This is a genomic window from Bittarella massiliensis (ex Durand et al. 2017), assembly GCF_017566145.1.
In the GTDB taxonomy this organism is placed as follows: domain Bacteria; phylum Bacillota; class Clostridia; order Oscillospirales; family Ruminococcaceae; genus Bittarella; species Bittarella massiliensis_A.
In genome coordinates, this window is sequence record NZ_JABFCL010000012.1 from 1 (window position 1) to 55,230 (window position 55,230).

The window sequence follows — 55,230 nt, forward strand, 5'->3', positions numbered from 1 at the left end:
TCATTTTTTCTACGGAAAAAATGAATGCTTTACGCCTCGGACGGGGTCGGAAGATGGATAGTGTCTGCCACCGGCAGAGTTGATCTTCGAGGCTACATTCATTTTTTCTACGGAAAAAATGAATGCTTTACGCCTCGGACGGGGTCGGAAGATAGATGACATCTGCCACCGGCAGATATTCCCTTCGAGGCTACACTCATTTTTTCTATGGAAAAAATGAGTGCTTTACGCCTCGGACGGGGCCGGAAGATCGGTGGTGCTTGCCACCGGCAGAGTTGATCTTCGAGACTACACTCATTTTTTCTACGGAAAAATGAGTGCTTTACGCCTTGGACGGGGCCGGAAGATAGATGACATCTGCCACTGACAGATAAACTTTCAAATCTATATATAGGGGAACAACTCGAGGGAGGAGAACGGCGCTCCTCCTCTTCAGTTTTCCCGGGGGAAGAGGGGGTTATTCCTCCTCTTCGATGTCGTAGAGATCGCTCAAGCGCTCGATGAAAATCTGGGCAATCTCGCCGAACTCCTCGTCGTTTTGAATGGGGGTGAAGACCGCCTCTTCGCCCTCGTCCTCCTCCGACTTCATGATGACCAGCTGGCCGTCGCTCTCCAGCATCTCCTGGGGCTGGTCGTACATGGGGATGAGCGCGGTGTAGAGGACCCCATCTTTTTCCATCGAGTCCACCAGCTCAAAGCTGTGCTCGCACCCGTCCTCGTCGCTCATGGTGACGATATAGGGCTCGCCGGTCTCCTGCTCGTTCTCGCTGCCCGCGGAAAGGGGCTCAAAATCTTGGGCCATGGGAATGACCTCCTCATTTGCTGATGGGCAAGGGGCCCTGTCTGCAGGGGCCTTTGCACGGGGGAGGACCGGTGGCCGGCGCCTCTTCCCTGTCTTTATTGTACCCTCTTTACAGGGGGTTCGTCAACAGCAAAAGGCGCCCATTTTTCGGCCCTGTCCCCAGCCGCCCCAATTTGCCAAAAAGCGCCCGCTTTTTCTTGCATTTGCCGCTAAAACAGGGTAGGATAGACAGTGCAATCCAATTGGGAGGGCGCGCAATGAACCGAAAAAACTGGTCTGTTCCCCTGGCGCTGGCGCTGGCTTGCAGCCTGCTCTTCGCCGGGTGCGGCACAGAGAAGAAGGAGAGCGGAAGCAAGATGCCTATGCAGTTTCAAACCCCGGCCCAGGACGCACCTGTGGCCGTCATGCACACCAATCAGGGGGACATCTCCCTGGTCCTCTTCCCCGAAAAGGCCCCCAAGGCCTGCGAGAACTTTCTCACCCACGCCAAGGACGGCTACTATGACGGGGTCATCTTTCACCGGGTGATCGAGGGCTTTATGATCCAGGGAGGCGACCCCGAGGGCACCGGCCGCGGTGGCCAGAGCATCTGGGGCCGCGTCTTTGAAAACGAGGTCAGCAGCGATCTGCGCCACTTCGTGGGGGCCCTCTCCATGGCCAACGCCGGCCCCAACACCAACGGCAGCCAGTTCTTCATCGTCACCGGCGACAAGGTGGACCCCTCGCTGCTGGAGCAGATGGAGCAGGTGGGCTGGCCACAGGAGATCATCCAGGCCTACAGAGAAAAGGGCGGTAGCCCCCACCTGGACGGCGGCTATTCGGTCTTTGGCCAGGTCATCGCCGGGCAGGAGGTGGCCGACGCCATCTCCAAGGTGGAGACCAGCGCCGGCGACAAGCCCAAGGAGGACGTGGTGATCCAGTCCATCGACGTGACCACCTACGGCGAGTGGGCCCAGTAAAGGGGAGAGGGGAAGCGCCCTGCCGGCAGCGATGCCGGCGGGGCGCTTTTTGGCGCTTTGGCGGGGTAAAACCCAGTCGAACGCGAAAAATATTTACACCATCCTGCACAAGGAAAGCGCCCTTTTTTGGTGAGATTTCCAATTTTGCAAAAACGTTTTTACAATTGGTTGACGGGGCCTCTCCGAGAAGGGTACAATGGGAATATCAAGAAGTGTCCCGGCTCCCTGCGGGCCGGTGAGGGGAGAGATGTTCGATGGCAAAACCAGTGGTGGTATTCGGCAGTTTCGTGGTGGATTTGATGGCCCGGGCGGATCACCTGCCCGTGCCCGGCGAAACGGTCAAGAGCGACCTGTTCAAGATGGGGCCCGGCGGCAAGGGCTTTAACCAGGCGGTGGCCGCCAAGCGGGCCGGCGCCGGGGTGGAGATGGTGACCAAGTTGGGCGAGGACAGCTTTGCCAACGTCTGCCTGGAGATGATGGAGGGCGAGGGGATGGACCGCTCCCACGTCTTTGTCACCGACAAGGCGTCCACCGGCGCGGCCCTGATCATGGTGGATGAACACACCAGCCAAAATCAGATTTTGGTGACCCTGGGCGCCTGCTCCACCTTTGACGATGCCGACATCGCCCAGGTGACCCCCCTCATCGAGGGGGCGGGCATCCTGCTGACCCAGCTGGAGACCAATGTGGACGCTGTGGAAAAGGTGATCGACATCGCCCACCGCAGCGGCACCACGGTGGTGCTCAACACCGCGCCGGTGCAGCCCATCACCGATGAGATGCTGCGCCAGGTGGACGTGATCACCCCCAACGAGGTGGAGGCCTCCATCCTCACCGGGGTGGAGATCAGGACCCCCGACGACGCCCTGAAGGCCGCCCAGGTCTTTTTGGACAAGGGGGTGGGCCAGGTGGTCATCACCCTGGGCAAACAGGGGGTGCTGGCCGTCACCCCCCAGCGCCACCAGCTCTTTGGCAACTACGATGTGCCGGTGCTGGACACCACCGGTGCGGGAGACGCCTTTAACGGCGGCTTTGTGGCCGCCCTGGCCGAGGGGAAGGACCTCTTTGAGGCCTGCGCCTTCGGCAATGCGGTGTCCAACCTGGCGGTGACCAAGATGGGCACCTCGGTGGCCATGCCCCACCGCGCCGAGGTGGATGCCTTCATCGCCGAAAACGGCCTGATCAAATAGCGCAAAAAAGCGACCCAAAAAGCGGCCCGTCTCCCTGCTCCGGGGGACGGGCCGCTTTTGTCATGCAGGGCGACTAATCCTCTTTGCGGTGGATGTAGACGGTGAGGCGGTTTTCGTCGAGGGGTTCGCCCTTTTCCAGCCGGCCGCCGTTCTCCTCCATCTGTTGGCGCTCGGCCTCCTCCCGTGCCTCTCCCTCCCGCAGGGCGGCCTCCAGTCGGGCAAGGAGTTCGCCGCTCTCGATGTCGGCGGGGGAGAGATTGTCGATCATGATGGAGGTGCCCTCCCCGGTGGTGGTGAAGAAGTGGTAGCGGGCAAAGGTGCAGCCAGCCGCCGTCAGCTTTTGGTGGGCGGACTCGAACATCTGCGCCAGGGCGGGGAGGGAGTCGTCCTCCCAGTCGGCGCGGATGGTGAGCTCCCACTGATCAGAGAGGGACCTGGAGAAGGGGACGTCCAGCGGCAGGGCGCGAACGGCCGCCTCGGAGGAGCCGCCCTTTCCCCCCAATGTCACCATGGAGTTGTTTTCCTCCAGCCCGGGGACCGCCTGGAGGAGGGGGATCACCTCGGCGCTGTAGTGCTCCTCCAGCCGCTGGCGGGTGTTCCAGCGGTCGGTGACATAGGTGCCGTAGTCGTCGTATTTGACCTTGCCCCCCTGCCAGTAGACGGCAAAGCGGGTGTCCTCGCTGACAGGGCTCTGCACCTGGGCGGTGTATTCGCCGAACTTGAAGTTGTAGTGGGCCTTTTCCACCTGCCACTCCTGCTGGGGGTAGGCGGACTGCACATAGGCGGCGATGTCCCGCCGCGCCATCCAGGCCGAGAGGGGGTTGCCCACAAAGGCGTTGGCCAAAAGGGCCAGCAGCGCCATCAGCAGCAGGGCGGCCGCCAGGGCCAGGGCCTTTAGAGCGGTTTTTTTGCGGGATCGGTTGGCGTTCATGTTGCACCTCCTGGGCGGTGGGGTCGGGCGGGGCCGTCGGGCTCCCGCCGAAAGACAAAGGCCAACAGCCTGGCGATCACCGCCCCCGCCAGGGCGAGCAGGCTGTAAATCAGGGCCATCAAGAGGGGGGAGAGGAGGAGAAAGGAGAGCCCCTCTCCCCAGCCCATACTCCCGGGGTGAACCAGCAGTTCCCAGCCGGCGCGGAGGAACAGCCAGAGATAGGTCAGCCCAAAGCAGCCCAGGGGCGCCCAGGGCCAGCGCCTGCCCAGGGCCAGGGCCCCCGCCGCCCCCGCCAGGGGGAGGAGGATCAGGTTGTAAAACATGTTGGCGGAGTAGGTGATGGCGAGCCCCACCAGGCAGCCCAGCCCGGCCAGCAGCAGCCCACCGGCCAGCAGCCGGCGGCGCAGGGCGGCCAGCACCCGCCCGTCGTCGGGCGGCGCAGGGGGGGCCAGGGAAGGGGCTTCGCCGGTCTCCGTCCGGCAGGATGGGCAGTGGGCCAGATGGGCTTCCACCAGGTGGCGGCTCTCCTCGCTGGCCACCCCGTCGCAGACCAGGGGCCAGAGGTCCAGACAGACCTGGCAGGGGATGTCGGTTCGTTCACCGCTCACAGCGATCCCTCCTTTTCCAGCGCGGCGCGCAGCCAGCGCTTGGCGCGAAAGTCAATCACCCGGGCCGACGACTCGGAGATTTGCAGCCGCTTTGCAATCTCGGCATAGGGCCAGCCGTCGGCCCGCATCCGCACCACCGTCTCGGCGGGGTCGCCCCGCCGGTGCAGCAGCTGCCCGATGCGCGCCAGGGTCTGGCGGCGGCAGAGGTCATCCAGCCCGTCGGCCAGGTAGAGGCCCAGCCGCTCGTCAAAGGGGACGTGGGAGCGCCCCTTTTGCAGCTGCCGCAGCCAGACGTTGCGGGCGATGCCGAAGAGCCAGGTTTTGGCCGAGGACGCCCCCCGAAAGGCGGGGAGGGCCCGCAGCGCCTCCAAAAAGGTCTCGGAGAGGAGGTCTTCAGCCAGGCTCGGGTCCCGCGCCAGCCCCAACAGGTAGCGGTAGACATCGTCTCGGTACTGCCGGTAAAAGCGCTCGATGGGGTGCAAGGCGGCTCCCTCCTCTCCGGCCGGCGGGCCCATTGGGGTGTCTTCACCTATCTGTCGCCAAAAAGGGGCTCGGCGTTACGCCCCCTCTCGAAAAAAAGGGGCAAAACGCAAAATTCTCTGCTTGACGCGGGATAGGATGGGTGCTATCATCAAACATTAAAAACAGATTGGCTGCGCCCTGCAGCCGAGAAGGAGGAGCGGGATGAACGAGAAGACCATCACCTATGAGGACATTCGCAGCAACCCGAAGATTCGCACCTACATTCAAAAGGCGGACGAGATGCTCTCGGCCCTGGGGTTTACCGAGCACTCCTTTGCCCACGTGACCCTCTGCGCCCAGAAGGCCGGCGACCTGTTGGCGGCCCTGGGCTACTCCCCCCGGGAGGTGGAGCTGGCCCGGATCGCCGGCTTCATGCACGACATCGGCAACACCGTCAACCGGGTGGCCCACGCCCAGTCGGGGGCGCTGATGGCCTTTCGCCTGCTGGAGGAGTTGGGGATGGCGCCGGAGGAGGTGGCCACGGTGGTGGCGGCCATCGGCAACCACGACGAGGGCACAGCCCAGCCGGTCAACCCCGCCTCGGCGGCCCTGATCCTGGCCGACAAGTCGGACGTGCGCCGCAACCGGGTGCGGGGCCCTGTGCGCCACCACGAGATTCACGACCGGGTCAACTACGCCGTCACCAACAGCAGTCTGCAACTGTCAGAGGACCGGTCGGTCATCCTCCTGCGGCTGGAGCTGGACAGCGCCATCTCCGACGTGATGGACTACTTTGAGATCTTTTTGCAGCGGATGGTCCTGTGCAAAAAGGCGGCCAACTTCCTCAAACTGCGCTTTCACCTGGAGATCAACGGGGTGCTGCTGGTCTCGTAGGAGAGTTTATTCAGGGGTGAAAGCGCCGCTTGAGGCGGGCGGGGTCGGCGATGACGACGCCCCCCTCGACCAGGGCGATGACCCCGTCGTCCCGCAGTTCCTTCAGATAGCGGTTGACGGTGCGCACCGTGCTGCCCAGAATGGCGGCCAGGGCCTCCTTGTCGACGGACAGGGGTTGCCCCCGGTTCTGGGCCAGCGTCCAGAGGTATTCGGCCACCCGCTCCTTGGCGGGGCGGTAGAGGTCGAACACCACCTGGCGGGTGTAGTTGAGAATCCCCTGGGCGCAATACTGTGCCTCCCAGAGGGAGAGGGCTGGATCGCTGCGAATGATCTCCATAAATTCGCCGGCGGTGATCTGCAGCGCCCGGCAGGGGGTGACCGCCTCGATCTTCACCAGGGAGACCTCCCCGGTGAGGACGTTTAGTTCTCCCAAAAAGATGTCGGGCCCCACCGGGCGGCCGGCCAGATAGGCGCCGTTGGGGAGAAGGCGGAGGGTGCAGACCTGTCCCTCCAGAAGCAAGTAGACGTGCACGGCGATCTCCCCGGGGGAGAAGATGGTCTGTCCGGCGGCGAAGGAGACCGGTCGCCACCGCTTCAGTTGTCCGCCTGCGCGGAGGAGTTGATATGGACTGTCCACTGTGGGCGTCCCCCTTTCCCTGTGCCAAGCAGCACGGCTCAAAAGCAGCAGATTGGAAGAGATATACAAAAAAACACCGATTGTTTGTGCAAAAAGGCGGGACAGCGAACCTATTCGCAGCCCTGCCTTTTTGTTTACAATGAAATCAGCCCCTTGAGGCGCTGGGGATCGGCGATCCGGACGCCGTCTCCGGCGGGGGCGATGATCCCCTCCTCCCGCAGCTCCTTGAGATAGCGGTTCACCGTGCGCACGGTGGTGCCCAGGAGGGTGGCCATGGCCGGTTTGTCCAGCCGCAGCGGTTCGCCGCGGCGGCGCGCCTCCCGGCAGAGGTATTCGGCGATCATCCCCTTGAGGGGGCGATGGATGTTGGAGACGGTGTCCCGGGTGTAGTTGAGGATCCCCTGGGCGCAGTACCGCGCCGCCCAGAGACAGAGTTCGTTGTCCCGCCGCAGGATGTCCAGATAGATGCCTGCCGGGGCGCGGAGCATCTTGCAGGGGGTGCAGGCAATGGTGTCCACCAGGGGCGGCTCGTCGCAGAGAACGGCCAATTCGCCCAGAAAGGTGCCGGGGCCCACCCGCGCCACCTCCAGCTCCACCCCGTCGGTGAGGGGGAGGACGGTGCGCACTTCGCCCTCGACAATCAGGTAGACCTGAACGATGATCTCCCCGATGGAGGAGATGACATCGCCGGCCTGAAAGGTGACCTCGGTCCACCGGTTCAGGTGTCCGTGGCTCTTGAGAATGTCGTAGGGTTCCCGCATCAACATGAAGATCGCCCCCTTGATCAAAATGGAAAGACAATGACCCAGATGGATTTTTTGGAGGAAGAAAAATGAAAAAGACAATCGCCAGTTTGCTGGCTCTGACTCTTGCCGCCGGCACCCTGCTTGCCGGGTGCGGCGACCAGAAGGAATCGGGCGGCGACGCATCCGAAAAAAGCACCCCTCGCAACGTGGCGTTTATCACCGGCGCCCTGGGCGACAAGTCCTTTGCTGACCTGGCCTGGGCCGGTGTGAAAAAGGCGGGCGAGGACTACGGGATCGAGGCCAAGGCCGTGGAGTACGGCACCGACAAGGCCAAGATCGCCCCCACCCTTCTCGACACCGCCGAAAGCTACGACATTGTGGTCTTTACCGGCAACGAGGTCATCGAGACGCTGGAGCAGTACTACCAGGATTACCCGAATACCAAATTCATCGGCTTTGACATCGACCCCGATTACGAGCTCCACATGGAGAATGTCTTTGCCATCACCTACATGCAGCACCAGGGCGAGTTTTTGGCCGGGGCGCTGGCCCAGAAGATGTCAAATACCGGCACCATCGGCTGTGTGCTCGGCAACGACTCCACCGGCATCAACGACTTCTTGGTGGGCTACATTCAGGGCTCGACCTACGCCAATCCCAAGGGGAAGGTGGCCTCCTCCTACGTGGGGGGCTACACCGACACCGCCAAGGCAAAAGAGTTGGCGCTGGTGCAGATCAGCCAGTCGGGAGCTGACGTGTTGCACCAAGTGGCCGGCGGCGCCGGACTGGGCCTCTTCTCCGCCTGCCAGGAGAAAAAGGTCTGGGGCATTGGGGTGGACGCCGACCAGCGGGAATTCTTTGTGGACAGCAAGCCCGAGGTTGCCGACGTGATCCTCACCTCGATGACCAAGCGCAACGACACCTCTCTGTACAAAACCATCGGCGAGACCCTCAAGGGGGAAACCCCCTATGGCACCAAGGTGAAGTGGGGGGTCAAAGAGGGGGCCACGGTGCTGGCGGAAAATGACTACTACCAAAAACAGGTGCCGCAGGAGACCCGCGACTACATCGACGGCCTGGAGGAGAAAATTTCCTCGGGGGAGCTAAAGGTGCAGACTGCCTATGGAATGGAGCAGGGCGTCTTTGTGCAGATGCGCGACGGGGTCAAGCCCTAGCGGAAAACCGACCAGGAGGATGAACAATGGATTGCAGTCCCATTTTACAGGCATATTTTGACGCGGGGTACGGCCGGGAATGGCCCCAGTCCGCCTGCAGCCCCGAATTTTTGGCCCGGCGCTTACAGCGCCCCGAGGGGGGCAGGCGGCTGGCGGTGGTGCTGGACACCGACACCTTCAACGAGGTGGACGACCAGTACGCCCTGGCCTACCTGCTCAAAAACCCCCAGCGCTTTGACCTCAAGGCTATTTTAGCCGCTCCCTTCCAAAACATCAAGGCCGAGACCCCAGATTTGGGGATGGAGCGCTCCTACCGGGAAATTTTGCGGGTTTTAAAACTGGTGGGGCAGGAGGAGAAAGCCGGGCTTGTCTACCGGGGAGCGAAGCGATTTTTAAAAAGCGAGACCGAGCCGGAGGAGACCCCCGCCGCCCGGCGGCTGGTGGAGTTGGCCCTGGCCCAGCCCGACGATGAGCCCCTCTACGTAATCGGCATTGCCGCCGCCACCAATCTGGCCTCCGCCGTGCTGCTCGAGCCGGCCATCTGCCAGAAGATTGTGGTGGTCTGGCTGGGCGGCCACAGCCGGGATTGGCCCAACTGCAAGGGCTTTAATCTGCTGCAAGACATCGCCGCCGCGCGGGTTCTCTTCGGCACCGGGCTGCCCTTGGTGCAGTGCCCGGCCAACGGGGTCACCAACGCCCTGGCCGTCACCGGCCCCGAGTTGGAGCACTGGCTGCGGGGAAAAAATCCCCTCTGCGACTACCTCTGCGACGTCACCGCGGAGGAGGCGGCCATCTACCGCCAGAGGGGCTGTTGGAGCCGGATCATCTGGGACGTGGCCCCAGTGGCCTGGCTGATGGAGGGCGACTTCGCCCAGAGCCGGCTGGTCACCAGCGTGCAGCCCTCCTACAGCGGCTACTATGAGGTGGGATCCCTGCGCCACCTGATGGGATATGTCTACAACATCGACCGGGACGGGGTATTCACCGAACTGTTCCGGGTGCTGAGCAAGTGAGTGCCCGCGTGGGCATTTGAAACCTCCCTTTTCCAAATCAAAGCGCCCCCGCCTCTTAGCCAGGCGGGGGCGCTTTGCAGCCGCTATGCGGGCAATTCACTTGCGAGAAGGCGCTTTAGGGCGGGGAGGGTCTCCTCCCGCAGGGAAAAGAAGAAGGCGGTGTGCCGGCAGAGCTGCAACGGCTGCCCATCCAGTGAGAAGGAGACCCCCATGGGACAGCGGGGGTTGCAGGCCCCGCTGCCCACCAGCCGCTTGCAGGGGGCGGCGCGGCGGACGGCGTCCTTCATCCCCTCGGGCAGCCCGTCGAGGAGGGCGGCGTCGGCGAGGGCGCGCTGGGGGTAGAGGCGCACCTTGGCCCCCGACTTGCGGCAGACAAAGACCGCCAGGGAGCCCCCTTTGCCCCCCCGTTTAAAGGAGAGGGTGGGGCCGCTCCTGGCCTCTTTGAGGGCGCAGGGGCAGCCGCCCTCGGCGAGCAGCTGGATCAGGGCCTGGGCCGCGGGGCGCTCCCCCTCGTCCAGGGCGGCGAGAAAGCGCTCCGGTGCGCTGTCAGCCACGGGGGAACTCCTTCTTGATGACCGGGATCCAGACCTCGTACTGGGTGTTTTGGGGGTCGGGGTTGAGGTAGACCTCCACGTCCGGGCCGTCGGCGTACTCGTAGCCCGAGGTGGGCAGCCACTCGGTGACGATGCGCTGTTCCAGCTCCTGGATGGAGCGGCCGGTGCCGCCGCCGAGGAAGACGGCCCAGGTGAAGGCGGGGATGGTGTACTCCTCCAGCCCCGCAGGCGCGGGCTGGCTGGAGGAGACGGCGATGAAATAGCACCACTCCTCCCCGTCGCCACAGGCGCTGACCCCCAAAAGCCCCATGGGCGGGGTGTCCATCAGGGCGGCCAGCCGGGGGATGGTGCCGTCGGCCGCGGCCCGCTCCCACATCTGGGGGACGACGGCAAAGTTCTGCTGGATCTCCCGGTGCAGGGGCGCGCTGATCCCCAGAATGCGGATGGGGCCTCTCTCTTCTATGCGGTAGTTCATTTCCTCCACTCCTTTGACGGTGATTTTGAAACTGACGGGAGGATAGGATTTCAGGGGTGCGCCGCCCTTTTTGGCCAGGGACGGGGCGATGCCGTGCACGCCCTGAAAAGCCCGGTTGAAGGCGGTGGGGGAGGCGTAGCCATAGCGCAGGGCAATGTCGAGGACCGTCTCCTCCCCCCGGCAGAGGTCCACTGCGGCCAGGGACATCCGCCGCCGGCGGACGTACTCGGAGAGGGGGACCCCCGCCAGGTAGCTGAACATCCGCTGAAAGTGATAGGAGGAACAGCAGGCCACTTTGGCCGCCTCCTCCAGGTCCAGTTCGCCGGCGAGGTGTTCCTCAATATAGCGCACAGCCAGGTTCAGTTGCTCGATCCACTCCATGAAATCCACTCCTTGTCCACATCATACCGCCGGGGGCGGAAGGGTTCCTCTCTTTTGGCGGCCGGATTCCGCGAGGCCGAAAAAACGCGCGGCGGCAGGGAGGGCGCCCCTGCCGCCGCGCGGGAAAAGCGGGTGTCTACCGGCCCTGTAAAAAGGCCAGGGCGTTGTCCAATACCTTGCGGCTGAGCCGCTGGTTCATCTGCAGGGAGGCGCCAGACCCCCGGTGGGTCAACAGCACCCCCCGCAGCCCCTCCAGTTCGGGGGCGGCGTCGCCGATGCCGCAGCCGTCGCAGAGGTAGTAGTTGTCCTCATCCTCCGCCAGCCACCCCTTGAGGGCGGCCCGGTCAAAGGTGTCCCCCAGGGAGGTGTTGAGCAGCAGTTTTCCGCCCGAGAAGGCGGCGAACTCCTCCCTGCCCAGCAGGCGGGTCCCCCGGGGCAGGTGGGTGGAGACGGCGTCGCAGGTCTGCAGCAATTCCCGCAGGGGCAGATAGCGGATGCCCAGCTCCTTTTCCACCTGGGGTTTGGGGGTGCGGCTGAAGTAGTAGAGTTGGGCGCCGAAGAACTGTAGGGCGCGGGCCAGCTTGATCCCCACCGTTCCCAGGCCGATGATCCCCACCTTGAGGCCCCCCAGCTCCCGCGGTTCCCCCCGCCAGAGGGGCCCTTCAAAGCCGTGGAGCAGGTTGACCAGGGCGGCCACCTCGTACTCGATGACCCCCTCGTCGCCGTAGTCGAAGATGCCGGTCACCGGGATGCCCCGGGCCTCGGCGGCGCGGATGTCCACGTTGGCGCTGTCGGCCCCGTAGAGGCTGCAGCACATCCCGATGTAGCGCAGGCCCGGCGCAGCGGCGATGGCCGCGGCGGAGATGGGGGTCTTGTAGGAGACGAAGAGGGCGTCGCACCCCGCCATCCGGCGGATGGTCTCCTCCTCGCTGTCGGGGGCCGTGTCGTAGAAATCGACCTGGTCGCAGAGGGCGCGCAGCTCCCCCCGCCCCTCGCCAGTCAGGTTGGTGGGGTCAATGACCACCACGTGGGAAAATCGTTCCATCCCGTATTCCTCCCTTGAATGCAATTTAGTAGCCCAGCACGTCGGTCAGGGAATCGTCCTCGTCCACCCAGGCGGACTGGACGTCGATGACCCGGTACTCGTCCCGGGTGTCGCGGATGACCACCGTCTCGATGCCGGCGTTGATGATGAGGCGCTTGCACATGGAGCAGGAGCTGGCGTTTTTGACATAGCCGCCCCCCTCGCACTCCCGCCCCACCAGGTAGAGGGTGGCGCCGATCATCTTCTGGCGCTCGGCGGAGATGATGGCGTTGGCCTCGGCGTGGACACTGCGGCAGATCTCGTACCGCTCCCCCCGGGGGACGCCCAGCTTGCTGCGCATGCAGTAGCCCAGGTCACAGCAGTTTTTGCGGCCCCTGGGTGCGCCCACATAGCCGGTGGAGATGATCTCGTCGTCCCGCACGATGATGGCCCCGTACTTTCGCCGCAGGCAGGTGCCGCGGGTGAGCACGCTCTCGGCGATGTCCAGGTAGTAGTTTGTCTTGTCCCGCCGTTTTTCCATATTTAATCCCTCCCAGGTCGCTCTTTTCGAGTTGGCGTCTCTTTCTCTATCATAGGGGATTTTGAAACCGTTTGCAAGGAAATCCCCAATTTTCCAGCGGGGATCAGGGGCTGTTCCCGGCCGGGAAAGTGTGCTATAATGGCCGCAGGAAAGCCCGCCCGGCGCGACCGGGCCCAAGCGGGCGGCCACCGGCCGCCACCTGATTTTGAGGAGGTCATTTCCATGACAAAAGAGCAAGAGAAGATTCTCATCGAAAAGTCCATCGCTTCCTGCGAGGGGGCCTATGTGCCGTACAGCGGCTTTCACGTGGGCGCCTGCGTGCTGGGGGAGGACGGCAAGTTCTACACCGGCTTCAATGTGGAGAACGTCTCCTACGGCGCCACCATCTGCGCCGAGCGCTCGGCGGCCATCAACATGATGACCAACAGCTCTTCCCGCAAGATTCTCGCCCTGGCCGTGGCCGCTGGCGACACCTGCGAGACCATGCCCTGCGGCATCTGCCGGCAGTTCCTCTGCGAGTTCATGGAGCCCGACGCCCCGGTTTACACGGTGGCCAGAAACGGCGATTTCATGGTCAAGACCTTTGCCGAGATCATGCCGTTTGCCTTTACTTCTTTTAAGAAGGACTAGCGGATGCCGCAGCTCTGGAAGATCGGCTCCATCAAAGACATCCTCTCCCGGCACGGCTTCACCTTCTCCAAGGCCCTGGGCCAAAACTTCCTCATCAACCCCACCGTCTGCCCCCGGATGGCAGAGGTCTCCGGCGTCACCCCCGACAGCGGGGTGATCGAGGTGGGCCCCGGCATCGGGGTGCTGACTGCCGAGCTCTCCAAGCGGGCGCGCAAGGTGGTGGCCATCGAGCTGGACGACCGGCTGCTGCCGGTGTTGGAAGAGACCCTGGGCGGGCGGGAGAACGTGACGGTGGTGCACGGCGACATCCTGAAAATCGACCTGAAAGGGCTCATCGAGCGGGAGTTTGCCGGGATGGAGGTCTGTCTCTGCGCCAACTTGCCCTACTACATCACCTCCCAGGTGATCATGCGCCTGCTGGAGGAGCGGCTGCCCCTAAAATCCATCACCGTGATGGTGCAAAAGGAGGCGGCTGCCCGTCTCTGCGCCCCCCTGGGCAGCCGGGAGTGCGGTGCGGTGACGGTGGCGGTGCGCTATTTCAGCGAGCCGCGGGTGGTCTTTGGGGTCTCGGCGGGGAGCTTCCTCCCCGCCCCCAAGGTGGACTCGGCGGTGATTCAGCTGGCGGTGCGGGAGCGCCCCCCGGTGGCGGTGGAGAGCGAGCGGGCTTTTTTCCGGGTGGTGAAGGCCGCCTTTGCCGGCCGCCGCAAGACCGCCGTCAACAGCCTTTCCATGAACCTGGGGCTGCCCAAGGAAACGGTGTCCGCCGCCTTTGTCGGCGCGGGGATCGCCCCCACTGCCCGGGCGGAAAACCTCTCCATGGAGCAGTTGGCCGCCCTGGCGGCCGCCCTCTTTCCCCAGGCGAGATCGCCGCAGGGCGAAAAAGGGAGATAGAAGAACAAAAAACACCTGCGGGCTTCGGTCCGCGGGTGTTTTTTTGCGTGGACAGCAGCCACCCCTCTCCGTGCGGCGGCGAAAAGGGGCGGGGCACTTGCCTGCTGGCTCCCTCTCTCTCCCCAAACAAGGCCGCTGCAAGGGGAGGGGAAGGCCGGCTGTTTTTCCCTCCGCCTGTCAGGCCTGCGGGGGGTTCTTGTGGTCAGCAACACCCCCTTTTTCCCAACGGGGTTGCCCCAGGGCGGCAAAATGGAAAATTTGGAAATAGCCATTGCGGCCCACCGAATCGAGGGCTTTTTGACGGGCGGGCACAAGGGGGAGAGGGCCACTCCCCGTGGCAGAAGCGATTTAGTCCTCATCTGTCCAAGGTACAGAAGCGGTACAGGGCCTTCGCCTCCTCCCGGGCGGTTAGCCCCCTTTTTTGAACTGCCAAAACACCTGAGCGCACAGGCGGTTTAGAGAGAAATGACGGCGGGTTTGCTCCCAAGCAGAGAAATCCCTTGACAAGCGAACAAGTGTTAGCTAACATAAAAGAGAACGATCGTTAGCCAAATGGCGGCCTGCCGCCGAGGAGGTTTTTATGAAACTCTACTTTGGAAAGTCGACCCTGACCACCCTGCTGCTGGCGGGGTTTGTGGCCTATGTGGCCCTCGCCTTCTGGCGGCGGGGGGAGATTGTGCACTGGGGGCGCAGAACCCTGCTGGTGCTGGCCTGGGGGCTGCTGCTCTGCATGCAGGCCGCTGTGCGGGACGGCTACCATCTCTCGGTGCAGCACGCCATTGACGGCAGCTGCGCCCCCGGCCTCTTCGCCGCCGCCGGTCCCCAGGCCATTGTCGTCGGGGTGCTGGCGGCGGTGGTCCTCTGCGCGGTCATCACCCCCTTTCTGGACAGCCAGTTGGGGCGGCGGGGGTTGTTTTTCGCGGCCGCCGGGTGTATGCTGATGAAAATTGCCTTTGTGGAGTTCTCCCGCGTCTGGCTCTGGCTGTCGGGGGGGACTGGCTGGAAGTTCTGACGGAAAAGAGGGGTCGCATGCCCAGGCGAAACACCAAGGAGATCATTTTGGAGAGGGCGCTGGAGCTCTTCTCCCGGCGGGGATACGCCGGGGTCAGCGTGCGGGACATCGCCGCCGCCGTGGGCATTCGCGAGAGTTCGCTCTACAAACATTTTTCGGGCAAGCGCGCCATCTTTGACGCCATTGTGGAGGAGATGCGGGGCCGGTATGCCGCCGCCGAGCGAGCCCTGCGGGTCCCCCAGGCAGGAGAGGGAGACCTCGCCGCGGCCTACGGTGAGATCGGGCCGCAGCAGTTGGCAGAGCTCTGCCGAAAGATGTTTTTGCACAGCACCCGCGACCCCTATGCCACCCAGTTTCGCAAGATGCTCACCATCGAGCAGTACGCCTCCCCCGAGGTGATGGCGACCTACCGGGACTTCTTTCTGGACGGGCCGATTGCCTTTCAGACCGAACTCTTTTCCCAGATGATCGGCCAAGGGTATTTTCGCGGGGGGGACGCAAAGGCCATGGCCCTGCAGTTTTACGGGCCCATCTTCCTGCTGCTCTCCCGCTGTGCCGGGCCGGAGGACGAGGCAGACTGTCTGGCCCTGTTGGAGCGGCATGTGGCCCAGTTCGCCGCCGACCACGGGAGCGGGGCAGAACAATGAACACAGGGGCGACCGGTGATTCGGTCGCCCCTGTGTTGTGTCCGCAGTTGAGAAAAAGTGTCGAGCAGCATTTTGCCTGCGGCGGCACACCTGTACAGGGGCGCTCGCAGCAGAGACAGGGCCCCATTTTTCCTTCTTCAGCGGGGTTTTGCAGGGGGGAGGACGACAGCCCCGCCCTCTGTTGGGCGCGCTATCCCCTAGGAAAAGAGCCCTTTCCACTCCCGGTACCAGCGGGGGACCGGCTGGGCAAAGCCGTCATAGTCGGCCAGGGCGCTGTGGCAACGGGCCTGCATATCCGCCACCTTGGCGGGGCCAAAGGCCCCGGCCCAGTCGACGGCGCCGAGGGCGTTGTAGGCGACGTAGGCCGCCAGGGCCTGCCAGAAGGCCTCCGGGGGCTCCCCCTGCCAGTAGCCGTGCACCTGCCCCACCGAGAAGGGGACGCTGACGGGGACATCAAAGGCCTGCACCATGCGAAACTCCTCCCACCCGTCGCCGATGCGCTGGCGGTTGAAGTCGATGATCCCCACCCGCCCCTGGGGGGTGAAAATCAGGTTGCCCAGGTGAAAGTCGCCGTGCAGGTAGACGGCCGGTCGGACCGCCAGCAGGGGCAGCTGGGTTTTGGCCAGGTCGAGGGCGGCCCGGTCCCCCTCCACCCGTGCGCCGCCCTGCTCGTACCGGGCCAGCTTGCGCAGCCGCCGGCCGGTCAACTCCTCCGTGCCCTCCCCCGGTGCGAGGGGAAGGCTGTGCAGCCCCCGCAGAAACTGGCCGGCCTCCCGCCCCAGCCGGTACTGCTCCTCCGGCGCAAGGCGGGGGAGGGCGGTCTCCAGCGACTCGCCCTCGACCCATTCCAGCAGCATGTAGAGGGACTGACCGCCCTGGCACTCACCCATTTCCACCGCGCGGGAGAGGGGGAAGGGCAACTCGCCGAAGCGGCGGATGCGGCGGTACTCCACCTCTTTTTGGGGGCGCTGGTCCGCGCCGGTGATCCGCAGGAGAAGGTCTTCTCCCGCCCGGGTGTGCACCCGGTACTTTCGCTCGGCCGACCAGCCGGCGAGGATGGGGGTCACCTCCTCCCAGCGCCCGGCGCCGGGGATGTCCTGCCATTCCTTCACACCTGTTCCCCCCTCTTTTAAATCAGCCCTTTCGGCGGCGTTTTGCTGTGGGAAAAAAGGATACCACCCGGCGGACAAAAAGGCAAGGGCGCGGGCGCTTTCCCATTGAGAAATGGAAAAAGTTCACAAAATCTTTCCTTTTGCCCCAGCGCGCCGATGGTATACTAAAGACGGCCTTTGGCCTGTACGGAAAATACGAGAGCCGGGAGGTTTGCAATGAAGAGCCTACAAGATTGCTATATTTTGAAAAACGGCGTCAAAATGCCCTGCGTGGGCTATGGCACCTACAAGACCCACGAGGAGGAGACCTACCGGGCGGTGCGCGCGGCTATCGACATCGGTTACCGCCACATCGACACCGCCTCCCTCTACGGCAACGAGGCGGCGGTGGGCCGGGCCGTCCGGGATTGCGGCCTTCCCCGGGAGGAGCTGTTTGTCACCAGCAAGCTGTGGAACGACGACCAGGGCTACGAGTCCACCCTGGCGGCTTTTGCCCGCACCCTGGAACAGCTGGGACTGGACTATGTCGACCTCTACCTGATCCACTGGCCCATCCCAGAGGGGCGGGAGGGGGACTGGCAGACCCTCAACCAGGAGAGTTGGCGGGCCATGGAAGAGCTCTACCGGGCCGGCAAGGTCCGGGCCCTGGGGGTGAGCAACTTCCTCCCCCACCACCTGCAGTCGCTGATGGACACGGCGCAGGTGCCGGTGATGGTGGATCAGCTGGAAATTCACCCCATGCGCCACCAGCGGGAGGCGGTGAACTTCTGCCAGCGAAACGGCATTCAGGTGGAGGCCTGGGCCCCCCTGGTGCGCGGCCACGCCTTTGGCGATCCGGTGCTGTGCTCGCTCTCCGAGAAGTACCAGAAGACGGTGCCCCAAATCTGCCTGCGGTGGAGCATGCAACAGGGAATCGTCCCCCTGCCCAAATCGTCCCACGAGGGGCGAATTCGGGAGAACGCCGACATCTTTGACTTTGCCCTGGCCCCCGAGGACATGGCAAAACTCCTCTCCCTGGACGGCGCGCTGGGGGTGGGCCGCCACCCCGACCACTTTGGCGAGAAGAAGTAACGCTTGCCTTTGCCCCTTTGCCCAGCTGCAAGCCCTGTCGAACGGTGGGGGGCGGCGGTGGGAAATAGCGGTTTTGGTTGCTTTTTGTCCCCCTTTTGTGCTATTCTTAAAGGCAAGAAAGGCCGCGCGGGCGCCTTGCTCTCGGTGCGGCCAGTTCAAAAGAGGAGTGCAATTGTATGAAATCCATCTTCCGCAAGATCGCCTGTCTCTCCCTGGCGGCGCTGGTTGCCCTGGGCGCCCTCACCGGCTGTGGAAAGAACGGCTACGTGTCCAAACTCAACGAGGTCACCGAGGCCTGCAACCCCATTGTCGACGAGTTCAATACCGCCCTGCAGAACTTTGAGTCCGAAGAGGGCGCGGGCCAGATCGGGGACATTCTGGACCGGCTGCAGACCGAGTACAAAAAAATTCTCGAGATCAAGGCCCCCAAGGGCTACGAGGACTGCACCGAGAAGTTCCAGGAGGCGGCCGACAAATTGGACGCCGGCATCGCCCTCTACAAAGAGGCCCTTGCCACCCCCATCAGCGATGAAATGACCGCCGAGGAGCGCAAGGCCTACACCGAGAAGATCTCCCAGGGCGACGATCTCTTCAAAGAGTATCAGACCGCCTACCAAGAGGGGATCAACCTGGTCAACAGCAAATAGGGGCGGCTGCCCCAGTAAAAAAACCTCCTCTCCCGCTTGCGGGAGAGGAGGTTTTTTACTTCTGTTTTTACTCGGCGGCGACGGCCTCTTCCCGGGGGGCGGATTTCTTTTGGCGGGGGAAGATCAGCTGGCAGACGGCGGCCATGGCCACAGCGGTCACGGCAAAGGTGGCGTAGGCGGGCCGGTAGCTGCCCATGCTGTCAAACACCGCGCCCATGACAAGGGGGGTCAGCATGTCGCCAAAGCGGGTGAAGGCGGTGAGAAAGCCGTAGATGGCGCTGTAATCCCGCAATCCGTAAAGGCTCTGGGTCAGGATGGGGTAGGCAACCGAGCCGTAGGCGCAGCCCAGACCGGCGCCGAGGACCACCAACACCAGAAAGAGGGGGGAGGTGTGGGCGAAAAGGCAGCCGATAAGCCCTACCACCGTGGCGGCGTAAGCCGAGAGGGTGGCGATGCGGATACCCAGTTTGTCGTAGAGGGTGCCCAGCAGCAGTTTGCCCACCGCCAGCGAGCCCATGCAGGCCGCCGAGATCAGAGCCGAGGTCTGCAGGGAGTAGCCCACGTCGCTGACATGGGGGGCGATGTTGATCATCAGCCCGTACATGCAGAGTTCGCTGACGATGATGCAGAGGCAGAAGGCCCAGAAGCGGGGGGTCTTGACCACCTGGCCGAAGGTAAGGCCCTGATCCATCCGGGCGGCGGGGGCCTGTTCCCCCTTCTCTCCCAGGGGGAGAAGGCCCATGTCCTCCGGCTTGCTGCGGATGACGAAAAAGACGATGGGAATGAGGGTGACCCCCATGATGGCCGCCAGGATTTGAAAGCTGACCCGCCAGCCCGTCCCCTCGATGAGGACCCCGGCCAGGGAGTTAAAGACCATGCCGCCCACGCCGCTGCCCATAAAGGCCAGCCCCAGGGCAAACCCCCGCTTCTCGTGAAACCAGTTGCTTAGCAGGATGGAGAGGGGCACCATGTGCACGGTGCCCAGCGCCAGCCCCAGCACCGCCGAGATCAGGTAGAACACCCAGATGGACGAGGCCAGGGAGTAGCAGAAAAAGCTGACCGTCAGGGCGATGGAACTGACCTTCATCACCTGTTTGACGGCGAAGCGGGAGAAAATTCTGCCGCTGAACAGGGCGGTGACCATCATCGCCGCATTGGAGATGGTCTGCATGGCCCCCACCGACTGGCGGGAAAAGCCGAAGTGGGCGCAGATGGGTTTGATAAAGAGACTAAAGCAGTTGGTGGCGATACCCATGGAGACGGCCATCACCACAAAGGCCGCCCCCACGATCACCCAGCCGTAGAAAAACGGCTTGCGAGTCTTTTGCACGGTGTCACTCCTCCTCGACGTCCCAAAAGCCGGGCGGCGCCCGGCTTTTGACAATACGCGTTTATTTTAGCGCAATTTGTCGGTGCGGGCAAGGGGGGATGTAAAATTCGAGGGCTGTCCCCATGGGGGCAGCCCTCTTTTGGAGGGAAAAAGCGGTCAGCGCCGGTTGAGACCGGCGAATACACCCGCCCCCAGGGGGAGAAAACAGACCGGGTACTGAAGGAGGAAGGTGGCTGTCCGCGAAAAGGCATAGGGGGGAAAGCCGCCCAGGAGATAGACCCACAAAAATGCCCAGAGGAGCAGGAAGAGCGCCGCGCAGAGCAGGCCGATCCCCCTGCGCACCTCGCCCCGGCGGATGCGCAGGTCCTTCCAGACCGAGGGGAGGGCGAGGATGACCGCCCCCGCCAGCCCGTAGTAGAGGGGGGAGAGGGCCGCTGTGAAGAGCAGGTAGGGGCGGAGGTCGTAGGTGTGCAACCCCTGCTGGTGCAGGCCTGGTCCCACCAGGGCGCGCACCAGCAGCGCCGCGGCGAAGAGGGCTGTCAACACCGCGGCCCGCGCCGCCCGCTGCCGCCGCCCGGCGGCAAAGCTCTCATCCCCCAAATCGGCCATCACCTCGTCGGCAAACTGGCGGGGAGGGCCCAGGCGGGCGATGGTCTGCGCCTCCCCCTCGCCGTGCTCGGCGGCGGAGGCAAAGCTCTCCCGCAGGCCGTCGAGGACGCTGGCCTCGGCCTCTCGCGACAGCAGGAGCCGGTTTTTCACCTGTTTGATATATCGCTCTTTCACTTGACTGCGCCCCCCTTTTTTGCACTTTCGATGAAGCTGCCGACGCAGGACGCGTAGCGGCCCCAATAGGCGGTGAGTTCCTCTAGCAGCGCCCTGCCCGCCGGGGTGATGGAGTAGTACTTCTTGGTCCCCCCATTGGCCGCGGCGGGGGCGGTGCGGCTTTGAATCAGGCCGCCGCCTTCCAGCCGGTAGAGGATGGGGTAGACCGTTCCCTCCCGGGCGGGGCCGAAGATGTCGCCGCCCCGTTGCCCAAGATGGGTGATGATCTCGTAGCCGTAACTCTCCCCCTCGGCCAGCAGGCAGAGAAGCACCATCTCCAGCGCCCCTTTTTTAAACTGCTGGATGTACTTGGCGTCCAACTGCACCTCTCCTTTGCACTACTATTTAGTGTTGCTAAGTATATCTCTGCCCTCAGTATACCCTTTTCCAAGACCATTTGTCAACGGAGAAAGGGGCTTCCCTTTTCAGCGCGCCGTGTGGCCGCCCGCCCCCTTTAGAGGTTCGGTGGCCGGACGGCGCGTTGCAGTGGATGGGGAGAGGGGCGATTGCCACATGGCCCCGCTGTCTCCCTGGACGGCGGCCGATCTGTCGAGGAGAGCACTCAACTCGCCAGCGGGCAGATGTGGCTGTCAGCCGGCGCAGGGGAGAGGGGATGCGAAAAAGAGGGGCACAGCCATATGGCTGTGCCCCTCTTTTTCGCAAATAAACACAATGATACTGGTATGGGGAATGGTCTACATCGACTCCGGCGCCGAGATGCCCAGCATCTCCAGCACGTTGCGCAGCACCTGGCGGACGGCCAGGCAGAGGTTCAGGCGGGCCTGCAGGAGACCCTCCGCCTCGCCCTTGACGTGGCAGGCGTTGTAGAACTTGTGGAAGAGGGTGGCCAGCTCGACGCAGTACTTGGTGATCTTGGAGGAGTCCAGCGCCTTGACGCTGGCGTTGACCACGTCGGGCAGGGTGGCCATAAAGCGGACGAGCTCCCGCTCCTGCTCGGTCTGCAGCAGGTCCAGCTCCTCCCGGGTGCAGGCGCGGGGGGAGATGCCCTCGGCCGCCAGGGACTTGAGGATGGAGCAGATGCGGGCGTGGGCGTACTGGACGTAGTAGACCGGGTTCTGCGAGGACTCGCTCACCGCCAGTTCCAGGTCGAACTCGCAGTGGGTGTTGGGCTCCCGCTGGTTGAAGAAGAAGCGGGCCGCATCCACCGGGATTTCGTCCAGCAGGTCGGCCAGGGTGATGGCCTTGCCGGTGCGCTTGCTCATCCGGGCGACTTCTCCGCCCCGCATCAGCCGCACCAGCTGCATCAGCACCACATCCAGTTTGCCGCCATCCAGCCCCACGGCGTCCATGGCGCCCTTGAGGCGGGCCACATGGCCGTGGTGGTCGGCCCCCCAGACGTTGATGACCCAGTCAAAGCCCCGCACGGCGAACTTGTTGTAGTGGTAGGCGATGTCGGCGGCAAAGTAGGTGGGGTTGCCGTTGGCGCGCACCAGCACCTCGTCCTTCTCGTCGCCAAAGGCGGTGGCCTTGTACCAGACAGCCCCGTCCTTCTCGTAGGTGAGGCCGCGGCTGCGCAGCAGCTCGATGATCCGCCCGACGCTGCCGTCCTCGTGGAGCTGGCTCTCGTGGAACCACACGTCGTAGTGGATGCGGTATTTGGCCAGGTCGTCCTTGAGCTTTTGAATGTTTTTGGGCAGGGCGTAGTCGATGAGGGTCTGGCTGCGCAGCTCCTCGCTCTCCTTTTCGAGGCCGGTGCCGTGCTCGTCGATGTACTGCTGGGCCAGCACCCGGATGTCGGCGCCCTGGTAGCCGTCCTCGGGGAAGACCACCGCGTCGTCGCCCAGCACGATCTGCAGGTAGCGGGCGGAGAGGGACTTGCCAAACTTTTCGATCTGGTTGCCGGCGTCGTTGATGTAAAACTCCCGGGTCACGTCGTACCCAGCCCAGCGCAGGACACTGGCCAGACAGTCGCCCAGGGCGCCGCCCCGGGCATTGCCCAGGTGCATGGGACCGGTGGGGTTGGCCGAGACAAACTCCACCATCACCTTTTTGCCCTGGCCCAGGTCGGTGGTGCCGTAGCGCGCCCCCTCTTCCAGCACCGCCTCCACCGCGCCGGTGAACCAGCTCTGGTCCAAAAAGAAGTTGAGGAAACCGGGGCCGGCCACCTCGATGCGGGAGAAGCCAGTCCCCTCCAACGCGGCGTGGGCGACAATGGCGTCGGCGATCTTGCGGGGGGCCATCTTGTAGGTGCGGGCCCCGGCCATGGCAAAGTTGCAGGCGAAGTCGCCGTGGCTGTGGTCGGCGGGGATTTCGATTCCGTACTCCCCGGCAGGGCAGTCGGGCAGATCCCCGGCGGCAATGGCGGCGGCGGCCGCCCGGTCGACGATCTGGGCGATCTGGCCTTTGGCTTGTAAAATTGGGTTGATCATAGGCTTGTCCTCTCTTTAATCGGGAAATTTGACCGGCGGGCGGCAGCCCTTTGCCGGGTAGACTGACATTTTTTAGGGACGGGTCTTTGCGGCTGTGATCCCACAAGCGCGCAGCGCGGTGGTATTGGCCATGGGGCAGGGAGCAAGCACAGCTTGCGCATCTGCCTGGCCATATCCCAGGTATAATAGCCGCTTTGCGGCTATTATACCACACCGGCATCGCCCTGGGGCTTATTCCGGTGAAAAAGACGGGTCGCGCAGCCGCACCGAGATGCGCACCCGGTTGACTGCCAGCAGGGTGTGGGTGCAGTCGATGTGGTAGACCAACTCCACCGCGCCCCCCTCGGCGGTGAGCTGGTTTTGAATTGTGCGGCCCACGATCTCCAGCTCCAGGATCCCGGCGCCGGTGTCATAGTGGCAGTGGTGGCGGCGGCCCGGCTCCACAATCAGCCGGGTGCGGCTGTCGCCGAAGCGGAGGAGGGTCGCCTTTTGCTCCCCCTCGATGCGCAGGGTGGTGGTGTCGCCCTCAAAGCCAGTGACGACGGTCTCCTGGTAGGTGAGAAAGGCGAGCCCCTCCTGCCAACCGAAATACCCCTCGGTGACCAGCTCGGTGGTCTCCGACTCGTCCCCGACCGACTGGGTGGCCCGAATGGTGATGACAGCGGGTCTCTTCACAGTCCGGTTCCCTCCTTCCGCCCCACGGGCAAACGATCGCAGCAACTCGTTTATTCTACTCCATCACCTGCCAAAAAACAAGGGTGCTTCCCCCCTTTTCCGGGCTGTGGAGCTGCCCCAAGCGGCGCTCGGCCAACCGTCGGGGGCCTGGCCGCCGGTCTTCCAGCGGCGAAATGCGCCCATCAAAAAAAGGGGCGGCTGTCCGCCCCCTTTCGGAAAGGGTTTTGGCGCAGAGGGCGTTTCCCCCGCTAAAAGGCGTCGATGTCCACCTGCTGCACCTGGCCGCTCCAGCTGTCCCCCATGAAGAGGGAGGCCACCGCCTCGAAGTCGTCGGTGCGGTCGCTGACGTAGTAGCAGTCTTCAGCGGGGGCGGAGGGGCCGCTCTCCATCCCCTTTTCTTCGAGGAAGCTCCGCAGGCGGCGGGCCACGCAGACCCCGGGGTCGATGAGCTTGACCCCGTCCCCCACCACCGGGCCGATGATCGACTTGAGCAGGGGGAAGTGGGTGCAGCCGAGGATCAGGGTGTCGATCCCCTCCTCCGGCACAAAGGAGAGGTAGTCTTTCGCCACCAGGGTGGTGACCGGATTGCCCGGCTCCACATAGCCGTTTTCCACCAGGGGGACAAAGAGGGGGCAGGGGCGGGAGTGGACCCGCACCCCGGGCCGGTGACCGGTCACCGCCCGTTCAAAGGCGCCGCTGCGCACGGTGGCGGCGGTGCCGATGACCCCCACCTGGCCGCTGTGGGTGGCCTCGGCCGCCGCCCGGGCGGTCACCTCCACCACCCCCATGTAGGGCACCGGCAGGGCGCGGGTGAAGCCCTCGTCCACCGCGGTGCTGATGGTGCCGCAGGCGGCCACCAGCATCTTCACCCCGTGGGAGAGCAGAAAGCGGCTGTCCTGCCTCGCATAGTGCAGCAAGGTCTGGCGGCTGCGGTTGCCGTAGGGAACCCGGGCGGTGTCGCCGAAGTAGACGATCTGCTCCCCCGGGAGCAGCCGCTTGACCTGCTTGACGATCGAAAGCCCCCCCAGGCCGGAATCAAATACGCCGATGGGGCGAGGGTCCATGTCAGTCATCTCCTTTTAAATGGGGCCGGCAGAATCACTCCGCCGCCCGCTCCAGGGCCAGGGTCACCAGCCGGTCCAATAACTCCCCGTAGGGGATGCCGGCGGCCTCCATCATCTTGGGGTACATGCTGATGGAGGTGAAGCCCGGCAGGGTGTTGATCTCGTTGAGGCAGATGCCAAACTCCCCCACAAAGAAATCGATGCGGGAGAGGCCGGTGCAGCCCAGCACCGCAAAGGCCCGCTTGGCGGTCTCCTGCACCTGGTCCAACAGAGCCGGGGAGAGCCGGGCGGGGATGGCGGTGGGGCTTTGGGAGACGTATTTGGCGTCGTAGTCGTAAAACTCGCTCTCGGCGAGAATCTCCCCGGGGACGCCGGCGATTAGCTGGCGGTTGCCCAGGACGGCGCACTCCACCTCCTGGCCGACCATGGCCTTCTCCACCAGCACCTTGTCGTCGTGGGTGAAGGCCAACAGCACCGCGTCCCGCAGCTCTTCTTCTTTTTTGACCTTGGTGATCCCCACCGAGCTGCCGGCGTTGGCGGGCTTGACAAAGCAGGGGTAACCCAGGTTCTGGGCGATCTCTTTTTTGTAGGCGTCCAGCCGGTCGATGTCGCCTTTGGAAAACCAGAGGAAGGGGGCCGTCTGGATCCCTGCCTGTTCCAGCAGCACCTTGGCGACCACCTTGTCCATGCAGCAGGCCGAGGCGAGGACGCCGCAGCCCACGTAGGGGATGCCCGCCAGATCCAAAAGCCCCTGCACGGTGCCGTCCTCGCCATTTTTGCCGTGCAGCACCGGGAAGGCCGCGTCAATTTTGACGCAGGAGGTGGTGCCGTCGGGCAGAAATTTGACGATTCCCCGGCGGCTGCGGTCGGGGCTGATGGAACAGCCCACACAGTCGGGGTGGGTCTTCCAGCTGCCGTCGCGCACCATCTCATAGCTGCCGGGGAAGTAGAGCCAGCGCCCCGATTTGGTGATGCCCACCGGGAACACCTCGTATCGCTCCTGGGGGATGTTTTGCAGCACGTTGTAGGCCGACTGCAGCGACACCTCGTACTCGCTGGAGACGCCGCCGAACAGGACGGCCAGTTTGATTCTCGACATAAGCGGTTTTCCTCCTCACCGGGGCGCGCGGCCCCCTTCATCTATATGCGCGGGACACGGCAAAAAGCGCCCCCGGTTGATTTACCCGCCCATCATAGCACAAAAGCGGCGGCGATTCAACGCAAACAGGGTGAAAAAGGCGCCCCAAAGCCTTGACGCGGGGGAGCGCTTGTGATATAGTAGTTGTACCTCTAAAAAAGGGCTCTTTTTTTGTGCGCATTTTTTGTGGGGCAAAAGGGGCTCTGCTGAGGGAGGCCAAAAAATCCGATACAATCAGGAGGTGCCGAAATGAGAGTGAAAGTCACTTTGGCTTGCACGGAATGCAAGCAGCGCAACTACAACAAGATGAAAAACAAGAAGAACAACCCCGACCGACTGGAGATGAACAAGTACTGCCGTTTCTGTCGGAAACACACGCTCCATAAGGAGACAAAGTAGAGGCGAAAGGTAGGGTCAGCCAATGGCAAAAACCACTGCGGACAAGCCCGCCAAGAAGAAGGGGCGCTTCAGTCCCAAACGCATCGCCTCGAAAATCGCCAAATACTTTCGAGATTTCAGGAGCGAGCTGAAAAAGATCGTCTGGCCGTCCAGAAAACAGATCGTGAAGAGCACCGCCGTCGTCTTGCTGATGGTGTTCATCGCCGGTGTGGTCATCTGGGGCTTTGACACCATCTTGGGTTTCCTCGTCAACCTGCTTCTCAAAAACGCTTGACCGAATGCCGCCCGACCGGGCGAATGACTTGGCGTGTGGAGGGATGATTCATGTCAGATTCTGCAAAATGGTATGTGGTGCACACCTACTCGGGCTACGAGAACAAGGTGGCACAGAACCTGGAGAAACTGGTGGAAAACAGAAATCTGCAGTCCCTCATTCATGAAGTGAGGGTCCCGACGGAACTGGTGGTCGAACAGAAGGACGACACCCAGAAAGAAGTCGAGCGCAAGATGTTCCCCGGTTATGTCTTGGTGAAAATGGAGATGACCGACGACTCCTGGTATGTTGTTCGCAACATCCGGGGCGTCACCGGCTTTGTCGGCCCCGGCTCCAAGCCGGTCCCCCTCTCCCCCAAAGAGGTAGAGGCACTGGGCGTTGAAAAGCGCTCCTACAAGGTCGACTACGCCGTGGGTGACAGCGTCAGCATCAAAGAGGGCCCCCTGGAGGGCTTTACCGGCGTCGTCGAGGCGATCGACCCGGAAAACGGCACGGTACAGGTGAAAGTCTCCCTGTTCGGGCGGGACACCCCCGCCGAACTGGAACTCTCGAAGGTACAGCCAGTCTAGTGGCGCGACCCGTTCGCGCCAGCCGTACCCACTCGGCTGTGGGAGGAAATGGGACTCCGGTCCCCCTCATTTTCCGCTTACCACAATATTTATGGAGGTGCAAACAATGGCACAAAAGGTAGTAGGCTACATCAAATTGCAGATTCCCGCCGGCAAGGCGACCCCGGCTCCCCCGGTCGGTCCGGCCCTGGGCCAGCACGGCGTGAACATCATGGCATTCACCAAAGAGTTCAACGAGCGCACCAAAAACGACGCCGGATTGCTGATTCCCGTCGTCATCACCGTGTACGCCGACCGCTCTTTCAGCTTCGTTACCAAAACCCCTCCGGCCGCTGTGCTGATCAAAAAAGCCATCGGTCTGGACAAGGCTTCCGGCGAGCCCAACAAGAACAAGGTTGGCTCCATCACCAAAGAGCAGATCCAGAAGATCGCCGAGCAGAAGATGCCCGACCTCAACGCCTCCAGCGTCGAGAGCGCCATGAGCATGATCGCCGGCACTGCCAGAAGCATGGGTATCACTGTAGAGGACTAGCCGCCAGCGGCTTTTCAGGCACAAGGCCTGTTTGGCGGCGCCCCTTTTCGCCGTCAAAACCCCTACCCGTGGGAGGAAATTTCCGCTAATTACCACTATTACAGGGAGGAACGAAAGTGAAACACGGTAAAAACTATACAGACAGCAAGAAGATCGTCGAGAGCGACAAGCTCTACGACCTGGCAGAGGCCTGCGAGGTGGTCTGTAAGACCGCCAAGGCCAAGTTTGACGAGACCGTCGAGCTGCATGTCCGCCTGGGCGTCGATTCCCGCCACGCCGACCAGCAGGTCCGCGGCGCCGTCGTGCTGCCCCACGGCACCGGCAAGAACGTCCGCACCCTGGTGTTCGCCAAGGGCGACAACGAGAAGGCCGCCCAGGAAGCTGGGGCCGATTTCGTGGGCGCCGAGGAGCTGATCCCCAAAATCCAGGGCGGCTGGATGGATTTCGACGTGGTCATCGCCACCCCCGACATGATGGGTGTGGTGGGCCGTCTGGGCAAGGTTCTGGGCCCCCGCGGCCTGATGCCCAACCCCAAGGCCGGCACCGTCACCCCCGACGTGGCCAAGGCTGTCGCCGAGGCCAAGGCCGGTAAGATCGAGTACCGCCTGGACAAGTCGAACATCATCCACTGCCCCACCGGCAAGGTCTCCTTCGGCTCTGAGAAGCTGCAGGACAACGTGCAGACCCTGATGGACGCCATCGTCAAGGCCAAACCGGCCGCCGCCAAGGGCGTTTACATCCGCTCCTGCGTGATTGCCTCCACCATGGGCCCCGGGGTCAAGGTAAACCCCAACAAGTTCATGCAGCAGTAAATTTTCCCGTTTAAAGAGGTCGGAATGATTCCGGCCTTTTTTTGTTGCTCCAAAACGAGCCGTCAGAGGGGAGATGAGGGATTTGGGAAAATGGCTTTTTCGGCTGTACTTGGCTTGAAAAAATATACTATTTCTTTCGTGAAATTGCAATATGAAATAGGATGCTTTTTCCTTTTTTTGCGTTTGTAAATACCTTTTATACTGATAATTTTAAGATTTGTGGCACAAGAACGAAATAGTATGATTTACACATATTATATTTCCGGTATTTTTGTGCAGAAGGGAACGGAAAAACAGATGAAAAAGGGAATCAAAAGAAGTGTGTGCCTGGTGCTGGCGGCGGCAATGGCAGCGGCGCTGGTGGGTCCCGCCTGCTCTGTCAGCGGGGCTGCCCCCTCTCTGAATGTGACGGCGGGCAGCGTGCCGGGCGGAAGCTATGCCCTCACAGAGGATCTGGTGGTGACCGAGCCGCTGATCGTCGACAGTGGCGCCGACGTCACCATCGATCTCAACGGGCGGCGCATCGTCACCGCTGAACACAGCGCCAGCGCAGAGAGCTGTGGGACCTACGCGGTGATTCGGGTTCTGGGAACGCTGACCCTACTGGACTCCAGCGGCACAGACAGCGGCAGTGTGCAGGGTGGGGCCAATGGGGTCTATGTCGGCCAGAGCGGACGATTTTATCTCCAAGGCGGCAGCATTCGGGAGAACGGATACGCCGACAAGGCGATCCCCTCTCTGGGCGGGGTCTACATCGACGGCGGGGCCATGGAGATGGAGGGGGGCCGGGTCTCCCAAAACAACTACTCCTACCGGGGCAGTGGGTCGGATAAATATATTGGCGGTGGGGGGATACAGCTTCAAAACGGCGGCAGTTGTGTGATGAGGGGCGGCTCGGTCAGCGAAAACGCCTTTTACCTGAAAAACCAGGGCTGGAACTGGAACTCTGTTTTTGGTGGCGGGGGGATCTATGTGGGGAATGGCTCTACCTTCACCATGGAGGGCGGCTCCGTCACTGACAACACCGCCCAGGACAAAACCAGCGGGTCGTATCTGTTTGCCGGCGGGGGGGTGGCCACCTCGAAAGAGGGGATCGCCCACCTAAAGGGCGGCAGCGTCAGCGGGAACCGGTGCACCGATCAAAATGGCGGAGCCTTTCCCGGCTCCCAGATCGCCATCAACACCCAAAAAAGCAAGGCGAACGAGATTTCCCTAAAAAGTATGACCGTTGCTGGAAACCGCCTCTCCAGCGACGTATCCGTCTACTTTGGCATTGACACCATTTTGGAGGATACCAAGATCGACGGCGTTCTGTCGGTGGAGGACGAGGCGGAGATCCACCTGCGGGGCGGCAGCTCCCTCACCCACCTCAAGGCCCACTATATGGGGGTCAACCCGGTGTATCTGGACGAGGGCTACACCCCTGACGGGACGGCGATCCAGGAGCTCCCCTACGAGGATGAGCGGCTTTCGATCGGCGACGTTTTGGGCTACAGCGCCCGCAAGGGGGACATTGCCTGCTTTGCCGTTGCCGGCGATTGCATGCCGCTGAACGCCAAGATCGAGGCGATCTATTTGGAGGAGGATGGCCTCTATCGGTTCGAGATCGCCCGTATGGACGAGACGGCGCAGGTGAGCGCCCAAGTTGGCCGGACATCCTACCCCACCCTTCAGGCGGCCATCGACGCGACCCAGCCGGGCGAGCGGGTGACCGTCACCAGCTCCGGGTTTGAGAATGTGCGCATCAGCGGCAAGGAGATCGAGTTGGATTTAAACGGGGAGAAGGTGCAGGGGAGGTACCAGGGGGGCAGCGTCCTCTCCCTGGACGGAGGCGCCCGCCTCACCCTGCTGGACACCCCGGGCGGCGGGGCGATCACCGGCGGGAACGGGGCCCAGTTTGGCGGGGGGATCCACCTCAGCGGCGCGGGCACCCGCCTGACTGTGCAGGGAGGCGAGATCGTCGACAACAGCTGCCTGATTTCCGGCGGAGGCATTTGCGCCGACAAGGGGGCGGAGTTTGTCATGGAGGGGGGCCTCCTCACCCGCAACAGCGCCCGCATCACCGGCGGGGGCCTCGCTCTGCTGGGCCAAACGACCAAAGGGACCATCGCCGGCGGGCGGTTGGTCGACAACCTGGCCGAACAGGCGGGGGGCGCCATTGCCCTGGGCACCATGAACGTTCCCGCAGGGGTCACCGGCCAGAGCGATTCCGCCTATGTGGGCAGCACCCTGGACTTTCAGCAGGGCCATGTAGAGGGGAACAGGGCCGTCTACAACGGCGGCGGGCTGTTTGTACAGTCCGGCTGCGAGGCGTCGATTGAAAAGGGCGTGTTTTTAAAAAACCAGGTGACCGGTGGCGGCTCCAACTACGGGCTGTTCGGCGGGGGGGCCATCTATGTCAACGGCGGCTTTGAGGGCGCCGGCATCAAAGACGGGGTGGTGCGAATTTCCTCGGCCTCCATTCACGACAACAGAAGTGGCGGCGCCGGCGCCGGGATCGCCGCCTGCCCCACAGCCAATACCCACATTTATGACAACAGCGCGGTGCTATGGCAGAACACCTCCTCTCCCAATGCCGTTTCGGATGTCTGGCTGCAGGCCAAGGGCCCCGACGCCCAGAGTTCCTATGACCGGCCGGTGGGCCCCCCCAACATCTTTGTCTCGCAGAATATGTTGGGAAACCAGCCCTACCGGTGGGAGATGTACCTCAGCGGCAACAAGCTGGAACAGGTGGACCCGACCAAGCTGCAAAATGGCTATGAAGAGGTTCTTTTGAACAACCGCATCGGCGGGGAGGAGGCGGCGCGCCTGGGGGAGAACGCCCAGGTGCTCCTCTCCGAAAATACCGCCAATACCCACGGCGGGGCCATCGGCTCCAACGGGCGGCTGATCATCGGCCAGGACTCGACGCTGCTGAACATTGAAAACCAGATCAAGGGGGATCGGGCGGATCCGGACAAGACCTTTTCCTTTCAGATACAGCTGAAGGACGGAGAGGGAAACCCCACCACCGCCACCTATACCCGCGGCGGGGACAGCCGGCTGTACACCCTGCAAAGCGGGGACACAATCGCCCTGAAGCACGGCGAATCCATCCATTTGAATATCCGAAATGGGGTGCAGTACAGCGTTTTGATGGTGGATGCCAACAGCGGCGGCTACCTGTCCACCATCCCCAGCGACCACATCGGGGTGGTGGACGGAGAGCGGGACTTGGTCTTTGTGAGCGAGTTGACCGGCCAGCCGGACCAACCCGGCCAGCCAGACCAACCCGACCAACCCGACCAACCCGACCAACCCGACCAACCCGGCCAGCCAGACCAACCCGGCCAGCCAGACCAACCCGGCCAACCTGACCGGCCCGACCAGCCCGATCAACCCGATCAGCCCGACCAGCCAGGCGAGGACGAGACACCGGAGGCCGAGAGCCCCCCTTCGGAGGGTGAGGGCCAGGTCAATACCGGCGACGGCGCGTCGGCGGGAATATGTCTGGCGGCTGTGCTCGCGTCGCTGGCAGGGTTGGGGCTGCTGGCCTTTCGCCGCAGGGAGGCGTGAGGAAGACCGCTCCATCCCGCACTTCGCCGGTAGAAGGGGGGAGTGGCGGCTTCCCAAACGGAAAAAGAACAGTTGACAAAGCGCCATCTCTTTGCTAAACTATATACGTTGTCATTCGCAGACAGCAGGTGCAATTGCGTAAGGGCTTCGGCCCGCCTGCCGAGGATGAGGCGAGAAATGTTTGATTTTTCTGCCCTTCCTCTGCGCGAGGAAGGGCTTTTTCTTGCGCGAATGACCGAAACCAGGTGTGGAGGTGAATGAATTTGCCAAGTGAACTGACTTTGAACAAGAAGAAGGAGTATGTCTCCCAGCTCAGAGAGAAGGTTGAGAACTCGGTTGCCGGTGTGGTGGTGAGCTACCAGGGCATCAGCGTGGCCGACGATACCTCCCTGCGCAAAGAGCTGCGCGAGGCCGGGATCGACTACAAGGTCGTGAAGAACACCATGCTCCGCTTCGCTGTGGAGGGGACCGCTTTCGCGGACTTAAGCAACGTGCTGGAGGGCTCGACCGCTCTGGCCGTCTCCAACGAGGACCCCATTGCCGCCGCCAAGATTCTGGCCAAGTACGCCGACAAGATCGACTCTTTCGAGCTGAAGGCCGGCTATCTGGACGGGAAGGTGCTTGACGCCGCCGGCATTGCCGAGATCGCCAAGCTGCCCGGCAAGCAGGAGCTGCTGTCCATGCTGTGCAGCGCCCTCAGCGGCAACATCAGAGGTCTGGCTGTGGCCCTCAACGCCATCGCCGAGAAGCAGGGCGACGAGGCCGTTTCCGCCTAGCATTTCCCCCAATCCAACGACTGGCCGCCGCGGGCGGCCCCTACAACATCAAAAAATAGGAGGTAGCTATCATGGCTTCTGAGAAAATTCTGAAATTTGTTGAAGACATCAAAGAGCTGACCGTTCTCGAGCTGAACGAGCTGGTCAAAGCGATCGAGGAGGAGTTCGGTGTTTCCGCCGCCGCTCCCGTCGTCGTGGCTGGCGGCGCCGCTGCCGGTGCTGCCGCTGCCGAGGAGAAGACCGAGTTTGACGTGGTGCTGGCCGACATCGGCGGCAACAAGATGCAGGTCATCAAGGCCGTCAAAGAGATCACCGGCCTGGGCCTGAAAGAGTCCAAAGAGCTGGTCGAGAGCGCTCCCAAAGCCATCAAAGAGGCCGTCGCCAAAGACGAGGCCGAAGAGATGAAGAAGAAGCTGGAAGAAGTCGGCGCCAAGATCGAGCTGAAGTAGTTTCACCTGACACCGAGGAGAGAGAGCGGGTTTCCGCTCTCTCTTTTTTTGCCCTTTTGTCGAAAAAAGTCGCCTCTTTCTGGCCTTTCTGCCAATGGCCGCTCCCCCTGTGAGCCGGTATACTAAAGGAGAAGAGAGCCCATCTTGCCGTCTGCCAAAAGAGAGGAGCGCGTCCCGATGGAGCGAAAGAGCGCCCACACCGCCAAGCAGATCTATTTGTCGGCACTGGCCGCCTGCCTTGTCGCTGCCCTTGCCATTGCCATTGCCCTCACCGGTTGCGGCGGTAGGGCCGGCTCTGCCGGCGCCGCGGATCGACTGGCCCCCCTGGAAGAGGAGGTCGCCTTCCTCCGCCCGGCTCCCGCGGCGGCCGCCTTTCTGGCCGGGGCCGGTAAGGCTGCGCTGGAAGAGAGGACGGCCCTCATCTGCTACGCCCCCTGGGAGGGGTGGGAGAGCGCCTTTCCCGGCAGGTCGGTCGAGGCGACCGAATTTCAGCTGGACGGCAGCGGCGGCTGGGACGGCTTTTTCCCCTTTGCCATCCAGGGGGAGTGGGTCTACGGCACCCGCAGCGACCACTCCTATTTCCCCAAGACGGCGGTCTGGCGCTTGAACCAGACCACCGGCCGGGGGCAGCAGCTGCTCTCCTCCGACCAGTTCACCTACCTCATTCCGCCAGACACCCCCGCCTATTCCGACAGCAACACGGTGGCTATCACCCTGTCCGCCCTGTCGGAGGAACGGCTTTTCTTCACCGTCTCCCTGGGGATTGGCATGGGTCCGGGCCAGCGGCGGCTGTACAGCTGCAACCTGCAGGGAGGCGGGGTGCGCCTTCTCTACGATTTTCCCGAGGAGGGGGCGGAGGACAACCTTTGGAACACCTGGGGAGGGCGGTATCTGCTGACAGAAGAGGCCCTCTACTTCTGTGCCGTCCCCGGCGGGGAGGGGGCCTTCGACCCGGAGCGCAGCCCCTTCCCCGACACCACCCTCCTGCGCTGCGACCTGAAAAGTGGGGCGGTGGCCCCCCTTTTGGAGGGCGGCTATGCACCCATCCTGCGCGGCGGCCAGGTCTGCTGCTTCCAAAAAGCGGGGAAGGGGCTGGTCCAGTTGGTGCAGCCGGGCGGGGCGGTGTTGGAGACCCTGCCCGATGATGCCTTCTCCCGCTGGCACAACATCGGTGCGGGGGAGGACGGCGCGCTGGCGGTGGCCATCGCCTTTGACAGGCGGGAACACAGCTTCCTCAAACAGGGGGCGGGGCTTCGGGCTGGCGGCGGCAATCTGGGGGTGCTGCGGGCCGCGGGCGTCGACCTGACGGAGCGGGTTTCCGACGGCTGGTGCCTCTTTGCGGACGGGGATTTTGTCCCCCTCTTTGCCGGCTATATGGGCGGGAGCGGCCTATCGGGCTCTGCCCCGGTGCTGTCGGCGGACGGGCTGCTCTGCTGGGACCAGGGGGATGAGAAGGGGAACCTTCCCCTCTGGCTCTACGACCGCGAAGGGAAGCGGTTCCTCACCCTGCCGATCCCCCTGTTGGGCGACTGGCAGGCCGTCCCCTTAAAGGACGGGGAGGGGCTGGCCCTCTGGGTCGCCACCCGCTCGGGGGAGGGCGGCGGGGACAGCAGCTGCCGCTACACCCTCTACCGACTGACCTCTGAACCGCGGGGGTAAAGCAAAAGGGCCGCTGTCCACACCGAGGACAGCGGCCCTTTTTTGCCGTTTTGGGGTGGTCGGCCCTTCAGCCCTCCCTGGCCTGGTTGGGGGCGGGCTGTAAGGGGTAGCAGTGGTGCAGCAGCAGGCCCTCGCTGCCGATGGCCCGGTAGAAGCGATCGCAGATGCGGCTGGCAATCCCCTCCACATCCTGCTCGGCCAGGTCGGAGACCATGAGGAGAAATTGGCAGCTGCTGTACTGGGTAAAGACATCTCCCATCCGCAGGGAGCGGAGGATGACCTCTTTGAGGGTCTCCATCTGCGCTCTTCGATCGGCCAGGGCGGGGTAGTCGCCCCGCCCATCGGTGAGGGTGATGAGGACGGCGTAGGCGCTCCCCTCCACCCGCTGCAGGCGGCGTTCGACAAACCGGTAGATGCGCTGAAAGGTCTTATAGTCCTGGCAGTAGGCGCCGGGGGCCAGCTGCTGCTCGGTCAGTTCCTCCCGGATCAGCCGCATGTCGATGTCGACGCCCCCTCTCCCACCCTGGGCCGGTGTGGCGGCGCGACCCTTGCGGCGGCGCTTTTCTTCCAACAGGTGTTGGTCGGCCCGGTCAAACAGGCTCTGGTAGTCGTCGCCGGGCTGGTAGAGGCTGCCGCCAACACTTGCCGTGAGGGGGAAACTGGCGCCCCCGATGGGGATTTCCCGCAGATGCGCATTGATCTGGCGGGCCCGCTCCTTGATCGATCGCTCGTCCTGCTCCAGGGGCATGTAGACGACAAACTCGTCGCCCCCGACCCGGCCGACAACGTCGCTTTTAAAGGCCAGATAGCGCAACACCTGCGCGACCTGCTGCAGTACCTGGTCGCCCGCGATGTGGCCAAATCGGTCGTTGATCTGCTTGAACTGGTCCACGTCGATGACCAGCAGCAGGCCGGTCTGCCGCTGGGCGATGGCCTCGTTGACCTTTTCCTGGGTGGCCATGCGGTTGTAGAGGTGGGTCAGCCAGTCCTGCTGGGCCAGCTGGGTCAGCCGCTCATTCTCCTGCTGCAGCTGCGCAATGACTCGCTCCATCCGCTCTTTCTCCCCTTTCTGGGAAAAACATACCCTGTTTTGTTTTAATCATACTGAAAATGGCGGGGTGCGTCAATCGCCAATTTGCGGAATCCACCGGGGGCGGGAGGTCAATCGCCTGGCTGTGCCGCCCGCTTTTCGGCCAGGGCCAATCCCTCTTTGGCCTCGGCCGAGCGCTTCCAGCGGCCACTGGCGATGTACCAAGCATAGAGCAGGGTGGAGACGATGGGGCCGATGATCACAGCGACGGCGATCCCCGAAAAACCCATCAGCCGGGTGCAGAGAAAGGCCACGGGGATGCGCACGGCGTACTGGGAGAGAAAGACGTTGTAGAAGTTGACCATCGAGTTGCCGGTCCCCCGCAGAAAGCCGATGAGGGGGTGGACGGTGGCAAATCCGAAATAGGAGAGGCAGGAGAGCCGCAGATAGCTGCCGGCCAGTTCCTGTACCGCAGGGTCGCTGTTAAATACCCCGGCGATCCGGCTGCCGAAAAGGGCGACAACGGCGGCCACTACGGCGGCGATGAGGAGGGCCAGTTTCATCGACTCCTTGAGCCCCTCGGTGATCCGCTCGGGCTTGCCGGCCCCCAGGTTTTGCGAGGAGAAGGAGGACATGGAGGCGTTGATGGCGTCGCTGGGCAGCATGGCGAAGCTGTCGATCTTGATGCCGATGCCGTAGGCCGCGCTGGCTTGCAGCCCAAAGCTGTTGGCCAGCCCGCTGAAGGTGGTCATGGCCACATTGAGCAGCAGCTGCTGGGCGGCAGTGGGCAGCCCCAGGTGCAAAAGCCGCTTCAGGTGGGGCCGGGAGATGCGGATGGTCTTGGGGTGAAAGGTGATGACGTGTCGGTTGAGGCGAAAGTAAGCCACCCCCATAAAGAAGGAGACCGACTGGGAGATCACCGTCGCCAGTGAGGCCCCAAAGGCCCCCAGCTGGAAAAAGCGCAGAAAGACAAAGTCCAACACAATGTTGGTCACGGTGGCCACCAGCACGAAGATCATACTGGAGCGGGAGTCGCCAAATCCCCGCTGAAAGGCGCAGATCAGGTTGTAGCCGAACATGAAGACGATGCCGGCAAAGATGGTGCGCAGGTAGGAGACCGCCTGGTCAAAGGCCGCGGCTGGGGTCTGCACCAGCCGCAGAATCTGCGGGGTGAAGAGGATGCCCAGGGCGGTGACCACCGCCGCCAGCAGCAGGTAGAGGGCGATGGAGGTGCCGGCGGCCTGCACCACCTCGCCGTCCTCCCCCCGGCCGGCGTAGCTGGCGATCATCACCGACACCCCGATGGAGAGGCCGGTGATGGTCATGATCATGATGTTCATGATCGGCCCGCTGACCGACACGGCGGCCAGTCCGGCGGTGCCGGTGTAGCGGCCCACAAAAAACATGTCCACCGCGTTGTAGAGGGCTTGAAAGAGGTTGGACACAATGAGGGGCAGGGCGAAGCGGAGGATGTGTCCCCGCACCCTGCCCCGGGTCAGATCGTTTTGCAGCGCCATGGGCGCGCCTCCCTTCTCGACAGATCGTTTCGTACAGGTTTCAGTATACCACCGATCGGCCCCGCTGTGTTGACGCATTTGCACAGGACAGCGCCTCTTTTTTTGTGAAGTTGGCCTAAGAGGAAGGGCGCCAAACCCTCGGCTCTCCGCTGTTGGGAGGGAGCAGGTGTCGGCAACTGGCACAAAAGAGAGGGGGAAAAGTGCACCATCTGCCGAAGTTTCGGCAGGCCGTTGTTTTCCGCCGGAAGAACCGTTATACTTAAATTTGGATTCCATTTTGCGCAAAAAGAGGAGGAAATAACATGAACAAGATCCCCGTGCTGCTGGACTGCGACACCGGCTTTGACGACGCCTTTGCCATCGCCATGGCCATTGCCAGCGACCGGCTGGAGGTCAAGGGCGTCACCACCGTGGCGGGCAACTACACCCTGCCCGACGTGCTGCTCAACACCAAGCGCACCCTGTCCATCACCGACCCCTCGGTCCCCTATGCCGTGGGGGCGGCCCAGCCCCTGCTGCGGCCCCTCTATACCCACGGCCACCCCACCCACATGATGGAGGAGCTGGGCGAGCCCGACATCGCCCCTGACCCCCGCGGCGCGGTGGAGTTCATGGCCGACATCCTGCGGGAGAGCGACGAGCCCATCACCCTGATCCCCCTGGGGCCCCTGACCAACATCGCCGTGCTGCTAGCGGCCCACCCCGAACTCAAGGGGAAGATCAAAGAGATGGTCATCATGGGCGGCTCGGTGTACAGCGGCAACACCACCCCCTCGGCGGAGTTCAACATCTACGTCGACCCGGAGGCCGCCCACATGGTCTTCAAGTCGGGGGTTCCCATTGTCATGTGCGGGCTGGAAGTCTGTGAGGACGCCCGGGTGACCCCCGACCACGCCCACCGGCTCATCGAGCTGGGCAACCCCACCGCTGTGGCCTACGGCAACGAACTGCTGCGGGGCTTTACCGTGGGCGAGAGCATCATCTTCGACGCGGTGCCGGTGGCCTACATCCTCCACCCGGAGATTGTGAAGACCGAGCGCTACTATGTGGAGGTGGACATCACCGGCGGCCTCTCCGCCGGCTGCACCGTCACCGACACCCGCGCCTTCCACCACGACGCCGCGCCAGAGCCCAACACCACCGTCGCCATGTCCATGGACAAGGAGAAGTTCGGCGAGCTGCTGGTAGAGCTGTTTGCAAACTATTAGGATTCACGATAAAATACAAATAGCGGAAAGGCTGCAAAATTATTTTTTTGTGGCCTTTTTATGATAGTATATTATTGGGTGAACTTTGTGTAATGTCTTAAGTGGCTTTTAGGAATAGAGGATTGTGTTTTGAAAAATAGAAAATATGAGTTTGATTATTTAAAGGCACTTTGCATCATTTCTGTTATTGTAACGCACTGCCCTTTCAATGAACAATCTAGAAAACTTGTTTTTTTCCCTTTTTTTGTAGAAATGGCCGTTCCAATCTTTATAGTAATCAGCGGATATATGCAATGTCATTCCATAGTTAACAGTCACTCAATAAAATTGTATTATTCAAAAAAGTTGAAGAAGAACATATTGAAAGTAATCGCTCCCTATCTTTTTGTAATATTTGTAGAATTTGTTTGGTTTGTTATTTTTAAAGATGTTATGTCAACTCGCTGCTTCTTTACACAATTGCTCAAGGATGGCGCAATAGGGCCTGGTGGATATTACACAATAATTTATTTGCAGCTACTAGTAGTTTTCCCTCTTCTTTTTTGGCTTTACCGTGTGGCCCCGAAGTCTGTTATTATAGGGGGAGTTGCCGTCTGTGTTTTGTTGGAAGTATTGTGTAACCATTTTGTATCTGACGAAGTATACAGGCTGCTTTTTGTTCGCTATCTTCCGTTTGCATTGTGTGGAATTATATTGTTTGATAAACGTTATAATATGAAAAAGATTCAGTTATATAGTATAATTAGTTTGTTATTCATCTATTTGCTTGCTTATACCGGATATACTCCACATATATTCCGAAGATGGAGCGGTAGTACTTTACCGACAGCGCCATATGCGCTTTTGTTGACGTCGCTTTTTATCCGTTATATGCCGAGAGTGGGTCATTTTTTGGATCGCTTATTGAGTGAAATAGGTAAGAGTACATACTATATTTTTCTAGTGCAGATGCTATGGTTTGCAATAGGACTTGGATCTTTTACATCTGATTTGAAAACGGTAATTCCAGTAAATTTAGTGATTTGCCTTTCTGCTGGCATTGCATTTAAGAATATGTTGTTATTTATAGAAGAGAAGATAGGTCAAGTGCATAAGATAATGATTGATAGGCTATAAATAGTCTAATTTTGCAAAAAGAGAGGGAGCCCGCAAGGGCTCCCTCTCTTTTTTACGCTACATCTTGTACTTTCGGTTGCGCTTGATCCGCCGCTTCTTTTTCTCCCGGCGGATGGCCAGCACCACGTAGACCACATAGGCGGCCACCGCCAGCCCCAACAGGATGAGGATCACCTTGGCGGCGGTGGTGGCCAGCAGGCCGTTGATGGAGTCCACCACCCAGAGCAGGGTGGAGCGCTTGACCGACTCGGCGGCCACCAGGGTGGTCTCGCCGATGGGCTCTCCCCCCAGCTTGAGGGTGACGGTGCCCATTTTCTGCCCCTTCTCCACCGGGGCGGCCACCTTTTCGCTGTCCAGGGTCACCACCAGCTGGACCGACGACTCGTCGGCGCTGGTGGGCATCAGCAGGCTCACGTCCGACCCGGCCTGAAGCAGCAGGTTGTCGGTCTGGAAGGAGTGGGCCACCTTGACCTGGTGGACAGCCTCCCCCTCTTTGAGAGGGGTCTTGAGGGTGAAGTTTTTGTCGGCCCAGGAAAAGAGCTTGTTGGCCAGCAAAAATGCCCGGTTCTGGGTGCCCTCCATGGGGGCGCCCATGATCACCAGCAAAAAGTCCTTGCCATTGTTCTGGTAGCGGGTCACCACACAGCGGCCGGCATTGTCGGTGGTGCCGGTCTTGATCCCCTTGATATAGGGGGAGTAGATCCCCTCCCCCCCGCGGATGCGGTCCTGCATCAACACGGTGGTCACCAGGGTGCGGGGGCCCTGCTTATTGGTCTGGGGGATGGTGTAACGGCTGGACTCGCACACCTCGGAAAAGTTGGGAAGGGAGAGGGCGTACTGGGCGATTTTTGCCATGTCCCGGGGGGTGGAGTAGTGGTTGTCTGCGTCCAGGCCGTGGGGGTTGACAAAGTGGGTGTTGGTACAGCCCAGTTCGGTGGCCTTTTGGTTCATCATCTGGCAAAACTTCTCGATGCTGCCGCCTCCGAAGTGGTCGGCCACCACGCTGGCCCCCTCGTTGGCCGACTGGAGCATCATGGCGTAGACCAGCTGCTGGATGGTCAGCTGTTCCCCCCGCAGAATGTTGGCGGTGGAGACGTTGAGCCCCACAAATTCATCGTAGATGTAGTCGGGGGCGGTGGCCGTCTCCTCCTCCCAGTTTTCGGTGTTTTCCAAAGCGAGGATGGTGGTCATGATCTTGGTGAGGGAAGCCGGCGCCATCTTGGTGTCGGCGTTTTGCTCAAAGAGCACCTGCCCGGTGTCCAGGGACAGGAGGAGGATTCCCTCCTGGGGGCTGTCCATCTCAAAGTCCGGCTCGTAGACGGCGGCCTGCGCCGGGAAGGTGGGGAGAAATAGGGTAAAGGCGACTGCAAAAGCGGTGAGAACCCGCGCAAATTTTTGTTTCATCTAGACATCTGCCCTCTAAGTATTGTATTATAAAACCAGTGTCGGCCCCGCCGCCCTCTGTGACGGGGCCGGTTTGCCGGTGTCTTATCTAATGTAGTATACCAAACAGACCGGCAAAAAACAATGAAATCAATCTTAATTCTGCCGCGGCGCGGAAAACCGTCCGCTTCCCGCGGCGGAAGGGGAGAGGGGTTAGGGATGCTCTATCTGACGGGGGACACCCACGGCGATTACAGGCGCTTTGAGCGCAAGGAGATCCGCCATCTCAAGCAGGGCGACGTGCTGGTGGTCTGCGGCGATTTCGGCTTTGTCTGGGAGGGCGGGAAAAAAGAGGAGAAGTTCCTGCAAAAGATCGGCAAGCGCAAGCACCACACCCTCTTTGTCCCCGGCGCCAACGAGAATTACGACCTGTTGCGCCAGTACCCCGAGGTGGAGTACGCTGGCGGCCGGGCGCGGCAGATCGCGGGCAACCTCTACCAGCTGCTCACCGGTGAGACCTACCGCCTGGGGGAGAAGACCCTGCTGGCCTTTGGCGGGGGCGAGGCGCTGGACTGCGACATCGTCGACCGCACCCTCTACGAAGACCAGCTCCCCAAGAAGGAGGAGCTGGACGCCGTTCTGGCCAGGTTGGAAGGGCAGCGGGTGGACTGCGTGGTCTCCTACGAGCCGCCCTACTCCATTGCCGCCTTCCTCGATTTGGAGGCCAAGCCCGACGGCTACTACGGCCTCTACCTGGATCAGGTGCAAAAGCGCCTGCAGCTGGGACAGTGGTTTTTCGGAAAGTACCACCTGGACAAGCGGGTGACCCCGCGGTTCATGGCGGTCTACGAAAAGGCGGTTCCCCTGCGATAGTGCCCCCAGTATTTTATTGAAAACGCCCTCTGCCGGAACTGTTGACCGGCAGAGGGCGTTTTTTGCGGCACAAGCCGCCCTGCAAGCGAGGGGAGGAGCTACTTCAGCTCAAAGGATTTGCAGTCGGTGCACTGGTCCATGGTGGGGTTGAGTTCATGGGTCCCGACGGTGATGCAGTCCAGGGCGCAGTAGTCCTCGTTGGCGCAGTGGTTTTTGCACTGCTGAACGGTGCATTTGATGCAGTGGTTGGCATGGCAGTTCATAGTGATTCCCTCCGTCTTGTTTTTTGTTGAAGTGAAGACGCTTCCCCTCTAGTATGCGCCGCTGTCGCCCGCCTATCCCGGCCGGACAGCAGCCGGGGCAGGAAAATTTTTGAAAGTTGCTGTGTGGGCAAAGCGCGCTCCGGGCGTCAGGGAGCCAGGAGAGATCTATCGTCCCCCGTAGAGGGCAGCTATGCTGTGCGCCATCCGCCCCATTTCGGCGCGGATGTGGGGCGGCCCCAGGCACTCGCACCTGTCCCCAAAGCCGAGCAGAATGCGGTAGTGGTACTCGTTCTCCACAAACGGGAAAGAGGCGAAAGTCCGCCCTCTTGCGGCAGTAGCCCTGAAAACCCTCACAGCCAAGCGTTCGCCGCGCTGGATTGGGGGCCCGCTTTTCCCATGCCCAACTGGCGGAGGAGGCCGCTTTTTAAAAGAGAACTGAAAACCCGGGTGGGAGCGGCGCAAACCCCTATTTTGCCCGCCCCTCTGAGGGGCGCTCCGGCTTGCCCAACAGCCGCCGCAGGGTTTGCCAGTCGGCCTTTTTGGCGCAGCCCGAGAGGCGGCAGAGGGGGAGAAAGAGAACCAGCGACAGCCCGATGGCCGCGGGCAGCTGGCCGGGGGAAGCGCCCCCTGCCAGCAGTGGGGCCAGCAGCAACCGGGCCCCGGCGCAGCCCAGTAAAGCCGCCGCCAGGGGGCAAATCACCCACAGCCCCCAGCGGGGCACCACCTCGGTGCGCCGGCAGAGCAGCCAGAGCCCCAACCCGGTGTTGAGGGCCGAGGGCAGGTAGAGGGTGACGATGTACCCCCGGATGCCAAAGCGGGGGAGGAGGAGCACCAGCAGCGCGGCGGTGAGGGCCATGTCGGCGATGTTGTGCCAGAGCAGCCGGTTTTGTTCCCCCATCCCCTTGAGAACGCAGTCCACCGCGTGGTCGAGGAAGAGGACGGGCACCAGCGGGGCCAGGGCCTGCAGGAAGGCGGAAACCCCTTCCCCGGTGGGAAAGATGGCCGCCAGCGAGTCGGAAAAGACCAGAAAGACCCCGGTGACAAAGGAGGAGAAGAGAAGGGTCAGCCGCACCACCGCCACGATCAGCTCCTCTAGCTTGCGGGTGTTTTGCAGGGTGTGCAGCTTGACCACCACCGGGATCAGCAGCATGGAAAAGGAGGCCAGCAGCGCCCCCGGATAGGAGAGGAGGGGGAGGACCATCCCCCCCAATACCCCGTACTGGGAGAGGGCCAGTTCGGCGCTGGCCCCGCTGCGCTGCAACCCCTGGGGTACCAGGGTGTTTTCCAGGGTGTTAAAACCGCTTTGCAGGTAGGAGCAGAGGGCCACCGGAATGCAGATGCGCAGAAAGGCCAGCCCCAGGGAGCCGCCGTCCCAGGCGGGCGCCCGGTCGGGGGGCAGGTCGCGGCGGCCCCGCCAGTAGAGGGCGCCCAGGTAGAGACAGCCCCCCACCTCCCCGCAGGTGGAGGCAAAACAGGCCGTCGCCACCGCCTCGGCCGCCCCGGCGGGGGGCCGCAGCGAAAAGAGGAGGGCGGTGAGCCCCATCTTGCACAGCCGCTTGACCACGTTGGCCAGGGTGCCCTGCACGATTTTGGAACCGGCGTAAAAATACCCCTGCAAACAGGCGGAGAGAGCCAAAAAGGGCAGCCCCAGAGCCAGCAGGCGAAAGGGGTACACCGTTTGGCCGTTCCCCAAAAGGGCTCCCAGCCGGGGGGCGAAAGCCCATCCGCCGAGCCCGGCGAGACAGCCCAGGGAGAGGGCGTAGAGCCCGGCCCGACGCAGCACCCGGGGCAGGGTGGAGAACTGACGGCGGGCGATGGCGGCCGCGCAGAGCTGGGTCACCCCCAACTGGGCGCCGGACATGGCCAGGGTGGCCGCAAATCCAAAGAGGGAGAAGACCAGCTGGTAAAGCCCCATCCCCTGGGAGCCAATGATCCCCGACAGGTAGATTTTAAAGCCGATGCTCATGGTCTTGAGCACCAGCCCCAGGGCGGTGAGGGCGGCGGCGCTGTACAGCGGCCGCGCCCAGTTTTTCCCCCCTGCCATCGCCATCCGACCGCCCCCTTTTCGCCCCGATTCTCTTACAAGGGATATGCGGCGCAGGGGGAGAAGATGTCCCCTTTTGCCGGGGCGAAAGGGGTTTGAGAAAAGGGGGGAAGCGTGCTATGATAGAAAAAAGACCGGGCACCCTGCTGCGCCCCGCGAACAGAGGGGACAGCGGCGCAAAGGGGCAAAAGAGGGCCGACCCGGCCGGGGAGGATCGCATGTTTGAAGAGTTGAGGACCTTCGTCGACGTGGCGGAGAGCAAAAATTTTACCAAGACCGGGAAGAAGCTCAACTTCTCCCAGCCCACCATCAGCCAGCAGGTGAAAAAGGTGGAGATGTTCTTTGGCAACGTGACGCTGCTGACCCGTTCGGCCAACTCCAAGCAGGTGGAACTGACGGCGGAGGGCGAGGTGGTCTACCGCCGGGCCAAGGAGATTCTGGCCCTGTTGGACCAGACCTTTGAGGAGGTGGAGGCCTGTCGCCATCAGGGGGAGGAGCGGCTGCGCATTGGTGCCAGCGAGACCGTCGGCAACTTTTTGCTGCCCCGGCTGCTGGAGCAGTACGCCCAGCGCTGGCCCCAGGTGGTGGTGGAGGTGCAGATCGCCAACACCCGCCAGACCTGCGACGCCCTGGCGGAGGGGCGGGTGGACATCGGCCTCATCGAGGGGCGCAACATCCACCACAACTTCCGCCGAGTCGACTTCTTCACCGACCGGATGATCCTGGTGGCCGCCCCCCAGATCGCCCAGCGGGTCCCCGGCTTTTCGGCCAGCCTGCTGGGAAAGCTGCCCTGGGTCACCCGGGAGAAGGGCTCGGGCACCGAGCAGTACCTGCGCGCCTTTACCGAATCCAACAACATCCTCGTCGAACACACCGCCATCTGCAACTCCAACTACGCCATCAAGGAGATGGTCAAACAGGGGCTGGGGGTGACCGTCCTCTCCCAACTGGTGGTGGAGAGGGAGCTGGCCTCCGGCGAGTTGGTGGAGCTGCCCGCCCACAAGTCGTACAGCCGCAGCTTCTCTTACATCCTCCCCGAGGGGCGGGCCTGTTCCCCTGCGGCGCAAAACCTGATTTCAATTTTGGGGGCGCTGGGGGAGGAATAGCCCGGCCCCACCGCCCCTAAAATGTCCTGGCGCTGGGGCCGCCTGCCCTTTTCCGCCTCCGCTCCCCTTTGCCCCCCTTTGCCCCGCTTTTTGCAAAAAGGCCCTCCGTGTAAGACGAAACCTACACGGAGGGCCTTTTTTGCCGTGTTTATTTGACTGGAGGGGGAGCCGCTAGGGCTTTTTGTCCCTGTTTGCGGCGGGAAGCTGCCCCTGCCGCTGCAGCAGGGAGAGCCCTTTGACCAGGGGGGTGTAGAGAAGCAGGGTGGTGAGAAAGTTGCCGGCGCAGTGGGCAATGTCAAAGGGGATGCCCGAGACCCAGTTGGCCAGGGCCGCCCCCGGGCCAAAGGCCAGGTAGGGCAGGGCGCAGAGCGCCCCGAAGCAGAGGCCGTAGCCCCCCGCCGCCACCGCCCGCACCAGCCCGGAGGAGGTGCGTCGCAGCGCCAGGGAGAGGAGCACCCAGATGGGCCAGACGTAGAGGTACATTATCCACCAGAGGCCAAAGCCGTAGAGGATTCCCTCCAACAGGTCAAAGACCAGCACCGCCCCCAGCACCTGCCGCAGGGGGAAGACCGCCGTGTAGCACAGAAGAAGCAGGGTCACCAGCTCGATGTTGGGGAGAAAGGAGAGGCTGATCTGCGCCAGCAGCAGGATGGCCGCCAGCAGGGCGGTCACCACCAGGGGCCGGGGGGAGAGGCGGGGGGCCGGGCGCATCAGTAGCCGGTGGTGAGGGTCAGTTCAAACCGGTCGCCGTCGGCGATGGGGGTGGTGTCCACCCCGGTGTTGACCGGCTCGCCGCCCTTGGTCAGGCACCACCACTCCTGCTTGGCGCTGTCGGCGGGAACGCCGCCCGCCTCGGTGATGTAGAGGCCGTAAGGGCCGTCGTCTCCCTTCACCAGGCCGGCGTCCAGCAGGGCCTGGCCCAGGTACTCGGCATCGGTGTGCAGGGTGTGCTCGTCGCTCTTCTCCCCGGCGGCCACCGTCACCACCACCTCTTTGGCCCCGGCCTGGGTGCCCGGGCGCAGGGCCAGGTAGACCCCGGCCAGGGCCCCCACGGCCGCCAGCAGGGCCAGCACTGCCAGAAGGATTTTGGTGTTTTTCTTCATCGGTCGTCACATCCCTTGTCTCATTTAAAAAGGGCTGGCAGAGCAGCCCCTTTTTCTCCGTTCAAATTATACCACGCCGCCGGGAAAATGGCAAAAAATCCCCTCTCCCGGCGGCCAAAAGGGGCTTGGGGGAATGCGTTGGAGGGGAGTGGCTCTCGGCGGGGGCTAGTCTTCCTCGGCGGGGAGGCCTGCGCCTTTTAGGGCGGCTGCGTCTAGCTGGCGCAGCAGGGCTTCCCGCTCGGCGCCCTGGGCGGCGCGGAGGATGGCCTGGCGCTCCCGGCCGCTCTCCCGGCAGAGAGCGGCGTACTCCGGCCCGAACTGGCGGGAGAGGCGCTTTTTCACCTCCCTGGCGAGGCCGGGGTTTTGCCCCCCGGTGGAGACCGCCAGCTGAAAGGACCCCTGCCTGATCACTGCGGGGAAGATGGCGTCCGACTGCTCCGCGTCGTCGCAGAGGCAGCAGAGGATGCCCCGCTCCCGGCAGAGGGCGCCGACGCGGGCGTTGACCTCCCGCCGGTCGGTGCAGGCCACCGCCAGAAAGACCCCCTCCAGGTCGGCGGGGGCAAACGCGCCCTGCCGCCAGGCGATCGCCCCCTCTGCGGCCAGTTCGGCCAGCTGGTCGCAGAGGGCCGGGGCCACCACCCGCAGGGCCGCCCCAGTGGGGAGGAGGGCGTCGGCCTTCCGCCGGGCGACCCGGCCGCCCCCCACCAGCAGCACCGGGCGGGCGGAGAGCTGGATCATCAGCGGGTAATAGGACATGAAAATCTCCTCCTCACAGGTTCAAGGACGGCTGTCCTCGACGATGAGCCGGGCCATCTCCTGGGCGGTGCAGCACCCGCTCTCCAGCGCCGGCTCCAGCCCGTGGGCGCGCAGGCAGTCGCTGGTCACCGGGCCGATGCTGACGATCTTGGTGCCCGCCAGGCAGGAGGTCGGGTCGGGGCCGAGGGCGCGCAGGGTGCTCTCCACCGCCGAAGGGCTGGTGAAGGTCAGGTAATCGGCCTCCCCCCCTCGCAGGGTCGCCAGGGCGTCGCCCAGGTCCCGAACCTCCTCCACCGTCTCGTAGAGGATGACCTGGTCGGTGGGGCAGCGGGTGGGCAGCCGCTCCCCCAATTTTCCCCGCACCTCCTTGGCCCGGGGATAGAGGACCCGGTCGCCCGGCCCCAGCCGGCCTTTGAGCAGTTCCCACAGCCCGGCGGAGGTGTGGCGGGTCGGGGTCAAGTCGGCGGTCAGCCCCTCCTGGGCCAGGGCCGCGGCGGTGGCGGGGCCCACGGCGCAGAGGCAGGGTCCCGCCAGGGCGCGCAGGTCTCTGCCCGAGCGGCGGAGCTCCTCCAGAAAGATGCGCACCGCGTTCTGGCTGGTGAAGATCAGGTAGCTGTACGCCCCCAGCTGGGCCAGGGCCCGCTGCAGATCCCCTCCCGGACAGGGGCGGATGCGGATGGCGTCCAGCCGCTCCACCCGGGCGCCGGCCTCTTCCAGGGCGGCGGAGAGGTCAAAGCCGTGGGGGTTTTGGCGGGTGGTCACCACCCTGCGCCCAAAGAGGGGACGCCCCTCAAAGAAGTCGAGCGCCCCGCCCAGCGAGGCCACCTGTCCCACCACGGTGATGGCCGGCGGGGGCAACCCGGCCGCCCGCACCGCTGCCGCCAACTCCCCCAAGGGGGCGCGGACGGTCCGCTGCAAGGGGGTGGTGGCCCGGCTCACCACCGCCGCCGGGGTGTCGGGGGGCAGGCCGTTTTCCATCAGTTTCCGGCAGGTGTTTTCCAGCCGGGAGAGGCCCATCAAAAAGACCAGGGTCCCCTCCTGCCGGGCCGCCGCGGCCCAGTTCACCGGGTCCTCCCCGGTGCGGCTGGCAGCGGTGTAGACGTGAAAGGAGGTGGCGAGCCCCCGGTGGGTGATGGGGATGCCCGCACAGCCGAGGCCCGCCACCGCCGAGGTCACCCCCGGCACCACCTCAAAGGGGACGCCCGCCCCCTTTAAATAGAGGGCCTCTTCCCCTCCGCGGCCAAAGACGTAGGGGTCCCCTCCCTTGAGGCGGACCACCCGCTTGCCCTCCTTTGCCCTCTGCGCCAAAAGGGCGTTGAGCGCCTCCTGGGGGAGGGCGTGGTTGCCCGCTTCCTTCCCGGCGTAGATCTGCTCGCAGCCGGCGGGGGTCAGGGCCAGCAGCTGTGGGCTCGCCAGGTGGTCGTAGACCACGCAGTCGCACCGGCGCAGCCGGTCGGCGGCCCGCAGGGTCAAAAGGCCGGGGTCCCCCGGCCCCGCCCCGACGAGGGAGACAAGCCCGCTCATCGGCCCGCCCCCCGCAGGCGCTGGGCCAGTTGGGCCACCAGCTGCTCACCCAGACGGCGGCCCAAGGCGGCCTCTTCCCCGGCGGGGGCGCTCTCCCTCCCCTCGACCCAGAGGGGGCCCTCCTCGGTCCCCAGCATTCCCAGCAGGGTGGAGCGCCCCTCTGTCACCTGGCAGTAGGCCCCCACCGGCAGATGACAGCTGCCCCCCGCAGCGGCGAGAAAGGCCCGCTCGGCCGCCGCCTGGCGGGTGGCATAGGGGTCCTCCAGGGGGGCCAGCGCGGCCTTTGCCGCCCGGTCATCGGCGCGAATTTGCAGCCCCAAGGCCCCCTGGCCGCAGGCGGGGATCATCTCGTCGGGGGAGAAGGGGTGGCAGATGCGCCCTTCCCATCCCAACCGCTTCAGGCCGGAGACCGCCAGGATGGTGCCGTCCAGCCCGTCTCTCTCAATGCGGTCCAGACGGGTGTCCACGTTGCCGCGGATGGGGCGAATCTCCAAATCGGGGCGGAGGGCCAGCAGCTGGCAGATGCGCCGCTTGCTGCCGCAGCCGATTTTGGCCCCCCGGGGCAGTTCTTCCAGCGAGGCGATGCCGGGGCGGGTCACCAGGGCGTCCCGCGGGTCCTCCCGGGCGGGGACGCAGGCCAGCGCCAGCCCCTCCTCCATGGCGGAGGGCATGTCTTTGAGGCTGTGGACCGCCAGGTCGATTTCACCGCTGTGCAGGGCGTCGACAATGGCCCGGGTGAAGATGCCCTGGCCGCCGATTTGGTCTAGGGGCCGGTCCTGAATGCGGTCGCCCTTGGTGGTGATGGTCTTGATCTCCACCTCCACCGCCGGGTTTTGGCGGCGGAGGGCGTCTGCAACCCATTGGGTTTGGATGAGGGCCAGCCGGCTGGCCCGGGTGCCGATTACGAGTTTCACAGGGGAAGCCTCCTTCTTTTTGGGGGGTGCGGGGGACGCACCGAAGCGCGGCGCTTTTTTCTATTGTACGCCCGGCAATGGGGCAAAGACAAGGGCCAAACGGCCTGTTGCCGCCTGGCCCTTGTGAGTTGTGCAGAAGGTTTTTGCAGTTGCCCTTTCAGCCGGTGCAGGGGAAAAGCGGCTTGCTCCCCTCTGCCGGGCGCCCTGGCATCGGATGTCCCACCCAGCAGCGGGGCTGCAAAGCGGTTTTGCGTTGGCAAAACGGCGCACATTGTGCGCCGAGATTTGCTGCCAAACAGCAATAAAGGCGCACCGCGCCTTTATTGCTGGGGACCGGCCACCGGGTGCTCGCCGATGGGGATGACATTGATCTGGCCCCGCATCTCGCTCTCGGCCCACATGATCCGCTGGGCGACCTTGGCCTCGGGGTTGAGTTCCACCCCGTCGAGGATCATCTCTTTGAACTTCTCGTACCCGGCCATGTCGATCAGGTGGCCGCCGTGCATGTAGACGGGCTTGTAGTCCAGCACCCAGGCGGAGAATTTCTGCCAGTTGCCCAGCACCCCCAACACCACCTCTTCGGTGGCAAAGTTGATAAAGGTCTTGCCCAGGCGGGGGGTGTGCTTGCCGGTCCGCCCGCCGATGGTGATGCGGAAAAACTTCTTGGGCTGGCGCACCCAGGCCCCGGCCGGGCAGACCACGGCGCACTCGCCGCAGCCCAGGCAGCAGCAGGCGTCCTTGGCGACTTTTTTGTCCTCGGTCATGGCGAGCACCCCGGTGGCGTGCTTTTTGCAGGCCTCCACGCACTGGCCGCAGCCGATGCAGCGGTCATAGACGTAGTCCATCTTGGCCTGGCCGATGATGCCGAAGTCGTTGCACTGGCCCTTGCCGCAGTCGTTGGGGCAGCCGGACATCCCGATTTTGATGTGGTAGTGGCTGGGGAAGATGAGAGGCTCGATCTTCTTGGCCAGCTCCTGGGTGTTGTAGTTGGCGAGAATGCAGTGGCGGTTGCCGATACAGGCCATGATGTTGCGGGCGCCGATGGTGGGATAGCCGTTCTCCGACTCCTCCATCTCCACCCCGCACATCTCGTTTTCCACCTGGGAGATGTAGTCTTTGATGTAGGCGTTGACCGCCGGGATGTTTTCGTATTTGACGCCGGGGACATTCAGGGTGTGGCGCATCCCCACGTGAAAGAGGCCGTTGCCCCAGGTGTTGGCGATGTAGACCACCCGCTCCAGGTGCTTGGCTTCGATCAGGGAGCCGGGGACCCGCAGCTGCAGCATGAATTCGCCGGGCACCTTGGACTGCCGCCAGCAGTTTTTTTGCAGTTGTTTGATGTTAATATCGCAGTTCATCCTCAATGCCTCCCCTTAGTCCAGCAGGTTTTTGGCCACGGTGTACGGGAATACCGGCCCTTCCAGGCAGACGTAGGTCTCGTCGATGCGGCAGTGGCCGCACTTGCCCACCGCGCAGGACATCTTGCGCTCAAACGAGACCCAAATCTTCTCCTCCGGCACCCCGTTTTTCAGCGCCTCCAGGGCGGCGAAGTGCATCATCACCGGGGGGCCGACGATGATCACGGCATAGTTGCCCCCAAAGGTGTCAAAGGGGATTTCGGGGATGAATTTGGTCACCAGCCCGGTGTTCCAGCCCTCGATCTGGTCGTTATCCAGGGTGTAGTGGGTGGAAAAGCGCTCTTTCCAGCGGGCGAGGTCGGGCTTGAAGAGGATGCCGGCCTCGTTTTTAAACCCGGCGATCAGGTGGACGCTCTCGGCCATCCCCGGCTCGTCGTAGAGCTTGTTCAGCCAGCTCTTCACCGGCGCCAGCCCGGTGCCGCCGGTCACAAATACCAGGTGTTTGCCCCGCAGCTGCTCCACCGGCCAGCCCTTGCCATAGGGGCCGCGCAGGAACAGCTCGTCGCCGGGGCGCATGGAAAACAGCTGGTCGGTCACCTTGCCCACGGCGCGGATGGTGAATTCCAGCCAGCCCTCGCCAAAGGAGCTCACCGAGATGGGGCACTCGCCCACCCGGGGGACCGAGAGCTGAAAGAACTGCCCGTGCTCGGGGACAAAGTCGGCCTCGATGCGGAAGGTGTACTCCATCTCCGTCTCGCGGTTGATATGTAAAATGCGGTGTGCTTTGGGCATCACGGGATTTGTCATAGGGTCGTCCTCCTCACTCTATTTCGACGCTTCGGCCGCGATCTCCTCCAGGGCGGCGCTCATCTTGTTGATGATGGCCGGGAAGGAGATGAACTTGGGACACCGGGCGCTGCACCGGCCGCAGCCGACGCACATGTGGTAGTCCCCAAAGCGGGCCTTGTAATCGTGCACCTTGTGGAGGGCCCGGTAGCGGATGCGATCGGCTGGGGTGGTGCGAAACCCGTGTCCGCCGGCCATGGCGTCAAATCCGGCGATCTGGCAGGAGTCGTGCACCCGGCGGCGCTCGCCGGCCTTGGCGTTCTCGCTGTAGATTTTGTCCCGGGTGGTGAAGCAGGTGCAGGTGCTGCAGGCCAGGGTGCAGCTGCCGCAGCTGACACAGCGGTCGTTGTACTCCTGCCACATGGGGTGCTTTTTCAGCTTGGCCAGGGTCTCCTTGTCGGCGATCTCGGGGATCTTGACTGCAAACTGGTTTTTCTCGATGAACTGCAGCTGCCAGTCGGCCTCTTGACAGCCGGCAAAATAGGGGGTCAGCTCCTCGTCCTTCACCGACCAGAGAATCTCCTCTTCGGTGTGGCGGACGGCGGCACTGTACTCCTCGGCCTTGTTGGCGCCCATGGAACAGCAAAAACAGGTGTCCCAGCCCTCGGTGCACTCCATCAGCACAAAGCGGGTCTTCTCCCGCATCCGCTGGTAGTAGCTGTCGCAGAAGCCGCCGTTTTGCAGATAGATGCGGTCCTGGTGCTCAAAGGCGTTGATGTCGCAGGGCCGCAGGAAGATGAGAATCTTCTTTTTGGGGGCTCCGCTCTCCCGGTACTCGTCCTCGGTGAAGTAGAAGATGGGCTCGGTCACCGGGGTGAGCACTTCTTTGGCGGAGAAATCGGACTTTTGGTCCCAGACGATCTCCTCCGCCGTGTGGATCTCGTCATAGCGCACGATGTCGGTGTCCGAGTAGCGCCCCTGTTTGGCAAACCGCTTGGGGGCGTAGATTTTGTACTCTGCCGCCAGCCGGTCGAAGAGGGCGTTGGTCTCTCGGTGATTTAAGCTGTATCCCATTGCTGTACCGCCTTTCCTGTGAACCGCCCGGCGCACCGGAAGGGACCGGTGCGCCGGGCGCTGTTCGAGGTTTTCTGTGAATTTTAGTATAGCATATTCGGGACAGGCCGGCCACCATTCGCCCCGGTCCGTTCCATTGGAAAAAAGAATGGTTATCCGAGCAAGGGATGATGGGTCGGCAAAATGCAGAGAAAGCCCCTCTCTTTTCCCAGTGCTTGAGAAAAAGAGGGGGGCGGGAAGAGATTCAGCGTTCGCCGGTTTTTTTCGCCAGCAAGAAGGGGTGGCGCTCCCCCTCGCCCCAGAGCACCTCCTCGCTCCGGAGCACCGAGAAGCCCATCTCCTCCAGCAGCTGTCGGTAGGTGGCGGCGGCGTAGTTGCTCCAGTACATGGTGGTGCCAAAGAAGTCGGGTTCGGTGTAGGAGGGCTCGTCCTCCCGGGCGGCGGAGAAGAGGAGGTAGCCGCCCGGGGCCAACAGTTTGTTCACCTTGCGCAGAAAGGCGGGGTGGAGGTCCCGCCGGGTGTGAAAGAGGGTGTAAAAGCAGGTGATCGCCGCAAAAGACCCCTCGATGTCAAGCTCCAAAAAGTCGCCGCAGAGGAGCCGAGCCTCCGGCACCTGCCCGCGGGCAATGGCCAGCTGGGCGGGGGAGAGGTCGACCCCCACCACCTCCCGGCAGTGCTGGCAGAGGGCGCGGGTCACCGGCACCCCGCCTCCGCAGCCGATGTCCAGGGCCCGGCTCTCGGGGCTTAAAAGGGGCAGTAGCCAGTCCAGCGCCGGCTCCCGGTCCCCGCTGCGGGCGGCGCAGTAGTCGGCGGCGCAGCTGTCATAGCCCTGGCGAACCAGGGCGAGGTAGTCGGTCTGTCGGTCGTCCACGGGGGTGACGGGCATCTCGAATTCCTCCTTCAATGGGTGGCATGGGCCCTTTTCGCCTAAAAGAAGAGTTTGCTCTCCCCCTTGCCCCGCCGGCCGATGGCGGCGGCGCAGCGGGCGGATTCCCGCAAAATCTCCTCCAGGTCAAAGGCGAGGCGGCCATCCTCCTTGACAAAGCGGCCGTTCACCAGGGTGTGGCGGATGGCCCGCGCCGGGTCGGCGCTGTAAAGGATGGCGGCCAGGGGGTTGTAGAGGGGGGCGGTGGCGGGGTCGTCCAGTGACCAGACGTTCAGGTCGGCGGCCCAGCCCTCCTCCAAGCGGCCGCTGTGAAAGCCCAGGGCCTGGTGCCCGGCAAAGAGGAGCCGCCAGATGTCTTCCAGGGAAAAGTCCTCGGCCTGGTCCCGCCACTTGCCCAGCAGGGCGAAGAGCCGGGCCTGCTCCAGCGGGTTGACGGTGGCCGAGCTGGCCGCGCCGTCGGTGCCGGTGGCCAGGCGGAGCTTTTTCCAGTATCGCCAGAGCCCGCCCTCGCCCATCCCCAGCTTGCAGTAGGTTTTGGGGCAGGCAGCGACAAAGGTGTCCTCCCCCAACAGGGGGAGATCGCCCTCCTCGATGTAGAGGGCGTGGGCGACGATGCAGGGCAGGGTGAAGCCCCCGCAGCCGGCCACCACCGCAAAGGGGGTGCGGCCGTACTTCTCCCGGCTCTCGGCCACCTGGGCGGCGGTCTCGGAGACGTGCAGGTGGATGCCCACCCCCCGGGCCCGGGCCCGCTCGACGAGGGCGGTGAGCACCTCCGGGGTGCACATATAGGGGGAGTGGGGGCCAAAGCGCACCTGTACCAGCGGGTCCCCGGCGCAGGCGTCCATCAGGTCCTCGGTGGCCTGTATCTCGGCGCCGGCGTCCCCTCCAAAGCCGAAGGCGGTGTAGGCGATGTCCGCCCGCAGCCCGCACTCCCGGGCGGCCTGGGCGATCATCGCCCCGCCGAAGTAGTGGTCGGCAAAGGCGGTGACCCCGTTCTGGGCCATCTCGGCAATGGCCAGCTTGGAGCCCCAGTAGATGTCCTCGTCGGTGATCTTGGACTCGTAGGGCCAGAGCTCCCGGTTGAACCAGTCGTCGATGTTTACATCCTCGGCGATCCCCTTGAAGATGTTCATGGGGGTGTGGGCGTGGAGGTTGCAGAGCCCGGGGGTCAAAAATTGCCCGCTGCAGTCGATCGCCCGGGCCCCCTCGGATGGCAGCTGGGGGCCGATGCGGGCGATGATCCCCCCCTCCACCAGCAAGTCGGTGTGGGGGGAGAGGCGTCCCTGTTCGTCGATGAGGGTGGCGTTTTGAAAGAGGATAGACATGGCGTGTTCTTCCTTTCTCATGGGGCCGCGGCGGCGGTCAGTTGAATCCGTTTTCGGAGATGGAGGAGAAGAGCCGCCCAACCGCCTGGCGCAGCAGGGGCCAGCGGCGGAGGGTGGC

Annotated in this window: 58 protein-coding genes and 1 other annotated feature (1 of these 59 only partly in view); of the genes, 24 read left to right on the forward strand and 34 right to left on the reverse strand. The window is 63.2% G+C overall.

Translation table 11 applies throughout. The features are described from left to right. Window positions 1-457: 457 nt before the first annotated feature. Window positions 458-802 carry a DUF1292 domain-containing protein gene (locus tag HJY11_RS10805; RefSeq protein WP_208075975.1) on the reverse strand — a complete coding sequence of 115 codons (345 nt, stop codon included), beginning with the start codon at window positions 800-802 and terminating at the stop codon, window positions 458-460. Between the two features lie 257 nt (window positions 803-1,059). Between HJY11_RS10805 and HJY11_RS10810 the strand changes: the two genes are divergently transcribed. After that, window positions 1,060-1,761 carry a peptidylprolyl isomerase gene (locus tag HJY11_RS10810; RefSeq protein WP_243764445.1) on the forward strand — a complete coding sequence of 234 codons (702 nt, stop codon included), beginning with the start codon at window positions 1,060-1,062 and terminating at the stop codon, window positions 1,759-1,761. 254 nt (window positions 1,762-2,015) lie between these two features. Continuing rightward, window positions 2,016-2,951 carry a ribokinase gene (gene rbsK, locus HJY11_RS10815; protein ID WP_208075976.1) on the forward strand — a complete coding sequence of 312 codons (936 nt, stop codon included), beginning with the start codon at window positions 2,016-2,018 and terminating at the stop codon, window positions 2,949-2,951. A 73-nt stretch (window positions 2,952-3,024) separates the two neighbouring features. Here rbsK and HJY11_RS10820 read toward each other — a convergent pair whose 3' ends face one another. Genes HJY11_RS10820 through HJY11_RS10830 form a run of 3 tightly spaced genes read right to left on the reverse strand, consistent with a single transcriptional unit; the run spans window position 3,025 to window position 4,972 of the window. Beyond that, window positions 3,025-3,882, reverse strand: coding sequence for a hypothetical protein (locus tag HJY11_RS10820; protein ID WP_208075977.1), 858 nt, complete (start codon window positions 3,880-3,882; stop codon window positions 3,025-3,027). After that, window positions 3,879-4,490 (reverse strand): zf-HC2 domain-containing protein, encoded by a 612-nt coding sequence (locus HJY11_RS10825; RefSeq protein ID WP_208075978.1) that lies wholly within the window; start codon window positions 4,488-4,490, stop codon window positions 3,879-3,881. The genes HJY11_RS10820 and HJY11_RS10825 overlap by 4 nt, the downstream gene beginning before the upstream one ends. Continuing rightward, window positions 4,487-4,972: an RNA polymerase sigma factor gene (locus HJY11_RS10830; protein WP_208075979.1), complete on the reverse strand. Its 486-nt coding sequence runs from the start codon at window positions 4,970-4,972 to the stop codon at window positions 4,487-4,489. Before HJY11_RS10830 ends, HJY11_RS10825 begins: the two co-directional genes overlap by 4 nt. Before the next feature lie 202 nt (window positions 4,973-5,174). Between HJY11_RS10830 and HJY11_RS10835 the strand changes: the two genes are divergently transcribed. Further along, entirely contained in the window at window positions 5,175-5,846 is a 672-nt protein-coding gene (locus tag HJY11_RS10835; protein WP_021660360.1) for an HD domain-containing protein, read from the forward strand. A gap of 10 nt (window positions 5,847-5,856) precedes the next feature. Here HJY11_RS10835 and HJY11_RS10840 read toward each other — a convergent pair whose 3' ends face one another. Next, on the reverse strand, window positions 5,857-6,483 hold the full coding sequence (locus HJY11_RS10840; protein WP_208075980.1) for a Crp/Fnr family transcriptional regulator: 627 nt from the start codon (window positions 6,481-6,483) through the stop codon (window positions 5,857-5,859). Between the two features lie 134 nt (window positions 6,484-6,617). Further along, window positions 6,618-7,250, reverse strand: a complete 633-nt coding sequence (locus tag HJY11_RS10845; protein ID WP_208075981.1) for a Crp/Fnr family transcriptional regulator — start codon at window positions 7,248-7,250, stop codon at window positions 6,618-6,620. Between the two features lie 65 nt (window positions 7,251-7,315). Between HJY11_RS10845 and HJY11_RS10850 the strand changes: the two genes are divergently transcribed. After that, window positions 7,316-8,404, forward strand: a complete 1,089-nt coding sequence (locus HJY11_RS10850) for a BMP family ABC transporter substrate-binding protein (protein ID WP_208075982.1) — start codon at window positions 7,316-7,318, stop codon at window positions 8,402-8,404. 26 nt (window positions 8,405-8,430) lie between these two features. Beyond that, window positions 8,431-9,417: a nucleoside hydrolase gene (locus HJY11_RS10855; protein ID WP_208075983.1), complete on the forward strand. Its 987-nt coding sequence runs from the start codon at window positions 8,431-8,433 to the stop codon at window positions 9,415-9,417. Window positions 9,418-9,500: 83 nt separating this feature from the next. Here HJY11_RS10855 and HJY11_RS10860 read toward each other — a convergent pair whose 3' ends face one another. The 4 genes from HJY11_RS10860 to HJY11_RS10875 form a co-directional block, all read right to left on the reverse strand. Beyond that, the gene (locus HJY11_RS10860; protein ID WP_208075984.1) at window positions 9,501-9,971 is read right to left on the reverse strand and encodes a hypothetical protein; all 471 of its coding nucleotides are present in this window, start codon (window positions 9,969-9,971) and stop codon (window positions 9,501-9,503) included. Then, window positions 9,964-10,827, reverse strand: a complete 864-nt coding sequence (locus tag HJY11_RS10865; RefSeq protein WP_208075985.1) for an AraC family transcriptional regulator — start codon at window positions 10,825-10,827, stop codon at window positions 9,964-9,966. Before HJY11_RS10865 ends, HJY11_RS10860 begins: the two co-directional genes overlap by 8 nt. A gap of 136 nt (window positions 10,828-10,963) precedes the next feature. Beyond that, the gene (locus HJY11_RS10870; RefSeq protein ID WP_208075986.1) at window positions 10,964-11,872 is read right to left on the reverse strand and encodes an NAD(P)-dependent oxidoreductase; all 909 of its coding nucleotides are present in this window, start codon (window positions 11,870-11,872) and stop codon (window positions 10,964-10,966) included. A gap of 25 nt (window positions 11,873-11,897) precedes the next feature. Beyond that, window positions 11,898-12,392, reverse strand: a complete 495-nt coding sequence (locus HJY11_RS10875) for a deoxycytidylate deaminase (RefSeq protein ID WP_208075987.1) — start codon at window positions 12,390-12,392, stop codon at window positions 11,898-11,900. Window positions 12,393-12,614: 222 nt separating this feature from the next. Here HJY11_RS10875 and cdd point away from each other — a divergent pair, with 222 nt between their 5' ends. From cdd to HJY11_RS10895, 4 genes are all read left to right on the forward strand, one after another. After that, a complete protein-coding gene (gene cdd, locus HJY11_RS10880; RefSeq protein ID WP_208075988.1) occupies window positions 12,615-13,022 on the forward strand; it encodes a cytidine deaminase in 408 nt (135 codons plus the stop codon). Window positions 13,023-13,025: 3 nt separating this feature from the next. Further along, on the forward strand, window positions 13,026-13,913 hold the full coding sequence (gene rsmA, locus HJY11_RS10885) for a 16S rRNA (adenine(1518)-N(6)/adenine(1519)-N(6))-dimethyltransferase RsmA (RefSeq protein WP_208075989.1): 888 nt from the start codon (window positions 13,026-13,028) through the stop codon (window positions 13,911-13,913). Between the two features lie 580 nt (window positions 13,914-14,493). Next, window positions 14,494-14,925, forward strand: coding sequence for a hypothetical protein (locus HJY11_RS10890; RefSeq protein WP_208075990.1), 432 nt, complete (start codon window positions 14,494-14,496; stop codon window positions 14,923-14,925). Between the two features lie 17 nt (window positions 14,926-14,942). Further along, entirely contained in the window at window positions 14,943-15,572 is a 630-nt protein-coding gene (locus HJY11_RS10895; RefSeq protein WP_208075991.1) for a TetR/AcrR family transcriptional regulator, read from the forward strand. Between the two features lie 197 nt (window positions 15,573-15,769). Here HJY11_RS10895 and HJY11_RS10900 read toward each other — a convergent pair whose 3' ends face one another. After that, window positions 15,770-16,684, reverse strand: coding sequence for a phosphotransferase family protein (locus HJY11_RS10900; protein ID WP_208075992.1), 915 nt, complete (start codon window positions 16,682-16,684; stop codon window positions 15,770-15,772). A gap of 216 nt (window positions 16,685-16,900) precedes the next feature. On the opposite strand from HJY11_RS10900, the gene HJY11_RS10905 reads away from it, so the two are divergent. Then, window positions 16,901-17,755, forward strand: coding sequence for an aldo/keto reductase (locus tag HJY11_RS10905; RefSeq protein ID WP_208075993.1), 855 nt, complete (start codon window positions 16,901-16,903; stop codon window positions 17,753-17,755). 176 nt (window positions 17,756-17,931) lie between these two features. Beyond that, entirely contained in the window at window positions 17,932-18,402 is a 471-nt protein-coding gene (locus HJY11_RS10910) for a hypothetical protein (RefSeq protein ID WP_208075994.1), read from the forward strand. A gap of 67 nt (window positions 18,403-18,469) precedes the next feature. Here the strand turns inward: HJY11_RS10910 and HJY11_RS10915 are convergent, their stop codons facing one another. From HJY11_RS10915 to HJY11_RS10945, 7 genes are all read right to left on the reverse strand, one after another. Then, window positions 18,470-19,732 carry an MFS transporter gene (locus tag HJY11_RS10915; RefSeq protein WP_208075995.1) on the reverse strand — a complete coding sequence of 421 codons (1,263 nt, stop codon included), beginning with the start codon at window positions 19,730-19,732 and terminating at the stop codon, window positions 18,470-18,472. 156 nt (window positions 19,733-19,888) lie between these two features. Further along, window positions 19,889-20,515, reverse strand: coding sequence for an HAAS signaling domain-containing protein (locus tag HJY11_RS10920; RefSeq protein ID WP_208075996.1), 627 nt, complete (start codon window positions 20,513-20,515; stop codon window positions 19,889-19,891). Beyond that, a complete protein-coding gene (locus HJY11_RS10925) occupies window positions 20,512-20,874 on the reverse strand; it encodes a PadR family transcriptional regulator (protein ID WP_208075997.1) in 363 nt (120 codons plus the stop codon). The genes HJY11_RS10920 and HJY11_RS10925 overlap by 4 nt, the downstream gene beginning before the upstream one ends. Before the next feature lie 375 nt (window positions 20,875-21,249). Further along, window positions 21,250-22,944, reverse strand: a complete 1,695-nt coding sequence (argS, locus tag HJY11_RS10930) for an arginine--tRNA ligase (protein WP_208075998.1) — start codon at window positions 22,942-22,944, stop codon at window positions 21,250-21,252. A 231-nt stretch (window positions 22,945-23,175) separates the two neighbouring features. Next, window positions 23,176-23,619: a DUF1934 domain-containing protein gene (locus HJY11_RS10935; protein ID WP_208075999.1), complete on the reverse strand. Its 444-nt coding sequence runs from the start codon at window positions 23,617-23,619 to the stop codon at window positions 23,176-23,178. A gap of 248 nt (window positions 23,620-23,867) precedes the next feature. After that, a complete protein-coding gene (gene murI / locus HJY11_RS10940; protein WP_208076000.1) occupies window positions 23,868-24,683 on the reverse strand; it encodes a glutamate racemase in 816 nt (271 codons plus the stop codon). A gap of 34 nt (window positions 24,684-24,717) precedes the next feature. Next, window positions 24,718-25,782, reverse strand: a complete 1,065-nt coding sequence (locus tag HJY11_RS10945; protein WP_208076001.1) for a D-alanine--D-alanine ligase family protein — start codon at window positions 25,780-25,782, stop codon at window positions 24,718-24,720. Between the two features lie 288 nt (window positions 25,783-26,070). Between HJY11_RS10945 and rpmG the strand changes: the two genes are divergently transcribed. The 9 genes from rpmG to HJY11_RS10990 all read left to right on the forward strand — a co-directional run bounded on the left by rpmG (window position 26,071) and on the right by HJY11_RS10990 (window position 34,846). Continuing rightward, window positions 26,071-26,220 (forward strand): 50S ribosomal protein L33, encoded by a 150-nt coding sequence (gene rpmG / locus HJY11_RS10950; protein ID WP_021660391.1) that lies wholly within the window; start codon window positions 26,071-26,073, stop codon window positions 26,218-26,220. 22 nt (window positions 26,221-26,242) lie between these two features. Further along, window positions 26,243-26,494 (forward strand): preprotein translocase subunit SecE, encoded by a 252-nt coding sequence (secE, locus tag HJY11_RS10955; protein ID WP_208076002.1) that lies wholly within the window; start codon window positions 26,243-26,245, stop codon window positions 26,492-26,494. A 50-nt stretch (window positions 26,495-26,544) separates the two neighbouring features. Then, a complete protein-coding gene (nusG, locus tag HJY11_RS10960; protein ID WP_021660393.1) occupies window positions 26,545-27,063 on the forward strand; it encodes a transcription termination/antitermination protein NusG in 519 nt (172 codons plus the stop codon). A gap of 106 nt (window positions 27,064-27,169) precedes the next feature. Next, a complete protein-coding gene (gene rplK / locus HJY11_RS10965; RefSeq protein ID WP_044993003.1) occupies window positions 27,170-27,595 on the forward strand; it encodes a 50S ribosomal protein L11 in 426 nt (141 codons plus the stop codon). Between the two features lie 116 nt (window positions 27,596-27,711). Further along, on the forward strand, window positions 27,712-28,407 hold the full coding sequence (gene rplA / locus HJY11_RS10970; protein ID WP_208076003.1) for a 50S ribosomal protein L1: 696 nt from the start codon (window positions 27,712-27,714) through the stop codon (window positions 28,405-28,407). A gap of 297 nt (window positions 28,408-28,704) precedes the next feature. Continuing rightward, window positions 28,705-31,962 carry a DUF7601 domain-containing protein gene (locus HJY11_RS15220; RefSeq protein ID WP_243764448.1) on the forward strand — a complete coding sequence of 1,086 codons (3,258 nt, stop codon included), beginning with the start codon at window positions 28,705-28,707 and terminating at the stop codon, window positions 31,960-31,962. 97 nt (window positions 31,963-32,059) lie between these two features. Then, window positions 32,060-32,194, forward strand: a sequence feature (ribosomal protein L10 leader region). A gap of 25 nt (window positions 32,195-32,219) precedes the next feature. Then, a complete protein-coding gene (rplJ, locus tag HJY11_RS10980) occupies window positions 32,220-32,738 on the forward strand; it encodes a 50S ribosomal protein L10 (protein ID WP_368041581.1) in 519 nt (172 codons plus the stop codon). Between the two features lie 71 nt (window positions 32,739-32,809). Further along, the gene (rplL, locus tag HJY11_RS10985) at window positions 32,810-33,187 is read left to right on the forward strand and encodes a 50S ribosomal protein L7/L12 (protein ID WP_021660400.1); all 378 of its coding nucleotides are present in this window, start codon (window positions 32,810-32,812) and stop codon (window positions 33,185-33,187) included. Window positions 33,188-33,364: 177 nt separating this feature from the next. Next, window positions 33,365-34,846 (forward strand): hypothetical protein, encoded by a 1,482-nt coding sequence (locus HJY11_RS10990; RefSeq protein WP_208076004.1) that lies wholly within the window; start codon window positions 33,365-33,367, stop codon window positions 34,844-34,846. A 67-nt stretch (window positions 34,847-34,913) separates the two neighbouring features. Here HJY11_RS10990 and HJY11_RS10995 read toward each other — a convergent pair whose 3' ends face one another. Together HJY11_RS10995 and HJY11_RS11000 are read right to left on the reverse strand one after the other, a co-directional pair. Further along, window positions 34,914-35,897 (reverse strand): GGDEF domain-containing protein, encoded by a 984-nt coding sequence (locus HJY11_RS10995; protein ID WP_208076005.1) that lies wholly within the window; start codon window positions 35,895-35,897, stop codon window positions 34,914-34,916. A 110-nt stretch (window positions 35,898-36,007) separates the two neighbouring features. After that, entirely contained in the window at window positions 36,008-37,393 is a 1,386-nt protein-coding gene (locus HJY11_RS11000; RefSeq protein ID WP_208076006.1) for an MATE family efflux transporter, read from the reverse strand. 302 nt (window positions 37,394-37,695) lie between these two features. On the opposite strand from HJY11_RS11000, the gene HJY11_RS11005 reads away from it, so the two are divergent. Then, window positions 37,696-38,601: a nucleoside hydrolase gene (locus HJY11_RS11005; RefSeq protein WP_208076007.1), complete on the forward strand. Its 906-nt coding sequence runs from the start codon at window positions 37,696-37,698 to the stop codon at window positions 38,599-38,601. Window positions 38,602-38,730: 129 nt separating this feature from the next. Then, window positions 38,731-39,717 (forward strand): acyltransferase family protein, encoded by a 987-nt coding sequence (locus HJY11_RS11010; protein WP_208076008.1) that lies wholly within the window; start codon window positions 38,731-38,733, stop codon window positions 39,715-39,717. Window positions 39,718-39,774: 57 nt separating this feature from the next. Here HJY11_RS11010 and HJY11_RS11015 read toward each other — a convergent pair whose 3' ends face one another. Continuing rightward, window positions 39,775-41,121, reverse strand: a complete 1,347-nt coding sequence (locus HJY11_RS11015) for a D-alanyl-D-alanine carboxypeptidase family protein (protein WP_208076009.1) — start codon at window positions 41,119-41,121, stop codon at window positions 39,775-39,777. Between the two features lie 198 nt (window positions 41,122-41,319). On the opposite strand from HJY11_RS11015, the gene HJY11_RS11020 reads away from it, so the two are divergent. Then, window positions 41,320-41,973 (forward strand): metallophosphoesterase family protein, encoded by a 654-nt coding sequence (locus HJY11_RS11020; protein WP_208076010.1) that lies wholly within the window; start codon window positions 41,320-41,322, stop codon window positions 41,971-41,973. Between the two features lie 98 nt (window positions 41,974-42,071). Here HJY11_RS11020 and HJY11_RS11025 read toward each other — a convergent pair whose 3' ends face one another. Together HJY11_RS11025 and HJY11_RS11030 are read right to left on the reverse strand one after the other, a co-directional pair. Then, entirely contained in the window at window positions 42,072-42,236 is a 165-nt protein-coding gene (locus tag HJY11_RS11025; protein ID WP_021660408.1) for a DUF1540 domain-containing protein, read from the reverse strand. 466 nt (window positions 42,237-42,702) lie between these two features. After that, window positions 42,703-44,286: an MATE family efflux transporter gene (locus HJY11_RS11030; protein WP_208076011.1), complete on the reverse strand. Its 1,584-nt coding sequence runs from the start codon at window positions 44,284-44,286 to the stop codon at window positions 42,703-42,705. Between the two features lie 113 nt (window positions 44,287-44,399). Here HJY11_RS11030 and HJY11_RS11035 point away from each other — a divergent pair, with 113 nt between their 5' ends. Beyond that, the gene (locus HJY11_RS11035) at window positions 44,400-45,386 is read left to right on the forward strand and encodes a LysR family transcriptional regulator (RefSeq protein WP_208076012.1); all 987 of its coding nucleotides are present in this window, start codon (window positions 44,400-44,402) and stop codon (window positions 45,384-45,386) included. 171 nt (window positions 45,387-45,557) lie between these two features. Here HJY11_RS11035 and HJY11_RS11040 read toward each other — a convergent pair whose 3' ends face one another. The 11 genes from HJY11_RS11040 to recG all read right to left on the reverse strand — a co-directional run. After that, complete coding sequence (locus HJY11_RS11040) at window positions 45,558-46,097, reverse strand: hypothetical protein (RefSeq protein ID WP_208076013.1); 540 nt, start codon at window positions 46,095-46,097, stop codon at window positions 45,558-45,560. Further along, window positions 46,097-46,489, reverse strand: coding sequence for a DUF4430 domain-containing protein (locus tag HJY11_RS11045; protein WP_208076014.1), 393 nt, complete (start codon window positions 46,487-46,489; stop codon window positions 46,097-46,099). Before HJY11_RS11045 ends, HJY11_RS11040 begins: the two co-directional genes overlap by 1 nt. Window positions 46,490-46,654: 165 nt before the next feature. Further along, window positions 46,655-47,245 (reverse strand): precorrin-2 dehydrogenase/sirohydrochlorin ferrochelatase family protein, encoded by a 591-nt coding sequence (locus tag HJY11_RS11050; RefSeq protein ID WP_208076015.1) that lies wholly within the window; start codon window positions 47,243-47,245, stop codon window positions 46,655-46,657. A 21-nt stretch (window positions 47,246-47,266) separates the two neighbouring features. Continuing rightward, complete coding sequence (cobA, locus tag HJY11_RS11055) at window positions 47,267-48,769, reverse strand: uroporphyrinogen-III C-methyltransferase (protein ID WP_208076016.1); 1,503 nt, start codon at window positions 48,767-48,769, stop codon at window positions 47,267-47,269. After that, window positions 48,766-49,683 carry a hydroxymethylbilane synthase gene (hemC, locus tag HJY11_RS11060; protein ID WP_208076017.1) on the reverse strand — a complete coding sequence of 306 codons (918 nt, stop codon included), beginning with the start codon at window positions 49,681-49,683 and terminating at the stop codon, window positions 48,766-48,768. The genes cobA and hemC overlap by 4 nt, the downstream gene beginning before the upstream one ends. Before the next feature lie 320 nt (window positions 49,684-50,003). Then, the gene (asrC, locus tag HJY11_RS11065) at window positions 50,004-51,041 is read right to left on the reverse strand and encodes a sulfite reductase subunit C (RefSeq protein WP_208076018.1); all 1,038 of its coding nucleotides are present in this window, start codon (window positions 51,039-51,041) and stop codon (window positions 50,004-50,006) included. Between the two features lie 15 nt (window positions 51,042-51,056). Then, window positions 51,057-51,848: an anaerobic sulfite reductase subunit AsrB gene (gene asrB / locus HJY11_RS11070; RefSeq protein ID WP_208076019.1), complete on the reverse strand. Its 792-nt coding sequence runs from the start codon at window positions 51,846-51,848 to the stop codon at window positions 51,057-51,059. Between the two features lie 18 nt (window positions 51,849-51,866). Next, entirely contained in the window at window positions 51,867-52,901 is a 1,035-nt protein-coding gene (asrA, locus tag HJY11_RS11075) for an anaerobic sulfite reductase subunit AsrA (RefSeq protein WP_208076020.1), read from the reverse strand. Between the two features lie 244 nt (window positions 52,902-53,145). After that, window positions 53,146-53,787, reverse strand: coding sequence for a class I SAM-dependent methyltransferase (locus HJY11_RS11080; protein ID WP_208076021.1), 642 nt, complete (start codon window positions 53,785-53,787; stop codon window positions 53,146-53,148). A gap of 41 nt (window positions 53,788-53,828) precedes the next feature. After that, a complete protein-coding gene (locus HJY11_RS11085; RefSeq protein WP_208076022.1) occupies window positions 53,829-55,112 on the reverse strand; it encodes an amidohydrolase family protein in 1,284 nt (427 codons plus the stop codon). Between the two features lie 37 nt (window positions 55,113-55,149). Next, a protein-coding gene (gene recG, locus HJY11_RS11090) for an ATP-dependent DNA helicase RecG (RefSeq protein ID WP_368041582.1) crosses the window boundary here: on the reverse strand, window positions 55,150-55,230 show its final stretch. Its footprint extends 1,962 nt past the window's final position; the window shows 81 of its 2,043 coding nt (coding positions 1,963-2,043); its start codon lies beyond the right edge, outside the window — the gene reads right to left on this strand; the stop codon is at window positions 55,150-55,152.

Coding starts and splice junctions, on each gene's coding strand:
- asrB (WP_208076019.1), bottom strand. CDS start 51,848: ATGACAAATCCCGTGATGCCCAAAGCACACCGCATTTTACATATCAAC.
- cdd (WP_208075988.1), top strand. CDS start 12,615: ATGACAAAAGAGCAAGAGAAGATTCTCATCGAAAAGTCCATCGCTTCC.
- HJY11_RS11020 (WP_208076010.1), top strand. CDS start 41,320: ATGCTCTATCTGACGGGGGACACCCACGGCGATTACAGGCGCTTTGAG.
- HJY11_RS10875 (WP_208075987.1), bottom strand. CDS start 12,392: ATGGAAAAACGGCGGGACAAGACAAACTACTACCTGGACATCGCCGAG.
- argS (WP_208075998.1), bottom strand. CDS start 22,944: ATGATCAACCCAATTTTACAAGCCAAAGGCCAGATCGCCCAGATCGTC.
- HJY11_RS10855 (WP_208075983.1), top strand. CDS start 8,431: ATGGATTGCAGTCCCATTTTACAGGCATATTTTGACGCGGGGTACGGC.
- rplK (WP_044993003.1), top strand. CDS start 27,170: ATGGCACAAAAGGTAGTAGGCTACATCAAATTGCAGATTCCCGCCGGC.
- HJY11_RS15220 (WP_243764448.1), top strand. CDS start 28,705: ATGAAAAAGGGAATCAAAAGAAGTGTGTGCCTGGTGCTGGCGGCGGCA.
- HJY11_RS10845 (WP_208075981.1), bottom strand. CDS start 7,250: ATGTTGATGCGGGAACCCTACGACATTCTCAAGAGCCACGGACACCTG.
- rsmA (WP_208075989.1), top strand. CDS start 13,026: ATGCCGCAGCTCTGGAAGATCGGCTCCATCAAAGACATCCTCTCCCGG.
- rplL (WP_021660400.1), top strand. CDS start 32,810: ATGGCTTCTGAGAAAATTCTGAAATTTGTTGAAGACATCAAAGAGCTG.
- HJY11_RS10895 (WP_208075991.1), top strand. CDS start 14,943: ATGCCCAGGCGAAACACCAAGGAGATCATTTTGGAGAGGGCGCTGGAG.
- HJY11_RS10810 (WP_243764445.1), top strand. CDS start 1,060: ATGAACCGAAAAAACTGGTCTGTTCCCCTGGCGCTGGCGCTGGCTTGC.
- HJY11_RS10820 (WP_208075977.1), bottom strand. CDS start 3,882: ATGAACGCCAACCGATCCCGCAAAAAAACCGCTCTAAAGGCCCTGGCC.
- HJY11_RS11005 (WP_208076007.1), top strand. CDS start 37,696: ATGAACAAGATCCCCGTGCTGCTGGACTGCGACACCGGCTTTGACGAC.
- HJY11_RS11035 (WP_208076012.1), top strand. CDS start 44,400: ATGATAGAAAAAAGACCGGGCACCCTGCTGCGCCCCGCGAACAGAGGG.
- rbsK (WP_208075976.1), top strand. CDS start 2,016: ATGGCAAAACCAGTGGTGGTATTCGGCAGTTTCGTGGTGGATTTGATG.
- HJY11_RS11050 (WP_208076015.1), bottom strand. CDS start 47,245: ATGTCCTATTACCCGCTGATGATCCAGCTCTCCGCCCGCCCGGTGCTG.
- HJY11_RS10995 (WP_208076005.1), bottom strand. CDS start 35,897: ATGGAGCGAGTCATTGCGCAGCTGCAGCAGGAGAATGAGCGGCTGACC.
- nusG (WP_021660393.1), top strand. CDS start 26,545: ATGTCAGATTCTGCAAAATGGTATGTGGTGCACACCTACTCGGGCTAC.
- HJY11_RS11000 (WP_208076006.1), bottom strand. CDS start 37,393: ATGGCGCTGCAAAACGATCTGACCCGGGGCAGGGTGCGGGGACACATC.
- HJY11_RS10905 (WP_208075993.1), top strand. CDS start 16,901: ATGAAGAGCCTACAAGATTGCTATATTTTGAAAAACGGCGTCAAAATG.
- HJY11_RS10870 (WP_208075986.1), bottom strand. CDS start 11,872: ATGGAACGATTTTCCCACGTGGTGGTCATTGACCCCACCAACCTGACT.
- HJY11_RS10835 (WP_021660360.1), top strand. CDS start 5,175: ATGAACGAGAAGACCATCACCTATGAGGACATTCGCAGCAACCCGAAG.
- HJY11_RS11040 (WP_208076013.1), bottom strand. CDS start 46,097: ATGCGCCCGGCCCCCCGCCTCTCCCCCCGGCCCCTGGTGGTGACCGCC.
- HJY11_RS10865 (WP_208075985.1), bottom strand. CDS start 10,827: ATGGAGTGGATCGAGCAACTGAACCTGGCTGTGCGCTATATTGAGGAA.
- HJY11_RS10805 (WP_208075975.1), bottom strand. CDS start 802: ATGGCCCAAGATTTTGAGCCCCTTTCCGCGGGCAGCGAGAACGAGCAG.
- HJY11_RS10990 (WP_208076004.1), top strand. CDS start 33,365: ATGGAGCGAAAGAGCGCCCACACCGCCAAGCAGATCTATTTGTCGGCA.
- cobA (WP_208076016.1), bottom strand. CDS start 48,769: ATGAGCGGGCTTGTCTCCCTCGTCGGGGCGGGGCCGGGGGACCCCGGC.
- HJY11_RS11045 (WP_208076014.1), bottom strand. CDS start 46,489: ATGAAGAAAAACACCAAAATCCTTCTGGCAGTGCTGGCCCTGCTGGCG.
- secE (WP_208076002.1), top strand. CDS start 26,243: ATGGCAAAAACCACTGCGGACAAGCCCGCCAAGAAGAAGGGGCGCTTC.
- HJY11_RS10945 (WP_208076001.1), bottom strand. CDS start 25,782: ATGTCGAGAATCAAACTGGCCGTCCTGTTCGGCGGCGTCTCCAGCGAG.
- rpmG (WP_021660391.1), top strand. CDS start 26,071: ATGAGAGTGAAAGTCACTTTGGCTTGCACGGAATGCAAGCAGCGCAAC.
- HJY11_RS10850 (WP_208075982.1), top strand. CDS start 7,316: ATGAAAAAGACAATCGCCAGTTTGCTGGCTCTGACTCTTGCCGCCGGC.
- HJY11_RS11080 (WP_208076021.1), bottom strand. CDS start 53,787: ATGCCCGTCACCCCCGTGGACGACCGACAGACCGACTACCTCGCCCTG.
- HJY11_RS10910 (WP_208075994.1), top strand. CDS start 17,932: ATGAAATCCATCTTCCGCAAGATCGCCTGTCTCTCCCTGGCGGCGCTG.
- asrA (WP_208076020.1), bottom strand. CDS start 52,901: ATGGGATACAGCTTAAATCACCGAGAGACCAACGCCCTCTTCGACCGG.
- HJY11_RS11030 (WP_208076011.1), bottom strand. CDS start 44,286: ATGGCGATGGCAGGGGGGAAAAACTGGGCGCGGCCGCTGTACAGCGCC.
- HJY11_RS11085 (WP_208076022.1), bottom strand. CDS start 55,112: ATGTCTATCCTCTTTCAAAACGCCACCCTCATCGACGAACAGGGACGC.
- asrC (WP_208076018.1), bottom strand. CDS start 51,041: ATGAACTGCGATATTAACATCAAACAACTGCAAAAAAACTGCTGGCGG.
- HJY11_RS11015 (WP_208076009.1), bottom strand. CDS start 41,121: ATGAAACAAAAATTTGCGCGGGTTCTCACCGCTTTTGCAGTCGCCTTT.
- murI (WP_208076000.1), bottom strand. CDS start 24,683: ATGGACCCTCGCCCCATCGGCGTATTTGATTCCGGCCTGGGGGGGCTT.
- HJY11_RS10890 (WP_208075990.1), top strand. CDS start 14,494: ATGAAACTCTACTTTGGAAAGTCGACCCTGACCACCCTGCTGCTGGCG.
- rplJ (WP_368041581.1), top strand. CDS start 32,220: ATGAATTTGCCAAGTGAACTGACTTTGAACAAGAAGAAGGAGTATGTC.
- HJY11_RS11025 (WP_021660408.1), bottom strand. CDS start 42,236: ATGAACTGCCATGCCAACCACTGCATCAAATGCACCGTTCAGCAGTGC.